At 70.3% G+C, this 55,737-nt stretch carries 46 protein-coding genes; 15 read left to right on the top strand and 31 right to left on the bottom strand.

All coding sequences use genetic code 11. The annotated features are described in order from the left end of the window. Positions 1–153: 153 nt before the first annotated feature. Positions 154–642, bottom strand: coding sequence for a hypothetical protein (locus AB0I18_RS32655; RefSeq protein ID WP_363109248.1), 489 nt, complete (start codon positions 640–642; stop codon positions 154–156). A gap of 332 nt (positions 643–974) precedes the next feature. Here AB0I18_RS32655 and AB0I18_RS32650 point away from each other — a divergent pair, with 332 nt between their 5' ends. Beyond that, a complete protein-coding gene (locus tag AB0I18_RS32650; RefSeq protein WP_363109247.1) occupies positions 975–1,637 on the top strand; it encodes a class F sortase in 663 nt (220 codons plus the stop codon). A 35-nt stretch (positions 1,638–1,672) separates the two neighbouring features. Here AB0I18_RS32650 and AB0I18_RS32645 read toward each other — a convergent pair whose 3' ends face one another. Further along, complete coding sequence (locus AB0I18_RS32645; protein ID WP_363109246.1) at positions 1,673–2,566, bottom strand: polysaccharide deacetylase family protein; 894 nt, start codon at positions 2,564–2,566, stop codon at positions 1,673–1,675. A gap of 219 nt (positions 2,567–2,785) precedes the next feature. Between AB0I18_RS32645 and AB0I18_RS32640 the strand changes: the two genes are divergently transcribed. The 4 genes from AB0I18_RS32640 to AB0I18_RS32625 all read left to right on the top strand — a co-directional run bounded on the left by AB0I18_RS32640 (position 2,786) and on the right by AB0I18_RS32625 (position 5,598). Then, complete coding sequence (locus AB0I18_RS32640; protein WP_363109245.1) at positions 2,786–3,244, top strand: universal stress protein; 459 nt, start codon at positions 2,786–2,788, stop codon at positions 3,242–3,244. A 260-nt stretch (positions 3,245–3,504) separates the two neighbouring features. Beyond that, the gene (locus AB0I18_RS32635) at positions 3,505–4,050 is read left to right on the top strand and encodes a sigma-70 family RNA polymerase sigma factor (RefSeq protein WP_363109244.1); all 546 of its coding nucleotides are present in this window, start codon (positions 3,505–3,507) and stop codon (positions 4,048–4,050) included. Positions 4,051–4,185: 135 nt separating this feature from the next. After that, the gene (locus AB0I18_RS32630) at positions 4,186–4,701 is read left to right on the top strand and encodes a hypothetical protein (protein ID WP_363109243.1); all 516 of its coding nucleotides are present in this window, start codon (positions 4,186–4,188) and stop codon (positions 4,699–4,701) included. Between the two features lie 243 nt (positions 4,702–4,944). Continuing rightward, on the top strand, positions 4,945–5,598 hold the full coding sequence (locus AB0I18_RS32625) for a zf-HC2 domain-containing protein (RefSeq protein ID WP_363109242.1): 654 nt from the start codon (positions 4,945–4,947) through the stop codon (positions 5,596–5,598). Positions 5,599–5,614: 16 nt separating this feature from the next. Here AB0I18_RS32625 and AB0I18_RS32620 read toward each other — a convergent pair whose 3' ends face one another. The 3 genes from AB0I18_RS32620 to AB0I18_RS32610 are packed head-to-tail and all read right to left on the bottom strand — an operon-like array spanning position 5,615 to position 9,961. Next, positions 5,615–6,478: a DNA-formamidopyrimidine glycosylase family protein gene (locus tag AB0I18_RS32620; protein WP_363109241.1), complete on the bottom strand. Its 864-nt coding sequence runs from the start codon at positions 6,476–6,478 to the stop codon at positions 5,615–5,617. 56 nt (positions 6,479–6,534) lie between these two features. Next, on the bottom strand, positions 6,535–8,622 hold the full coding sequence (locus tag AB0I18_RS32615; protein ID WP_363109240.1) for a SpoIIE family protein phosphatase: 2,088 nt from the start codon (positions 8,620–8,622) through the stop codon (positions 6,535–6,537). Between the two features lie 58 nt (positions 8,623–8,680). Then, positions 8,681–9,961, bottom strand: a complete 1,281-nt coding sequence (locus AB0I18_RS32610) for a DUF6777 domain-containing protein (protein ID WP_363109239.1) — start codon at positions 9,959–9,961, stop codon at positions 8,681–8,683. A gap of 138 nt (positions 9,962–10,099) precedes the next feature. Between AB0I18_RS32610 and AB0I18_RS32605 the strand changes: the two genes are divergently transcribed. Beyond that, complete coding sequence (locus AB0I18_RS32605) at positions 10,100–11,521, top strand: lipase maturation factor family protein (protein ID WP_363109238.1); 1,422 nt, start codon at positions 10,100–10,102, stop codon at positions 11,519–11,521. A 35-nt stretch (positions 11,522–11,556) separates the two neighbouring features. Here the strand turns inward: AB0I18_RS32605 and AB0I18_RS32600 are convergent, their stop codons facing one another. The 8 genes from AB0I18_RS32600 to AB0I18_RS32565 all read right to left on the bottom strand — a co-directional run bounded on the left by AB0I18_RS32600 (position 11,557) and on the right by AB0I18_RS32565 (position 19,593). Further along, on the bottom strand, positions 11,557–12,423 hold the full coding sequence (locus AB0I18_RS32600; protein WP_363109237.1) for an amidohydrolase family protein: 867 nt from the start codon (positions 12,421–12,423) through the stop codon (positions 11,557–11,559). Next, a complete protein-coding gene (locus tag AB0I18_RS32595) occupies positions 12,408–12,722 on the bottom strand; it encodes an L-rhamnose mutarotase (protein ID WP_363109236.1) in 315 nt (104 codons plus the stop codon). Before AB0I18_RS32595 ends, AB0I18_RS32600 begins: the two co-directional genes overlap by 16 nt. Next, positions 12,719–13,729, bottom strand: coding sequence for an aldo/keto reductase (locus AB0I18_RS32590; protein WP_363109235.1), 1,011 nt, complete (start codon positions 13,727–13,729; stop codon positions 12,719–12,721). The genes AB0I18_RS32595 and AB0I18_RS32590 overlap by 4 nt, the downstream gene beginning before the upstream one ends. A gap of 8 nt (positions 13,730–13,737) precedes the next feature. Then, positions 13,738–14,493, bottom strand: a complete 756-nt coding sequence (locus AB0I18_RS32585; protein ID WP_363109234.1) for an SDR family oxidoreductase — start codon at positions 14,491–14,493, stop codon at positions 13,738–13,740. Beyond that, the gene (locus AB0I18_RS32580; protein WP_363109233.1) at positions 14,490–15,839 is read right to left on the bottom strand and encodes an L-fuconate dehydratase; all 1,350 of its coding nucleotides are present in this window, start codon (positions 15,837–15,839) and stop codon (positions 14,490–14,492) included. Before AB0I18_RS32580 ends, AB0I18_RS32585 begins: the two co-directional genes overlap by 4 nt. 142 nt (positions 15,840–15,981) lie before the next feature. Beyond that, positions 15,982–17,019, bottom strand: a complete 1,038-nt coding sequence (locus AB0I18_RS32575) for an ABC transporter permease (protein WP_363109232.1) — start codon at positions 17,017–17,019, stop codon at positions 15,982–15,984. Then, a complete protein-coding gene (locus AB0I18_RS32570; RefSeq protein WP_363109231.1) occupies positions 17,012–18,511 on the bottom strand; it encodes a sugar ABC transporter ATP-binding protein in 1,500 nt (499 codons plus the stop codon). Before AB0I18_RS32570 ends, AB0I18_RS32575 begins: the two co-directional genes overlap by 8 nt. Further along, positions 18,508–19,593, bottom strand: a complete 1,086-nt coding sequence (locus AB0I18_RS32565; RefSeq protein WP_363109230.1) for a sugar ABC transporter substrate-binding protein — start codon at positions 19,591–19,593, stop codon at positions 18,508–18,510. Before AB0I18_RS32565 ends, AB0I18_RS32570 begins: the two co-directional genes overlap by 4 nt. A 166-nt stretch (positions 19,594–19,759) precedes the next feature. Here AB0I18_RS32565 and AB0I18_RS32560 point away from each other — a divergent pair, with 166 nt between their 5' ends. Then, positions 19,760–20,497: a FadR/GntR family transcriptional regulator gene (locus AB0I18_RS32560; RefSeq protein ID WP_363109229.1), complete on the top strand. Its 738-nt coding sequence runs from the start codon at positions 19,760–19,762 to the stop codon at positions 20,495–20,497. A gap of 84 nt (positions 20,498–20,581) precedes the next feature. Here the strand turns inward: AB0I18_RS32560 and AB0I18_RS32555 are convergent, their stop codons facing one another. The 6 genes from AB0I18_RS32555 to AB0I18_RS32530 form a co-directional block, all read right to left on the bottom strand. Beyond that, entirely contained in the window at positions 20,582–23,599 is a 3,018-nt protein-coding gene (locus AB0I18_RS32555; protein WP_363109228.1) for a glycoside hydrolase family 38 C-terminal domain-containing protein, read from the bottom strand. A gap of 67 nt (positions 23,600–23,666) precedes the next feature. Continuing rightward, the gene (locus AB0I18_RS32550) at positions 23,667–25,682 is read right to left on the bottom strand and encodes an endo-beta-N-acetylglucosaminidase (RefSeq protein ID WP_363109227.1); all 2,016 of its coding nucleotides are present in this window, start codon (positions 25,680–25,682) and stop codon (positions 23,667–23,669) included. Between the two features lie 23 nt (positions 25,683–25,705). Beyond that, positions 25,706–26,935 (bottom strand): glycosyl hydrolase, encoded by a 1,230-nt coding sequence (locus tag AB0I18_RS32545; RefSeq protein WP_363109226.1) that lies wholly within the window; start codon positions 26,933–26,935, stop codon positions 25,706–25,708. 77 nt (positions 26,936–27,012) lie between these two features. After that, complete coding sequence (locus AB0I18_RS32540; RefSeq protein ID WP_363109250.1) at positions 27,013–27,891, bottom strand: carbohydrate ABC transporter permease; 879 nt, start codon at positions 27,889–27,891, stop codon at positions 27,013–27,015. A 35-nt stretch (positions 27,892–27,926) separates the two neighbouring features. Then, entirely contained in the window at positions 27,927–28,883 is a 957-nt protein-coding gene (locus AB0I18_RS32535) for a sugar ABC transporter permease (protein ID WP_363109225.1), read from the bottom strand. 6 nt (positions 28,884–28,889) lie between these two features. Continuing rightward, a complete protein-coding gene (locus AB0I18_RS32530; protein ID WP_363109224.1) occupies positions 28,890–30,173 on the bottom strand; it encodes a sugar ABC transporter substrate-binding protein in 1,284 nt (427 codons plus the stop codon). 230 nt (positions 30,174–30,403) lie between these two features. Here AB0I18_RS32530 and AB0I18_RS32525 point away from each other — a divergent pair, with 230 nt between their 5' ends. Next, positions 30,404–31,447, top strand: a complete 1,044-nt coding sequence (locus AB0I18_RS32525; RefSeq protein WP_363109223.1) for a LacI family DNA-binding transcriptional regulator — start codon at positions 30,404–30,406, stop codon at positions 31,445–31,447. Between the two features lie 155 nt (positions 31,448–31,602). On the opposite strand, the gene AB0I18_RS32520 is transcribed toward AB0I18_RS32525, so the two are convergent. Both AB0I18_RS32520 and AB0I18_RS32515 read right to left on the bottom strand, forming a co-directional pair. After that, a complete protein-coding gene (locus tag AB0I18_RS32520) occupies positions 31,603–33,171 on the bottom strand; it encodes an alpha-L-fucosidase (RefSeq protein WP_363109222.1) in 1,569 nt (522 codons plus the stop codon). Between the two features lie 30 nt (positions 33,172–33,201). Further along, on the bottom strand, positions 33,202–35,010 hold the full coding sequence (locus tag AB0I18_RS32515; protein WP_363109249.1) for a family 20 glycosylhydrolase: 1,809 nt from the start codon (positions 35,008–35,010) through the stop codon (positions 33,202–33,204). A 373-nt stretch (positions 35,011–35,383) separates the two neighbouring features. Between AB0I18_RS32515 and AB0I18_RS32510 the strand changes: the two genes are divergently transcribed. Beyond that, a complete protein-coding gene (locus AB0I18_RS32510; RefSeq protein ID WP_363109221.1) occupies positions 35,384–36,727 on the top strand; it encodes an amidase in 1,344 nt (447 codons plus the stop codon). 97 nt (positions 36,728–36,824) lie between these two features. On the opposite strand, the gene AB0I18_RS32505 is transcribed toward AB0I18_RS32510, so the two are convergent. After that, entirely contained in the window at positions 36,825–37,307 is a 483-nt protein-coding gene (locus AB0I18_RS32505) for a GNAT family N-acetyltransferase (RefSeq protein ID WP_363109220.1), read from the bottom strand. Positions 37,308–37,372: 65 nt separating this feature from the next. Next, complete coding sequence (locus tag AB0I18_RS32500) at positions 37,373–37,546, bottom strand: hypothetical protein (protein ID WP_363109219.1); 174 nt, start codon at positions 37,544–37,546, stop codon at positions 37,373–37,375. A 392-nt stretch (positions 37,547–37,938) separates the two neighbouring features. On the opposite strand from AB0I18_RS32500, the gene AB0I18_RS32495 reads away from it, so the two are divergent. The 4 genes from AB0I18_RS32495 to AB0I18_RS32480 all read left to right on the top strand — a co-directional run bounded on the left by AB0I18_RS32495 (position 37,939) and on the right by AB0I18_RS32480 (position 41,142). After that, complete coding sequence (locus AB0I18_RS32495) at positions 37,939–39,027, top strand: S-(hydroxymethyl)mycothiol dehydrogenase (protein WP_363109218.1); 1,089 nt, start codon at positions 37,939–37,941, stop codon at positions 39,025–39,027. After that, positions 39,027–39,656 carry an MBL fold metallo-hydrolase gene (locus tag AB0I18_RS32490; RefSeq protein WP_363109217.1) on the top strand — a complete coding sequence of 210 codons (630 nt, stop codon included), beginning with the start codon at positions 39,027–39,029 and terminating at the stop codon, positions 39,654–39,656. Before AB0I18_RS32495 ends, AB0I18_RS32490 begins: the two co-directional genes overlap by 1 nt. Positions 39,657–39,760: 104 nt before the next feature. Then, positions 39,761–40,228: a hypothetical protein gene (locus AB0I18_RS32485; protein WP_363109216.1), complete on the top strand. Its 468-nt coding sequence runs from the start codon at positions 39,761–39,763 to the stop codon at positions 40,226–40,228. 113 nt (positions 40,229–40,341) lie between these two features. Beyond that, positions 40,342–41,142, top strand: coding sequence for an SDR family oxidoreductase (locus tag AB0I18_RS32480; protein ID WP_363109215.1), 801 nt, complete (start codon positions 40,342–40,344; stop codon positions 41,140–41,142). A gap of 121 nt (positions 41,143–41,263) precedes the next feature. Here the strand turns inward: AB0I18_RS32480 and AB0I18_RS32475 are convergent, their stop codons facing one another. The 7 genes from AB0I18_RS32475 to AB0I18_RS32445 form a co-directional block, all read right to left on the bottom strand. Then, positions 41,264–42,763, bottom strand: a complete 1,500-nt coding sequence (locus AB0I18_RS32475; RefSeq protein WP_363109214.1) for an SDR family NAD(P)-dependent oxidoreductase — start codon at positions 42,761–42,763, stop codon at positions 41,264–41,266. A 180-nt stretch (positions 42,764–42,943) separates the two neighbouring features. Further along, positions 42,944–44,287 (bottom strand): wax ester/triacylglycerol synthase family O-acyltransferase, encoded by a 1,344-nt coding sequence (locus AB0I18_RS32470; protein WP_363109213.1) that lies wholly within the window; start codon positions 44,285–44,287, stop codon positions 42,944–42,946. Positions 44,288–44,433: 146 nt separating this feature from the next. Continuing rightward, positions 44,434–47,088, bottom strand: a complete 2,655-nt coding sequence (locus AB0I18_RS32465; protein WP_363109212.1) for a PA14 domain-containing protein — start codon at positions 47,086–47,088, stop codon at positions 44,434–44,436. 148 nt (positions 47,089–47,236) lie between these two features. Next, the gene (locus AB0I18_RS32460; RefSeq protein ID WP_363109211.1) at positions 47,237–47,680 is read right to left on the bottom strand and encodes an HIT family protein; all 444 of its coding nucleotides are present in this window, start codon (positions 47,678–47,680) and stop codon (positions 47,237–47,239) included. 76 nt (positions 47,681–47,756) lie between these two features. Then, positions 47,757–48,977 (bottom strand): glucose-1-phosphate adenylyltransferase, encoded by a 1,221-nt coding sequence (gene glgC / locus AB0I18_RS32455; protein WP_363109210.1) that lies wholly within the window; start codon positions 48,975–48,977, stop codon positions 47,757–47,759. 92 nt (positions 48,978–49,069) lie between these two features. Then, positions 49,070–50,242, bottom strand: a complete 1,173-nt coding sequence (gene glgA, locus AB0I18_RS32450) for a glycogen synthase (protein WP_363109209.1) — start codon at positions 50,240–50,242, stop codon at positions 49,070–49,072. 94 nt (positions 50,243–50,336) lie between these two features. Continuing rightward, complete coding sequence (locus tag AB0I18_RS32445) at positions 50,337–51,065, bottom strand: (2Fe-2S)-binding protein (RefSeq protein ID WP_363109208.1); 729 nt, start codon at positions 51,063–51,065, stop codon at positions 50,337–50,339. Between the two features lie 222 nt (positions 51,066–51,287). Here AB0I18_RS32445 and AB0I18_RS32440 point away from each other — a divergent pair, with 222 nt between their 5' ends. Then, positions 51,288–52,652, top strand: coding sequence for a DMT family transporter (locus tag AB0I18_RS32440; protein WP_363109207.1), 1,365 nt, complete (start codon positions 51,288–51,290; stop codon positions 52,650–52,652). On the opposite strand, the gene AB0I18_RS32435 is transcribed toward AB0I18_RS32440, so the two are convergent. After that, complete coding sequence (locus AB0I18_RS32435) at positions 52,642–53,811, bottom strand: transglycosylase family protein (RefSeq protein WP_363109206.1); 1,170 nt, start codon at positions 53,809–53,811, stop codon at positions 52,642–52,644. The genes AB0I18_RS32440 and AB0I18_RS32435 overlap by 11 nt on opposite strands. A gap of 319 nt (positions 53,812–54,130) precedes the next feature. Between AB0I18_RS32435 and gndA the strand changes: the two genes are divergently transcribed. Then, positions 54,131–55,570, top strand: coding sequence for an NADP-dependent phosphogluconate dehydrogenase (gene gndA, locus AB0I18_RS32430; RefSeq protein ID WP_363109205.1), 1,440 nt, complete (start codon positions 54,131–54,133; stop codon positions 55,568–55,570). The last annotated feature ends 167 nt before the right edge of the window (positions 55,571–55,737 follow it).

The raw sequence follows: 55,737 nt of genomic DNA, 5'->3' as shown, positions 1-55,737 counted from the left end.
GGGCTGCGTACTACTGCCGAGGGCGCACGGGCCCGCACGCCGGATTTTTCACAGTAGAGCACTACGCCCGGGACCCCCTGAGGGGGTCCGGGGCGAAGGGCTGTTCACGTGCGCTGCGGTTGCCCGCGATCCGGCCCTCGAAGGGGCAGCGGCTCAGATCTTGTTCTCGGACCGGCGGCGCATCCAGAACACCCCGCCACCGATGAGCGCGAGGCTGACGAGCCCACCGCCGATCGCGATGTCCGTGGGGGTGGCACCGGTGGAGCTGCTGCCGCCGAGACCGCCGCGGACACCGCCGATGACGGTGAAAGCACCGGGCTTGGTGAGGATCTTTCCGCTGCAGTTGACCGTGATGTCGTACGAACCGGGGGTGGCCGAGCTGTTGACAGTCGCCGTTCCCTTCGACCTGTCGTTGCCGCCACTAGGGTCCGGCGAGAGAGTCGCCTGCGGGAATGCGTTGGACGTCATGTTGCCGCCGCTCTTGCATCCGTCGACGGTGACCGTCAGCTGCCCGCCCCGGGCAATGACGCTTGGCGTGGCGACGATGTTGCTCGGGTTGTCCCAGGCCGCGGCCACGGGAGCGGTGAGTCCGAGGACGGCGACGGCTGTCGCAGAGACCGCCAGGGCACGAGTGGTACGCATGTGTTCCTCCGCGGAAGGCGCCCCGGGAACCGTCCCCGGGTGGATCGGCGAGAAAACGCCTCCCAGACAGACCCTCAGTTGCCTTGCACAGAGCCGCATTTCGAGAATGGTCCGTCCTGGTGAGAGGACACGCCGGGAGAAAGGAACACAATCGGATATTGCCGCAGGTCACGGACCGTCAGAAATTTCCTGCCGACGGCAACTCGGATGGCGCACGGAGGCCGGCCCCGCCACCCGTTCGCGCTTCTCCCGTCGCCCGACGGACATGCTGCGCTTAGCGTTCTCGTAAGCGCGACGGACGGGGCGACGGCCACGTCGAGAGGGGTTGGCGAATGTCTGGGTACGAGTTGGCCGAAGAGGAGGAGCGCGCCAGAAAGCGGGCTCCTTGGGGCGTGATAGCGCTTGTTCTGCTGACCGGCCTCGCGCTCATCCGAAATGGTTCGGGAGAGTTCGACGTGGGGCCCCCGCAGCCCGCGACGGCCGCCGCGGCGGACAGTCTCACCGCGGGCAGGAACGGCCGGGGCGCTCCTGTTCCGCTGCCGTTCTCCGTGGTCGACCGCGTCCGGATCCCGGCGATCCAGGTCGACGCGCCCGTCCTGCCCGTGGGCCTCGACATGGAGGGCTGGGTGGACGCGCCGCCACCGGAGAACCCGAACCTCGCGGGCTGGTTCTCCGGAGCGGTCTCGCCCGGCGAGAAGGGCACGGCCGTTCTCGTCGGCCATGTCGACAACCAGCAGGGCCCCGCCGTCTTCTACGGCCTCGGGGCCCTGAAAAAGGGAAACCGCGTGGAGGTCAGGCGCAAGGACGGAAAGGTCGCCGTATTCGAGATCTACGGCATCGAGGTGTTCGAGAAGAACAACTTCCCCGGAAATCGGGTCTACGGAAACAGCGGAACCCCCGAATTGCGTGTCATCACCTGCGGGGGCGGTTTCTCCAAGCAGAACGGCTACGCCGGAAACGTCGTCGTGTTCGCCCGCCTGGCCGAGGTTCGCTGAGCGTTCCCCGGCCGGGCGGGCGAAAGCCCGTGGCCTCAGGTGGCCTGCCGCCGGGGCACGGTGACGTGGTAGTCGGAGTCCAGCAGCCGCGGCAGATAGTCGCGCAGCGCCCGTACGCTCTGCGAGCGGTCGCCGCCCGCGTCGTGCGCGAGGACCACCACGCCCGGGGCCGCGCCGTTCATGACCCGGCGCTCGATGGTGCCGGCGCCCGGCGTCCTCCAGTCGAGGGTGTCGACGGTCCAGCCGAGCGGCTCCATGCCGAGTTCGGCTCCGAGCTGGAAGGCGGCGCGGTTCCAGGCCCCGTACGGCGCGCGGAACCAGGCGGGCCGCTCGCCGGACGCCTCCTCGATGACGTCGCAGGTCCGCTCCATCTGGGAGCGGATCCCGGACCGGGTCAGCCGGGTCAGCAGCGGGTGGGACCAGGTGTGGTTGCCGACGACATGCCCCTCGTCGGCCATCTCCCGCAGCATGTCCTTGTTGTCGACGGCCATCTCGCCGCACACGAAGAACATGGCGCGTACGTCGTGGGCCTTGAGCGTGCGCAGGATCTGCGGGGTGTAGCGGGGGTCGGGGCCGTCGTCGAAGGTCAGCACCATGGTGCGGCCGCGCCCGGACATGCGCAGGAACGGCTCGTGCCGTACGAGGGTGCGCGCGGGCGCGGTCCGTGCCGGGCCGTATCCGGCGATGGGCTGGAGGCGGTAGGCGGACGGCTTCCCGGCGACCCGTGCCGCCCGGTTCGCCTGGGCGCCCGCGGCGGGAGCGGCAGGTGTGGAAGGTACGGCAGGCGTGGCAGGTGCGGCGGAGGACCCGGCCGGGGAGCCCTGGTCGGTGGCGAGCAGCTGCGCCGTACCGGCCGCCCCGGCCGCTCCCAGGACGGCGGCGCCGGCGAGCAACGCCCGGCGCCGCGAGAGGAACTGATCCTTGTGCATGAGTAATCAGTCGCCCGGCCGGGGGCCGACACAGCGCATCGACACCGGTGCGGGCGCACGAAAGCACCCGATGGGAGCAGCTGGGGCGGCCGGGAGCGGCTCAGCGGCGGCGCGCCACGAGTCGGCGGAGGACGGCGGGAAGGCAAGGCCGGTGCCGAGCAAGGCCGGGTGCCGTCCCCGGCGGCTGCGGGACCTGCTGATTCCGATAGCCTCAGCGCCGTGACGGAACAGCACTCCCAGTTCGAGCGGGGCACGGACGGGCCGAAGGTCATCGTGGTCGGCGTGGACGGCTCCGACTCCTCGTTCCGCGCGGCCGCCTATGCCGCGGGGCTGGCCCGGCGTCAGCGGGCGCTGCTGGCCCTGGTGTACATCCAGCCGGTGATGTCGGCGGGCGCCGCGCTCGGGGTCCCGATCGCCGAGACGACCGACGAGATCGCCGAGGGGCTGGTCCGGGAGATCCGGACGGCGACCGAGCAGGTCAAGGGCATATTCGACGTGCGCTGGGAGTTCCACACCCTCCGCGGCGACCCGTACAACGGGATGGTCTCGGCGGCGGACCGGCTCAAGGCGGACGCGGTCGTGGTCGGCGCGTCCGAGCAGGCGGGGCACCGGTTCGTCGGTTCCGTCGCGATCCGGTTGGTGAAGGCGGGTCGCTGGCCGGTGACGGTGGTGCCCTGACGGGCTGCCGGCGGCGGCGAGCGCTCTGGTCCGCGCTCTGGGTACTGATTACCGCGTCATCGGCGCGGGTGTCGAAGGTTCCGGGGCCGTTCCGACCGGCGTTTCCGGACGGGTCCGGTCGGGCAGGACCGAGAAGCGGATGCGGAGCTTTCCGTCCCGGTTGACCGTTCGTCGTACCGTTCGCCGACGGGTTCGACCGTCCGCCGACGATCCGTGTCAGCACCCTGTCCCGGCGGGGCGCCCTGCGTTGGCATACGGCCATGACGGCCGCCACGACCATGACCAGCAGGACGACCGCCGAGCACGAGCTGGCCGAATTGCAGCGGGAGCACGGCGCACCGCTCTTCGCCCTGATGCTGAGGCTCTCCGACGGGGACCGCCAGCGCGCCGAGGATCTGGTGCAGGAGACGTTCGTCCGCGCCTGGCAGCATCCCGAGGCGCTGCGCGCCGACGACTTCGACTCCGTACGGCCCTGGCTGCTGACCGTCGGGCGACGGCTCGCCATAGACGCGCGGCGGGCCCGGCAGGCACGGCCCGCCGAGGTCGGGGACGCCGTGCTGGACAGTGCGCGGGTGTGTGCCGATCACGCGGAACGCTCCGCGGCGACCCTCGATGTGCGCGAGGCTGTGAAGACACTCACTCCCGAGCACCGTGAAGTCCTGGTGCAGGTGTATTTCCGGGGGGCGAGTGTGGCGGAGGCCGCGGCGGAGCTCGGGATTCCGCCCGGTACCGTGAAGTCTCGCGCGTACTACGCGCTGCGCGCCCTGCGCCGGGTTCTTCCGGGATATGCGGCCGACCTGCGGTGAAACCGTCGGTTGGGTCAAGCCTCCGTAAAGCGCCTGCTGTGGATCATGGTTGAGCAATCAGCTGTCTTCATCCGTGTTCCGGAGTGGGGGCCCGGGGTCGGGCGACGCGCACGCACCGGAGGAAGGCAGGAAGGAATGCTGCACAGAGGTCAAGAGAGCACGGACGGCACCGGTGGTGGCGAACTCACCGTCCCCATGGCGTGGTTGTACGCCGAGTACATCGCCGACGAACTGCTACGGACCGGCGACCTGATGCCGCCCACGTCCTTCGAGTTCCGCGCCGGGCGTGACGCGCTGGCGCTCACCATCTTCCTGTCGGACACCAGCGGTGAGCTCTCGGGCATCCGGGTCGTCTCCCAGTTGGAGACATGGCTGTCGCTGACGGCGTACGACCAGCCGTGGCAGGACTGGGTGCGCGAGCGCATGGCCGGACTCGCGGCCGAGGCGATCCGGTCGGGCCGTCCGACACCGGACCTGGACCTTGCGACGGCGGCCTGGCGCTGGCTGGAGGAGACCGAACTGCTCGCACCCGACCTGGACGCGGTACCGGGCGGTGGCCCGGTGATCGGGGAGGACGACGGACCGAAGGTGTGGACACCGGCCTGGCAGTTGGGGCTGCCGCTGGGGCATCTGGCGATCCATCTTTTCTGACCGGAACCCTCCGACCCCGACCGGAACCCTCCGACCCTGGCCGGAATCCGCTGGCTCTGGCCGGAACCCTTCGGCCGACGCTCCCGACCAGTTTTTTTCGAACCTCGACCAATCCGCGGGCCCTGCCGCTCCGAATCCGTTGGTTGCATTCCGCACGGGGCTTGAGTGATTCAGCGGTCCCCTGCGTACCGGTGGGCAAGCAGCTACTCCCCGCACACACCCCATCGGCACCGAGGATTTGGTATGAGGTCGCTGGAACGCCACCGCGACGTCGGAGCGTACGCGCTCGGCGTGCTGGACGAGGCGGAAGCCTTCCGCTTCGAGGACCACCTCATGGAGTGTCCCCAGTGTGCGGTTCAGATAAGTGAACTGACGCCCACTACGCGGTCGTTGCGGGCATACGCCCGAGCGACGCCACGTTCGGTACACCCCATGACCCAGGCCGGCCCCGCTCTTCTGGACCGGCTGCTCGACGACGTCGTCTCGGCCCGCCGGACCGGGCGCAGGCGCTGGCTGTTCGCGGTCGCCGCCTCCGTGGTGTTCGCCGTGGGCGGGCCCGCGGCCGCGGTCCTCACCGGAGGCGGGGGCTCGGACGGCGACCGGGTCGCCGCGACGGACCCGGGGACCGGGGTGTGGGCCGAGGTCACCACCGTCGACCGGGCCTACGGCAGCGACGTGGGCCTGCAGGTCAAGGGCGCCGCCGGTGCCCTGCCCTGCGAACTCGTCGCCGTCGGCCACGACTCGGAGGAGGTCGTGCTGAGCTGGACCGTGCCCAAGGCCGGGGCGAAGCCCGCGGACCCCATGCAGGGCTCGGCGGCCATGCACCCCGGCGAGGTCGTCCGCTACGAGGTGCGCACGACGGCGGGCGAGCGGCTGGTGACACTCAAGGCGACCTGAGGCGGGGTGCAGCGCCTCACTTCAGGAACCTGGACATCCTGCGGTCCGCGAGCGGTTTGCCGCCCGTCTGGCAGGTGGCGCAGTACTGGAGCGACGAGTCGCTGAAGGAGACCTCGCGGATGGTGTCGCCGCAGACCGGGCACGGCTCGCCGGTCCTGCCGTGCACGCGCAGACCGCTCTTCTTCTCGGCCTTCAGGCGGCCCGCGGCGAGCCCGTGGGAGCGCTCGACGGCCTCCGTGAGGGTCGTGCGCAGCGCCTCGTACAGCCGCTGTCTCTCCTCGGGCGTCAGGGTGGCGGCGAGCTTGAAGGGGGACATCTTCGCGGCGTGCAGGATCTCGTCGCTGTAGGCGTTGCCCACTCCCGCGATCAGGCTCTGGTCGCGCAGGGCGCCCTTGAGCTGTCGGCGCTCGCCTTCGAGGAGCTTCCCGAAGCGGGTCTCGTCGAAGTCGTCGGCCAGCGGGTCGGGGCCCAGGCGGATGACGCCGGGGATCTCCCCCGGATCCCGTACGACATACACCGCCAGCCGCTTCTGGGTGCCCGCCTCGGTGAGGTCGAAGCCCTCGCCGGTCTCCAGGGCGACGCGCATCGCGAGCGGGCCCTTGCCGGGGCGGGGCGGGCCGTCGGGGAGCCGGTCCTTCCACTGGAGCCAGCCCGCGCGGGCCAGGTGCGTCACGAAGTGCGGGCCACCGGCCGTCTCCAGGTCCAGGAACTTGCCGTGCCGGTGCACGGCGGTCACCTCGCGGCCCTCAAGAGCGGTGAGCGGTGGGTCGTACGTCTTCAGGACGCTGATCGCGACAGGCAGCACGCGCACGATCTCGTGGCCGACGAGGTGGTCGGCCAGGAAGTCCTTCAGCGCTTCGACCTCGGGTAGTTCCGGCATACGTCCAGGGTGCCACCCGGTTCAGACAGCGCCAGGCGGACCGGGACGACCGGGCCTCAGTCCCGTTCGGGGTCCCGTTCCGGCACGGTGAACTCGCACCACACGCACTTGCCGCCGCCCCGGGCCTCCACGCCCCACACGTCCGCGAGGCGGTCCACCAGCAGCAGCCCCCGCCCGGAGACCCCCGCCTCTCCGGCCTCGCGGCGCCGCGGCAGCGCGCTGGACGCGTCCTCGACCTCGACGCGCAGCCGGCGGGCGGAGCCGGTGAGGACCCGGAGGGTGACGATCGCGGAGCCCTCGGTGTGCATCAGGGCGTTGGTGACCAGTTCGTCGGCGACCAGTTCGACCTCGTCGGCGCGCTCGCGGGCACCCCAGGCGTCCACGGCCGCGCGGATCATGTGCCGGCACGAGGTGAGGGCCTCGGGGTCGCCCGGACCGACGAGCTGCTGGAGCCGCCCGCCGGGGCGCTGCGCGTCGAGGCCCAGGCGGCGCAGCAGGAGCAGCGCGACATCGTCCTCGCCGCCGCGTTCCTCGGCCACGTCGATGAGCCGGTCGGCGAGGTCGCGTACGTCGGCCGGTCCCGTGGACATGAGTGCGCGGAGTGTCTCCATGCCGTCGTCCAGGTCGATCCCCGGCTGTTCGACGAGGCCGTCGGTGTACAGGAGCAGGGTCTGGCCGGGGTCGAGTTCGAAGGTGACGACGGGGTATTCGAGGCGTCCGAACAGGGCGGACAGGCCGAGCGGCAGGCCCCCTTCGAGGCGGACTCTGCGACAGCTGCCGTTCGGGTCGCGGACCAGCGGGTCCATGTGGCCCGCCCGGACGGCCTGCACCACCCCCGTGGAGAGGTCGACCTCCGCGTACAGGCAGGTCGCGAAGCGCTCGGTGTCGAGTTCGTGCAGGAAGACGGAGGCACGGGCCATGACGGTGGCGGGGGTGTGGCCCTCGGCCGCGTAGGCCCGCAGGACGATGCGCAGCTGGCCCATGACGGCGGCCGCGTGGGTGTCGTGGCCCTGGACGTCCCCGATGACGGCTCCGACGCGGCCGCCGGGCAGCGGGATCACGTCGTACCAGTCGCCGCCGATGTCCCGGCCGAGTGAGCCGGAGCGGTAGCGGACGACGATGTCGGCGCCGGGCACGCTGGGGATGGAGCGCGGCAGCATGGCCTGCTGGAGCCCTTGGGCGAGGTCCTTCTCCTGCTCGTAGAACATGGCCCGCTGCAGGCTCTGCGCGATGCTGCTGCCGAGCGCGACGAGGACGTTGCGGTCCTCGGCGGAGAAGCCGCGCCGGTCGTTGTAGAGCAGGCCCATGGCGCCGATGGGTCTGGCCTGGGCGATGAGCGGCAGGTAGGCGGCCGAGGTGATGTCCAGGCCGGTGATGTGCGGCCACAGCAGCGGATACGACCGGGCGAACTCCTCCGGCGACTCGATGAAGCGCGGGGCGAGCGTCCGCACCACCTCGCTCATCGGGTACTGCTCGTCCATCCGGGTGACCTCGGTGCCGGGTACGAAGCTGCCCTCGGGGCCCTCGGCGACCAGCCGGATACGGCCGGCCTCGACCAGGCCCATGACGAGGCTCGTCGCGCCGAGGTGGGTGAGGCCGTGGGTGTCCTTGAGGACGTCGATGACGTCCTGGACCGTACGGGCGTGTGCGAGCGCCGCCGTGGTGATCTGCACGACGTTCGTCTGCCGGCGACGGGCCTCGTCCAGGGCCGCCTGCTCGCGACGGCCCTCGGCCTCGCTCAGTTCCTGGGTGGCGTCGCGGACGATGCCGATGATGCGGCGCGGCCGGCCCGTCCTGTCGCGGCGGATGTAGCCCTGGGTATGGGTCCAGCGCAGGGTTCCGTCGCGACGGCGGACGCGGAAGTACGCCCCGTAGTTCTCGCTGCCGTCCTTGATGGCCTGGGAGACGTGGACGTCGAGTCGGCGGGCCTCGGTCGGGGGCACCCGCACGGACAGCGTCTCGGGGCGGCCGTCGTACTCGTCGGGGCGCAGGTCGAAGATCTCGTGGGCCAGGGCGTCCATCTGCATGACGCCGCTGTCCAGGTCCCAGTCGAAGCCGCCCATACGGTTGAGCGCCAGGATCGGATCCGGGTGGGCGGGCCAGTCGTCCGGGAGTGACAGAGCGCTCGCTCCCCGATCAACCATGCGCCCACCTTGGCAGGGTTTGACTGAATTTTCGACTCGTGTGACGCATCACGGCAGCTCAGCCGACCAGCCTGCCGAAGAACCCGGCGGCGCCGGAGGCCCTGTACGGGCCCGGCTCGTCCGGGATCAGGCCGCCGTCGTCCGGTACGTCGGGGCTGTCCGGGACGGTGTCGGGGCCGACCTCACGCTCCGGGGAGTCCAGCGAGTCCAGGGGCGGCTCGGGCTGCCCGGGCTCGTCGACGCCGGGCTCGTCGGGGACGTCCGTGTCGGGCAGCGTGTCCGTCTCCGAGCCCTCGGGGGGCGAGACCAGGTCGTCGGAGGGCTCCGGCGTGGCCGTCACGGTGGCCGTGGGGCAGTCCGAGGGGGCCGGGGACGCGGTGGTCGTGGTCTCCTCGGTCGGCGTGTTCTCCGTCGCGGTGCCCTCCGTCGGAGTGTCCTCCGCGGTGCCCGGAGTGACAGTCACGGTCGGTGTCACGCAGTCGGTCGGGGACCCGTCGGAGCTCTCCGAGGAGTCGTCGGACGACGGCTCCTCGGCCGACGGCGAGGAGCCGTCCGGGTCCGGACTCTGCGGGTCGACGGCGGGTGGCGGCACGATGCGGTCCTCGTCGCCGTCGTCACCGATCCTGCGCTCGATCCAGGTGTTGTCCTCGACGTTGATGATCGTGATGTCGGTGATCACCTGCGGCTCCGGGGTGACCACGATGACCTTCGTGGGCCGGTAACCCGACCAAGGGCTGCCGTGGCGGCCGGGAGTTCCGTCGAGGGCGACGGGCGGCTTCAACGGGTTGCCGCAGGCGCAGCGAACGCGGGGTACGCCGCGGTTGTCGACGAGGACGGCGGTGCCGGCCTGGAGTACGGACTGATGGCCGGTCGCCCTCCCGTCCCGGAAGCCGTGGTTGGTGACCCGGGTGTCGGCGCGCAGCACGACCGAGGTCAGACCGCGCAGATACGCGGGGATGCCGGACCGGGAGACACCGGCGGCCCGCGCGAACGCGCGTGCCTTGACCTGGTCCGCGGTGAGGAACCCGACCTGCCGTTCGACGTCACAGCTGCCGACGCGATGCGTACCGCCGTAGAGGCCCGGCGTACCGCCCGCGACGGACCGCACGCCCTCCGCCGTCGGTGCGGGGGACGGTGTCGGGGCGACCGGTGACGGGGTCGCGGTGATCCGCGCCGTCGAGTCGGTGAACGGGTCCGGGCCCTCGGCCGCGACCGGCTCCAGGAAGACCTCTCCGCCGGAGGCGTCGGACGCCTTCTCCCCGTCACCGCCGCAGCCCGCGCCGAAGAGCGCCGCGGAGAGCGTGCAGGCGAGAACGAGGGTTCTGGTGGATATGTGCACCGCGGTCCCCGTTTCATCCCGGTCAATATGTTCACTATTGTCTGCGTCGCTTCCGGAAGACCCGCAAGCCGAAGAGAGGCACACAGCAGCCGGGGTGGGTCACACAGCGTCACAATGGAGGGGAAGGGAGCGTTCGACGTGGAGTGGTTCACAGTCCCCGAGTACTGGACGAGCCGGCTGGTCTTCCAACGGGCGCTGGCCGCGGTGTACCTCGTCGCGTTCCTGGGCGCGGCGCTGCAGTTCCGTGCGCTGATCGGCGAGCGCGGCATGCTGCCGGTACCCCGGTACGTGGCACGGGTGCCCTTCCGGCGGGCGCCGAGCGTGTTCCAGCTCCACTACTCCGACCGCTTCTTCGCGGCCTGGGCCTGGACCGGCTGCGCGGTGTCGGTGGCGCTGGTCGCGGGCCTGGACAGCCAACTTCCCCTGTGGGGCGCCATGTTGCTGTGGTTCGTCCCCTGGGTGCTGTACCTGTCGATCGTGAATGTCGGCCAGACCTGGTACGGCTTCGGCTGGGAGTCCCTGCTCCTGGAGACCGGCTTCCTCGCGATCTTCCTGGGCAACGACGAGGTCGCCCCGCCGATCGTGGTGCTCCTGCTGCTGCGCTGGCTCCTGTTCCGCGTCGAGTTCGGGGCGGGCCTGATCAAGATCCGCGGCGACGAGTGCTGGCGGAAGCTGACCTGCCTCGACCACCACCACGAGACCCAGCCGATGCCGGGCCCGCTGAGCTGGTTCTTCCACCATCTCCCGAAGCCGTTCCACCGGGCGGAGGTGGCCGCCAACCACTTCACCCAACTCGTCGTACCCGTCCTGCTGTTCACACCTCAGCCGATCGCGACGGCCGCCGCCTCGCTGATGATCGTCACCCAGCTGTGGCTGGTCCTGTCGGGCAACTTCTCCTGGCTGAACTGGATCACGATCGTCGTCGCCCTGTCCGCCGTGGAGTTCCCCGGCACGGCCCCGGACACGCCCGAAGCACCCCTCTGGTACGAGATCGTGGTCCTCGCCGTCGCCGCGCTCCTGCTGACCCTGAGCTACCGGCCGGCCCGCAATCTCGTCTCCCGCCACCAGGTCATGAACCGCTCCTTCGACCCGCTCCATCTCGTCAACACCTACGGGGCGTTCGGCAGCGTCAGCCGCGTCCGCCACGAGGTCGTGATCGAGGGCACGGCGGACCCGGTCCCGCGCGAGGACTCGGAGTGGAAGGAGTACGAGTTCAAGGGCAAGCCGGGCGACCCACGGCACTGGCCACGCCAGTTCGCCCCGTACCACCTGCGCCTCGACTGGATGATGTGGTTCGCGGCGCTCTCCCCCGCCTACGCCGGCCCGTGGTTCGGCGGCCTGATGGAGCGGCTGCTGGAAAACGACCGCGACACGCTGCGGCTGCTACGCCGCTCGCCGTTCCCGGCGGACGCACCGCCCCGCTGCGTCCGGGCCCGCCTCTACCGCTACCGGTACACGACCTGGCACGAGTTGCGGGAGACGGGCGCGTGCTGGGAGCGGACGTACGTACGCGAGTTCATGCCGCCGACGCGGCTCGGCTCGGTGATTCAGAGGCGGTAGGCCTCGGTGATTCAGAGACGGTAGATCTCGGTGGTTCAGAGGCGGTAGACGCGGGTGGCGGTACTCCCGAAGATCTCCTCCCGCTCGCCCTCGCTGAGCTTCTCGGTCAACTGGCCGGCGGTCTGGGCGACTTCGGCGTACGAGGCGGCAAGGACGCACACCGGCCAGTCGGAGCCGAACATGAGCCGGCTCGGGCCGAAGGCGTCCAGCACCGTGTCCGCGTAGGGCGCCAGATCGCTCGGCTGCCAGCTCTTCCAGTCCGCCTCCGTCACCATTCCTGAGAGCTTGCAGGTGGTGTTCGGCAGTGCGGCGAGTGCGCGGACGGCGGTGGCCCAGGGTTCCAGCGCGCCGGAGGCGATGGGCGGCTTGCCCAAGTGGTCGAGTACGAAGGTGAGTTCGGGGTGGCGCTCGGCCGCCTGCACGCAGGCGGAGAGCTGGTGGGGCAGGACGACCAGGTCGTAGGCGAGGCCCGCCGCGGCGACGGCCGCGAGTCCTCGGCGTACGTCCTCGCGCAGCAGCCATTCGGGGTCGGGTTCGGCCTGGACCTGGTGGCGGATGCCCTTCAGGTACCGGCCTCCCGGCAGCTCCGTCAGACGGGCCAGCTCATCCGCCACGTCGGGGCGGGTGAGGTCCGTCCAGCCGACGACTCCCGCGATCAGGTCGCTCTCCTCCGCGAGCGCCAGGAACTCCGGGGTCTCCTCGGCGACTGCGATCGTCTGCACGAGGACGGTTCCGGTGACGCCGGCGGCTCGCGCTTCAGGTTCCACGTCCTCGATGCCGAAGTTCCTTCGCAGGGGCGCCAGTTCGGGGCCGGTGATCCAGTCCTGGTCCCGTACGGAGAGGTCCCACACGTGATGGTGGGCGTCGATCTTCGACGCGGTGGTGGTCACGGCAGCTCCCATACGACCGGCAGGCCCGCGTCCGCGCCCTCGTCGGAGTAGTCGTGCACCACGTCCAGCAGCTCCGCCATCCGTGCCTGCCACGCGATGTTGACCGGCAGTTTCTCCAGTTCGGCGAGGAGCCGTGGGTAGTCCTCGCACTCCAGGAGGTGGAAGAGGTCGGTGCCGCTGCGCCAGATCGTCCAGGAGGTGGCCCCGGCGGCGCTGATCGCGTCCGTGAGTTCCTTGGGGACCTCGCGGTGAGCGGCGTCGTACTCGGCGATACGGTCGGCGCGGACCTTGGTGTGCAGGGCGATTCTCATGACGGCTCCTTGGACGACGCCTCGGACGGTTTCTCGCCGGGTACGGGGGCGTCGGCGGGCAGCAGGTCCGCGTCCCGCAGCTCCTGCCAGAAGGCGGCGGGCACCGGCGCCGCGAACTGCTCGGCGCAGTCGCGTACTTCGTGCGGTGAACGGGCTCCCACGAGGACGCCCGCGACAGCCGGATGTGCGGTGCAGAAGGCCAGGGCGGCGGCTCGCAGGGTGGTGCCGTGCCGGTCGGCCACTGCCTTGAGGGCGAGGGCGCGGTCCAGCAACTCAGCCGGTGCGGCCGCGTAGTTGTACGTCGCCCCGGGCTTCGGGTCGGCCAGCAGGCCGGAGTTGAAGGCCCCGCCGATCACGACGGATGCCCCGCGCTCCTGCGCGGCGGGCAGCAGTTCGGTCAGTGCCCGCTGGTCGAGGAGGGTGTAGCGCCCGGCGCACAGGACGACGTCGACGTCGGTGTCGCGGACGAAACGGGTGAGCATCTCGGCCTGGTTCATGCCCGCGCCGATCGCGCCCACCACGCCCTCCGAGCGCAGCTTCTCCAGTGCCGGATAGGCCTCGTGGAAGGCCTGTTCGGCGTGGTCGTCCGGGTCGTGCAGGTAGACGACGTCCACCCGGTCCAGGCCGAGCCGTTCCAGGCTGGCGTCCAGGCTGCGGCGTACGCCGTCGGCGCTGAAGTCCCACACGCGGCGGTGCGTGGCGGGCACGGCGAAGCCGTTGGCCAGGTCGTCGCCGCCCACGTCGGTCGGTTCCAGGCGTCGGCCGACCTTGGTGGAGAGCGTGTACGCCGACCGGGGGCGCTCCCGCAGGGCCTCGCCGAGGCGTCGTTCGGACAGGCCGATGCCGTAGTGGGGCGCGGTGTCGAAGTACCGGATGCCCGCGTCCCAGGCGGCGTGCACGGTCTCGTGCGCCTGCTCGTCGGTGACCTCGGTGAAGAGGTTGCCGATGGCGGCGGCGCCGAGGGCCAGGGCGGTGACCTCGACGCCACTGCGGCCGAGCCTGTTCACCGGCCCGCTCACTGGCCCGCCGGGCGCAGCCGCAGCCCCTGCATTCCGCCGTCGACCGCCAGTGCCGTGCCGGTGGTGGCGCCGGACAGCGGGCTCGCCAAGTACGCGATGGCTCCGGCGACTTCGGCTGCCGAGACGAGACGGCCGGTCGGCTGACGGGCCTCCAGGGCGGCCCGTTCGGCGGCCGGGTCGGGAGCGGCGTCCAGGAGACGGCTCACCCAGGGGGTGTCGGCGGTGCCGGGGTTCACGCAGTTGACGCGGATGCCCTCACGGACGTGGTCGGCGGCCATCGCGAGCGTCAGGGAGAGCACCGCGCCCTTGGACGCGGAGTACAGGGCGCGCTGCGGGAGGCCGGCGGTGGCGGCGATGGAGCAGGTGTTCACGATCGCCGCGTGCGAGGACTCGCGCAGGTGGGGCAGGGCCGCACGGGCGGCACGGACCATGCCGACGACGTTGACGTCCAGCACGCGGTGCCAGTCCTCGTCCTCGTTGTCCTCGACGGTGCCCTGGGCGCCGATGCCCGCGTTGTTGACCAGGACGTCGAGTCCGCCGAGGTCGGCGACGGCCGAGGCCACGGCCGCACGCACGGAGGCGTCGTCCGTGACGTCGGCCCGGTAGCCGAGCAGTGGCTTGTCGACCGAGGCGATGTCCAGATCGAGCACGGCGACCTGGGCGCCGCGGGCGGCCAGGAGTTCCGCGGTGGCCCGGCCGATACCGGAGGCGCCGCCCGTCACCAGGGCCTTGAGGCCCTCGAAGTCGCTCATGCCGCCTGTCCCTTCTGCCGGTCGAGGTCGGCGGCCCAGAAGGTGCCGCCCGGGAACGTGAACTCCGTGATGGATTCGGGTCGCATGGTCGCCGAGAAGCCCGGCTTGGTGGGTGCCATGTAGTGACCCTCTCTGATCACCACCGGGTCGAGGAAGTGGTCGTGCAGATGATCGACGTACTCGATGACGCGGTCCTCCGTCGTTCCGGCCAGGGCGACATAGTCGAACATCGAGAGATGCTGGACGAGTTCGCACAGGCCGACGCCGCCCGCGTGCGGGCAGACGGGGACGCCGAACTTGGCCGCGAGCAGCAGGATCGCGAGGTTCTCGTTGACGCCGCCGACGCGGGCCGCGTCGATCTGCAGGACGTCGATGGCCCCGGCCTGGAGCAGCTGCTTGAAGACGATCCGGTTCTGGACGTGCTCACCGGTGGCGACCTTGACCGGGGCGACCGCCTTGCGGATCGTGGCGTGGCCCAGGACGTCGTCGGGGCTGGTGGGCTCCTCGATCCAGTAGGGGTCGTACTCGGCGAGCGCCTTGGTCCACTCGATGGCCTCGTCGACGTTCCAGCGCTGGTTGGCGTCGATGGCGATGCGGATGCCGGGGCCGACGACCGCGCGGGCGACCCGGCATCTGCGGGTGTCGTCGGCGAGGTCCGCGCCGACCTTCAGCTTGATCTGGGTGAAGCCGTCGGCGACCGCCTGACGGGCCAGCCGGGAGAGCTTCTCGTCGGAGTAGCCCAGCCAGCCGGGTGAGGTGGTGTACCCGGGAAAGCCGCGCTCCGTCAGCAGCTCCGCACGCTCGGCGGCGCCCTCCCGGCCCTGGCGCAGCAGTTGGAGCGCGTCCTCGGGGGTGAGAACGTCCGCGATGTAGCGGAAGTCCACCTGCGAGACGAGCCATTCGGGCGTGGCGTCGGACAGCAGCTGCCACAGGGGCTTCTCGGCGCGTTTGGCGGCGAGGTCCCAGACGGCGTTGACGACGGCGCCGATCGCCATGTGCATCACGCCCTTCTCGGGCCCCAGCCAGCGCAGTTGGCTGTCTCCCGTCAGGTCCCGGGCCAGCGACCCGGGGTCCGCGCACAGCTCGTCCACCGAACGCCCGAGGATGTGCGGGCGCAGCGCCTCGATCGCGGCGACCTGGACATCGTTGCCCCGCCCGATGGTGAACGTGAAGCCGTGCCCCGCCAGGCCGTCGGCCGTGCCGTCGCCATCCGTGCGCAGCACGACGTACGCGGCCGAGTAGTCGGGGTCCGGGTTCATCGCGTCGGAGCCGTCGAGCTCCCGCGAGGTGGGGAAGCGGATGTCGTAGGTGTCAACCGCGGTGATACGGGCGGCAGATGGGGACACAGAAGTGCCTTTCGGTCAGGGACGAGGAAAGCGGACTGCCGAAGTCCGGTGAGCTATGGCGCCCCTAAGGAGGCCGCAGGCCTCTTAGGGGCGCGGGGAACCGCGCGACCAGCCACAACGAACCCGCAGCTGCAAACCACACCTAGTCCTGCGCACGGCCGGTCGTAACACGGGCAATCATGAGGGCGACCAGGATGATTCCTCCGTAAATAGCCTGGATCCAGAAGGACGGAACCTGGGCGAGAGTGAGCAGGTTCTGGACGACCCCAAGAAGGAGGACGCCCGTCAGGGCGCCGAACATCGTGCCCTTGCCGCCGTCGAGGCTGATGCCACCGATGACCGCGGCCGCGAACACCGTGAAGATCATGTTCTGGCCCTGGTTGGCGTTGATCGCGCCGACGTAGCCGGTCTGCAGCAACCCGCCGACCGCAGCGAGCGTCCCCGCGACGACGAACACGCCGAGCATCACGCGGTCGACGCGGATACCGGCCGCGCGCGCCGCGTCCGCGTTGCCGCCGATCGCGTACAGGGCGCGCCCCAGGCGGTGGTACTTGAGGACGAACCCGGCGACGCCGAACGAGGCCGCCGCCAGCCACACCGAGAGGGGCACGGTCAGGAAGGTGGTGGTGGCGAGCGTGTAGAAGGCGTCGGGCATCCCGAAGAGCGTCTTGCCCTCGGTGGCGCCGACCAGCAGACCGCGCAGGACGATCAGCATCGCGAGCGTCACGATGAACGCGTTGAGCTTGAACTTCACCACGAGGATGCCGTTGAAGCCGCCGATGACCGCGCCCACCACGAGGATCGCGAGCAGGGCGACCGGGGCGGGCAGCTCCATGCCCCAGCCGGACTGCGCGGCGGGCAGCAGCAGAAGCGCGCCGACGGCGGGCGCGATGCCGACGACCGACTCCAGGGACAGGTCGAACTTGCCGGTGATGAGCACGAGCGACTCGGCCAGCACCACCATCGCCAGGGCGGCCGAGGCGCCCAGGATGGAGATGATGTTCTGCTCGGTGAGGAACGCGTCGTTGACGAACGCGCCGAGGATGAACAGCACCAACAGCGCCGGTACGAGGGCGAGTTCGCGTGCCCTGCGCAGGAGTACGGACTTGGCGTTACTTGCGGTCTTCACCGTCTTTACGGGGGTGGCGGTCGAGGCCGACGGGGCCTTCGTGTCAGCCATGGTCCACTCCTTCGATGGAGGCGATCAGCTCGTGGTCGCGCCAGCCCGCCGGATGCTCGGCGACGACCCGGCCGTGGAAGAGGACGAGGACGCGGTCGCAGCGCCGCAGGTCGTCGAGTTCGTCGGAGACGACGAGGACGGCGGTGCCGTCGTCGCGGGCGCTGTCCATGCGGGCCAGCAGGGACTCCTTGGACTTCACGTCGACGCCCGCGGTGGGGTTGATCAGGACGAGCAGTCTGGGGTCGGAGGCGAGGGCCCGCGCCATGACGACCTTCTGCGCGTTGCCGCCGGAGAGGTCGGACACGGGCTGGTCGGGACCCTCGGTGTGGATGTCGAGGCGCTCGATCAGGTCGTGGGCGAACCCGCGTTTGCGGTCGGTGGCGACGAATCCGTACCGGCCGAGGCGGTCGAGGACGGTCATCGTCGCGTTGTCGCCGACGGTCATGCCGAAGACGAGGCCCTGGCCGTGCCGGTCGCGGGGGACGCAGCCGACACCGGCCCGCAGCGCCGCCGTCACATCGCCGAACGGCAGCCGCTTGCCGTCGAGTTGGGCTCTGCCACCGGTCGGCGTGTGCAGCCCGGCGAAGGACTCGGCGAGCTCGATCTTGCCGCTGCCGCTGGATCCGGCGAGGCCGACGACCTCGCCGCCTCGGACGGTGAGGTCGACTTTCTCGTACGACTCCGAGGTGAGCCCCTGCGCTTCGAGCACGACGGGCGCGCCGGCCTCCACCTGCGCCCGGGCGGCCTTCTCCTCCACGGCGGCCAGGGACTCCCCCGCCATGGCCTCGACCAGCGCCGCCCGGGGCAGTTCGGCGACCGGCGCCGTGATGATCCAGCGGGCGTCGCGCAGGACCGTCACGGTCTGGCAGACCTCGTACACCTCCTGGAGGTGGTGCGAGATGAACAGGAACGTGACGCCGGACTCCTGGAGCGCCCGCATGCGCGTGAAGAGCCGCTCGATCTCCCGGTTGTCGAGCTGGGCGGTCGGTTCGTCGAGGACGATGAACCGGGCGCCGAAGCTCAACGCCCGGGCGATCTCCACCATTTGGCGGTCCTCGACCTTGAGGTCGGCGGTCCGCGCCTCCGGGTCGACGTGGACGTCCCAGGTCTCCAGGACCTCCGCCGCCTCGGCCTTCAGCCGGCGCCAGCTGATGAAGCCGCCGCGGCCGGTGGGCTGCCGGTTGATGAAGAGGTTCTCGGCGACCGTCAACTCCGGGACGACGGTGGGCTTCTGGTAGACGCAGGCCACCTTGCGGCGCCAGGCGTCGCGGTCGGCGAGCGCGGGCGCGGGCTCACCGTCGAAGCGGACCGTGCCCTCGTCGGGCGCCTGGAGGCCGGTGAGGACGGTGACGAGGGTGGACTTGCCCGCGCCGTTGCGGCCGACGAGGGCATGGGACTCACCGGCGTGCACGGTCACCCGTCCGTCGGCGAGTGCGACGGTGGGGCCGTACCGCTTGGCTATCCCCTGGGCCTCAACGAGTGGTGTGTTCATTTGGCGGTGTTGCCCCAGAGGTCGGGGTCGTCGACGTTGTCCTTGGTCACCAGCGGCGCGGGCAGCTGGTCCTCCAGGATTCCGCTGGGCAGCTTCACGATCTCGGAGTCGTGGTCGGTCGGACCGGGCTTGAACGTCTTCCCCTCCATCGCCGCCTTGATGTAGTACATGCCGTACTTGGCGTACAGGTCGGCGGGCTGCGAGACGGTGGCGTCGATCTGGCCCTTGCGGATGGCGTCGAACTCCTGCGTGATGCCGTCGTTCGAGACGATCGTGATGTGGCCCTTCTCGCCGGCCTTCTTCAGCAGCCCCTTGGACTTGAGGGTCTGCAGCGTGGGCGCGAGGTAGACGCCGCCCGCCTGCATGTAGATGCCCTTGATGTCCGGATTGGCGTTCAGCAGGGTGTCCAGCTTGGAGGCCGCGGTGTCGGACTCCCACTTCGCGGGGATCTCCAGGACCTTCAGCTTCGGGTAGTTCTTCTTGACGCAGGTCCGGAAGGCCTCGGAGCGGTCCCGGCCGTTGACCGAGGCCAGGTCGCCCATGATCTGCACGACCTTGCCGGACGGGATCTGCTTGCCGAGGTACTCGCAGGCCTTCTCGCCGTACGCGACGTTGTTGGCCCGCACGACCATCGCGACCTTGCCCTTTTCGGGGGCCACGTCCACGGCGACGACCGGCACGCCCTTGCGCTCGGCCTGGTCGAGCCCGGCGGAGATCGCGGCGCTGTCCAGCGGGGCCACGACGAGGCCCTTCACGCCCTGGTTGAGCTGGTTGTTGATGTCGGTGATCTGCTGCGAGGGGTCGCTGTTGGAGTTGACGGTCTTGAGAGCGTCTACTCCCTCCGACTTCGCCATCTTCGGCACGTAGTCGTTGTACGACTGCCAGAACGGCGAGGTCAGCAGGGGCAGGATCACCCCGACCTTGCCGCTGCCGTCGCCGTCCCCGCCGCTGTCGGAGGCGACGTTGTCCTTCGTGCTGCCGCATGCCGCGAGCACGAGGGTGGCGCAGGCGGTCACGGCCGCCGCACGTATCGCCCGCGACGTGGTTCGTCCGTTCCGGTTTCGTACGGTTCTGCCGGCCATCTATCGGCTCCTCATTGAGCGGGGTCGAGCTGGTGCCACGCATATTTATCAGACCACTTCCCTCTCACAACACCCCTTGTCGGCAATTTCTCGCCGTTTGGACGCGTAGTGGTCCGACCACCTGAGTGGTTAGACTGCGGCGCACCCGGCAACAGGAGGACGTGGCGTGGACGAGAGCCTGCCCCAGGGGACGACGGCCGCCCCGCAGCCGACCGCCCCGCAGAAGGGCACCGTGACGCAGCGCGCCATAGACCAGATCACGGCGATGATCGGCGAGGGCCGTCTGGAGCCGGGCGCGCGGCTGCCGACCGAGCGTGATCTGGCGTCCCAGCTGGGCATCTCACGCAGCTCGATGCGTGAGGCGATCCGGGCGCTGACGGTCCTGGGCGTCCTGGAGGCCCGGCACGGTTCCGGGATCTACGTCACGCAGCTGGAGGCCGGGGACCTGCTGGAGACCTTCGGGGTGGTCGCGGACCTGTCCCGCGGTCCGCGCCTGGTCGAGCTGCTCGAAGTGCGGCGGATCCTGGAGTCGACGGCGACCGCGCTGGCGGCGGCCCGGATCAGCCCCGACGAACTGGCCGAAGTGGAGAAGCACTTGACGGCCATGAACGCGACGGACGACCCGGAGGAGATCCTCTCCCACGATCTGGCCTTCCATCGCGTCATCGTGGCGTCGGCGGGCAACGACACGATGGCGGCGATTCTGGAGGGGCTGTCCTCGCGCACGTTCCGTGCGCGGGTGTGGCGGGGGTACCAGGAGGAGGGGGCCTTCGAGCGGACGCGGCGGGAGCACGCCGCCATCCACCGGGCGCTCGTCTCCCATGACCCGGAGGCGGCCCGGGCGGCCGCGGCTGCCCACGTGGGCGAGGTGGAGCAATGGCTACGGACCCAGCTCCAGCCTTAGGGGTTGGAGCCGGGTCCGAGTCCGAGGTGTTGAATCCGCGGGCCGGTGGGGGCTGGTCGCGCAGTTCCCCGCGCCCCTATGAGTTCAGGCGCGCTTCAATCGCAGCGTTGCCAGTTCGAACGGGCGGAGCTTCAGGGTGATGCGGTTGCCGTCCTGGGCCGGGGCCGTGGCCTCGGCGAGTGGGCGTTCCAGGAGGTCCGTCACCGTGACGGACTCGACCTCGAAGCTTGCCGTGAGGGTGGCCCGGCTGCGGCCGCCGCGTGACTCGTGGAAGCGGACGATCACGTCGCCGCTGCCGTCGTCGGCCAGCTTCAGTGCGGTGATCACGACCGCGTCCTGCGCGACGGCCACCAGGGGCGCGACCTCCGAGGCCCCGCCGGCGACCTTCCGCTCGGGCAAGTTGATCCGCCATCCCTCGCGCACCGCGTCACCGATCCCGGCACCGGGCACCAGTGCGTGCCGGAAGCGGTGGACGCCCTGGTCGGTCTCGGGGTCGGGGAACCGCGGGGCGCGCAGCAGCGAGACGCGGACCGTGGTGGTCGTACCACCGTCGTCACGCACGGCACGCGTCACGTCATGGCCGTACGTCGAGTCGTTGACGACCGCGACGCCCCAGCCCGGCTCCTCCATGTGGACGAACCGGTGGTTGCAGGCCTCGAACTTGGCGGACTCCCAGGACGTGTTGGTGTGCGTCGGCCGGAAGAAGTGCCCGAACTGCGTCTCGGACGCGTACCGCTCGGCGTGCACGTCGAGCGGGAAGGCCAGCTTCAGGAACTTCTCCGTCTCGTGCCAGTCGACCTCGGTGCCGATGTCGAGCCGCCACTCCCCCGGCGCGAGGGACAGCACCTGCGTGACCCGGGACGCGCCGAAGGACCGCACGATCCGGACCGAGACGCCGTCCTCGCCGGGGACGACCTCGTCGGCGTCGACCAGGTCGGTGACCGTGTTCCGGTAGAACTCGTCGACGTCCCAGGCGTCCCACATGTTGGGGAAGTCGGGGTGGAGCTGGAGCAGATTGGCCGCCTCGCCGGGCGCGAGGGTCTCACGGTCCGCGGCGAGGTCGAACGCGGAGACCACGAGTCCGCGTGCGTCGATCTCGATCCGCAACCGGCCGTTGTCCAGCACATAGCCGCCGTCCGTGCGCGGCACCAGCGTGCACTCGCCCCCGACGGCCGGGGTCCGCGCGCCACCGGCGGGCACCCCGTCACGGGTGTGCGGCGCCGAGTTGAAGACGAGGGCGTTCGTCCCCTCCCCGGCCAGTGCGCGCTGGGCCGCCTCGATGACGCCGTTGAGCCCCTCGGCGACGGCCTCGTACGTCTTACGCGCCTCCCGGTGCACCCAGGCGATGGACGAGCCGGGCAGGATGTCGTGGAACTGGTGGAGCAGCACCGTCTTCCACAGTCGGTCCAACTCCTCGTACGGGTAAGGGAATCCGGCCTTCACGGCCGCGGTCGCCGCCCACAGTTCGGCTTCGCCCAGGAGGTGTTCGCTGCGCCGGTTGCCCTGCTTGGTCTTGGCCTGGCTGGTGAGCGTGGCGCGGTGCAGCTCCAGGTACAACTCGCCGACCCACACAGGGGCGTTGGGGTACTCGGCTTCCGCTTTCTTGAAGAACTCCTCCGGCCTCTCCCACACCACGGTCGCCGAGCCTTCGAGGTCCCGCAGCCGGGCCGCCTTGGCGACCATCTCGCGGGTCGTACCGCCGCCCCCGTCGCCCCAGCCGGTGGGCGCGAGGGAGTGCCGGGCGACGCCCTTGTCCTTGAAGTTGTTCGCCGCGTGGGCGATCTCGCTGCCCTTCATGGAGCAGTTGTACGTGTCCACGGGCGGGAAGTGGGTGAAGATCCGCGTGCCGTCGATGCCCTCCCACTGGAAGGTGTGGTGCGGGAACTTGTTGGTCTGCGACCACGAGATCTTCTGGGTGAGCAGCCACTTGGAGCCCGCCGCCTTGATGATCTGCGGCAGTCCGGCGGCGAAGCCGAAGGTGTCTGGCAGCCACGCCTCGTCGTTCTCGATGCCGAACTCGTCGAGGAAGAACCGCTTGCCGTGCACGAACTGACGGGCCATCGCCTCCGACCCCGGCATGTTCGTGTCCGACTCCACCCACATCCCGCCGGCCGGCACGAACCGCCCGTCGGCCACCGCCTTCTTGACCCGCGCCCACACCTCGGGCCGGTGGTCCTTCACCCAGGCCCACTGCTGCGCCTGCGACATGGCGAAGACGAAGTCCGGCTCGTCCTCAAGGAGGGCCGTCATGTTGGACGTGGTCCGGGCGACCTTGCGTACGGTCTCGCGCAGCGGCCACAGCCACGCCGAGTCGATGTGGGCGTGGCCGACGGCGCTGATGCGGTGGGCGGAGGGGACGGCGGGGGCCGACAGCACCCCTTCGAGCCGCGAGCGGGCCGCGGCGGCCGTGCCGCCCACGTTCTGGAGGTCGACGGCGTCGAGAGCCTTCTCGACCGCCCGCAGAATGTCCCAGCGCCGGGCGGACTCCACCGGCAGCTCCGCCATCAGCTCGCCGAGCACCTCCAGGTCGATGACGAGCTGCCACACCGTCTCGTCGAAGACCGCGAGGTCCATCCGCTCCAGCTTGTACTGCGGCTCGCTGCCCGCCGTCTCCTTGTCGCCCAACTGCGTGGGCAGGAAGGGGTGGTAGTCGAGGATGACGGGATTGGACGCGGCCTCGATGTGCAGCCGTACCTCCTCGCCGCCCTCGACGGGCGCGCCGATCCGCACCCACTGGTTGCGCGGGTTGAGTCCCTTCACCGGGGTGCCGTCGGGCCGGTAGACGAGGCCCTCACACTGGAAGCCCGGCATGTTCTCGTCGAAGCCGAGGTCCAGGAGTGCCTCGACGGTCTTCCCCGCCCACTTCTCGGGCACGGTCCCGGTCACGCGGAACCAGCTGGTGCCCCACGGAGCACCCCACCGTGCGCCCGCCTCGATCGGTTCGGGCGAGGCCGCCAGGCCCTCGGCGACCGGCACCGGCTCACCCGGGGCGTGCCACACCGCCACTTCCAGCGGTACGGACTCGGGGTACACGGCCGGTCGTATGCGCTCGTCGAGGACTCGCTTGAGGCGGGCTTCGACCAGGCTGCGGTCGTCATGCATGCGGGGTGCTCCGTAACTCCGTTGTGCGGGTTGTTGCTGTGTGCCGGTGGTTACCGGGGGTCGGCGGTCACCACGTGTGGGTGACGGTCGCGGGGTCCGACGCGGTGTAAAGCTCCCCCACGGCCCGCAGTTCGAACCGTGCTGTCCGTTCGCCTCCTTCGGGCGTCAGTCCTCCAACGAAGAAGGCCCGCTGAGCGGTTCCTCCGAGGAAGCGCCTGGTGCCGTCGGGCAGGATCCGGTGCAGTGTGTACTGGCGTACGTCGCCGGGAGCGGCCCGCCAGGCGAAGCGCAGGTCGCCTCCCGAGGCGCCGGTGATGCGCGGGTCGGCCGGGGTGGCGGGGCTCTGGGCGGCCTGATCCCGTACGGCAATGCCGCCGAGCCGCCACTTCACGGCCCCGCCGCTCCCGGTGAGCCGCACACCGAGGGCATACGCCGTGCCGCCCGCCGGCAGACCGGTCAGCCGTACGGTCGAGGTCACCCAGCCGTTCCCCGCGTCGACCGGGAAGTAGGTGTACGTGTATGGCTGCCCGGGGCCGGACGGCTCGGCGGTGGCCACGGCCAGCTCGACCCTCACGTTCCCCGAGTCGACACGGTGGGTCAGCTCGACGACCGTCGCCGCGGTGAGCGGAAGCCTGGTCGCGTACAGGTCCAGCGTGGCGGGCGCGTCGAGCACGCCGTCGACCAGGACACTGCTCCCGCCGCGCCACGCGTCCGCGAAGTCGAAGGTGACGGACGGGCGTTGGCCCGCCGTCCGCACGACCCACTGCCGGGACGGCAGTCGGTCCTGGAGGCCCAGATGGTTCCAGGCGGTGTCCGAGGTGACCTCGCCGTCCTCGTACCAGCGCAGTCCGTGCCCGGTGTTGAAGACGCTCGCGAACGGGACCTCGGTCACCGTCGAGCGGTCGGCGACGGACACGGCGGGCGCACGCCACGTGTCGCCGGGATCGGGCTGCGCCGGATCGAGCGAGCGGCCGGTCCAGAACCGGTCGTCGGCGGCGTGGAAGTCGCCCGGAGTGCGTCCGGCGGGAAGATGGTTGCGCGTCCACTCCGGCCGGTAGAAGCCCACCGATACGACATGCGCGGCGCTCCCGGGCACGATGGCGTCCCAGTTCACGGAGGAGTTCCAGCCGTTGGACTCCACGTCGACACCCGCCCACAACTCATAGCGGCTGCGGCTGAGTTGATCGGCGTTCTGCCCGGAGGAGGCGAGGCTGCCCGACGACCAGCGGAAGTCGACGAACATGGAGTCGGCGGCCTGGAAGAACACCCTGTTCTGGTTGTTGAGCGCACCCTGCCAGCTCACCGAGCCGCTCACGGTCATGGAGTCGTACCAGGTGACGCGCTGGCCCTTTGCCGCACCGAGTCTCTTCAGTTCGGTGAGGAAACCGAGCATGTCGGTGGCGAGGGCCGCGTTCCCGCCGCCGGTCTCGGCGTTGACGAACCACCCGTCGAAGCCGTACGCCTCCGCTACCGCGACGAGTTGGGCGGCCAGCGGGTAGCGCCCGGCCGCGTCCTTCTGCACCAGGTCGCGGGTCCACTGCAGTTGTCCGCCATAGGCGGCGGGCGGCAGGAAGACGTTACCGAGGACGGGCACGCCGTGCCGATGGGCGGCGTCCACGATCGGCGCGTTGGGCGCGAGGATCAGCCCCTCCCCCGACGAGCCGCCCCAGAAGACCAGTTCGTCGACGTACGACCAGTGGGTGGGCGCGTAGTAGTCGGCGGTGGCCGATCCCTGCGAGGGGTTGCTCGCGGTGGGGCCGAAGGAGACCAGGGACTGGATACGGGCCTGTCCGCTGCGGGCTGTCGTGTTCGCCGGGGTCGGTGTGAACCGCTCGGCGAGTGGCACGGACGCCGAGTTGAACGCCAGGTCCGCGTCGGTGTCGGCGCGCCAGGCCTTCAGACCGCGCCAGGTGATGCCCGCGCCCGGAGAACCCGAGGGCAGGGAGTCCGGGTACCAGTAGGAGGCGTACGGCTGGAGTGCGGCGGCCGCCTTCGGCTTGGCCGTGGCGGGTGACGCCGGGAGCAGGGCGGCCGTGGCGCCGGCGCCGGTGACCAACAGGACGGTGCGTCTGGTGGGGTTCACGAGCAAGTGCCTCCTTGTGGGAGTTACGGAACCTGGTCGGGAGTGACGACTTCGGTGATGCCGCGTGCGGCGAGGTGTCCCTCGTCGTCCGTGCGGGACGCCAGCACGGTGGTCGGGCGGGCACCGTCGGCCGTGAGCCGGAAGAACGCCTCGAAGACGGGTCCGCCAGGCGCGCAGAGCGAGCGGGCGGCGGGGCTGTCGGGGACGACGAGCGCCGTCGTGCGGGTCTTCGGCGCGTACGTGTGCTCGCGGGCCTGGCGGGCCAGCGCCCTGGCGCTGTCCTTCGGCCGGCGGCCGTTGGTCAACAGGCCGAGCCCGTATTCGAGTTCGGGGAAATCGACCAGGTCGCGGGACACGTCGTGGGAGCACCACCAGGTGATGCCCCACAGGTCGGTGCAGTCCAGGGCGTTCGCGACGGTCGCCTCGGTGAAGGCGGCGGCGTGTTCGGCGGGGACGAGCGGTGCCGGGGCGCCGACCTCCTGGAGCCAGACCGGGCGACCGGGGTCGTCGGCCCAGGCCTTGCTCAGTTCGACCAGGTACGCGGCGTGGTGCTCGGTCGCGACGCCGGTACGCCCGTGCCGTTGGGCCGTGCCGTTGAAGACCCACGAGTGCACGGCGGTGACGGCACCGCGCCGGGCGGCCTGGGCCGGGGTGAACGGCATGTCGTCCTGGTACCAGGTCGCGTCGTACTCGGCGTGCAGATGGAGCTTGCCGGGCGCGCCCTTCTCGCAGGCCGCGAGCATCCGCTCCAGCCAGGCGTCGATCCGGTCGGGCTCCGCCCGGTCGGGGTCCGGGTGCGGGCCGGCCGAGAACTGGTTGACCTCGTTGCCGACGGTCATCCCGATGAAGTTGGACCGGTCGGCGAGGGCGGCCGCGAGGGTCCGCAGGTACTCCGCCTGTCCCTCGATCACCTCGGGATGTGTGAAGACGTTCCGCCGATGCCAGGTCTGCGTCCACGCCGGCAGGAAGTCGAAACTCGACAAGTGTCCTTGTAGACCGTCGACGTTGACGTCAAGACCGCGCTCGGCGGCCGCGTCCGCGAGGTCGACGAGCTGCTCGACGGCGCGCGGGCGGATCAGCGAGCGGTTCGGCTGGAAGTAGGGCCAGATCGGGAACACCCGGATGTGGTCCAGGCCGAGCGCGGCGATGGAGTCGAGGTCGGCGCGCACGGAGTCGAGGTCGAAGTCCAGCCAGTGGTGGAACCACCCTTCGCTCGGGGTGTAGTTGACGCCGAAGCGCACGGCAGAAGGCATGCAGGGTCCTTGCGGATCGGGAGTACGGAATCTGTGGTGCGTGGATCTGTGGCGCGGGAATCTGTGGCGCTGGGAGGTCAGCCCTTGACCGCGCCCTCGCCGACGCCGCGGAAGAAGTACCGCTGCAGGCAGGCGAAGAGGGCGATCAGCGGTGCCACGGCGATGATCGTGCCGGCGGCGACCAGCCGTTCGTCGTTGGCGAAGGTGCCGTGCAGATAGTTGAGGCCGATGGTCAGGGTGAACTTGTCCGGGTCGCTGAGCACGATGAGCGGCCACAGGAAGTCGTCCCAGGCGCCCATGAAGGCGAAGATCGCGACGACGGCGAGGGTGCCCTTCACCGAGGGCACGGCGATCCGCAGGAACCGCTGCCACGCGTTAGCCCCGTCGACGTAGGCGGCCTCCTCGATCTCGTAGGGGAGGTTGAGGAAGGCGTTGCGCATCAGCAGGACGTTCATCGAGGCGATGCAGGCGGGCAGCAGCACGCCGATGAGGGTGTTGTTCAGGCCGAGATCACGCATCGTCGTGAACTGGGCGATGATGATGCTCTCCACGGGCACGAGCATGGCGAGGATGAACACGAGCGTGGCCACCTTGCGCCCGCGGTAGCGCAGCCGGGCGAGCGCGTAGCCCGCGAGCGCCGCGCCGACGCAGTTCGTCACGACGTTGGCGGTGGCGACCTTCAGCGAGTTGAGGGCGTAGTCCCATACGGGGATGGTGTCGGCGACGCGCTCGTAGTTGTGCAGGGTCGGGTCGCTGGGCAGGAACTTGGGCGGCGAGCTGAAGATGTCCTCGGTCGGGCCCTTCAGGGACGTGGACAGCTGCCACAGGAACGGCCCGACGGTCAGCGCGAGGACCGCGAGCAACAGCAGGTAGCGCAGGGCGAGTTCCCACCCCCGGATACGACGGCCGTGTTCGTCGGTGACACGCTTGCGGCGGCGCGGTGTGTCCGTGTCCATGGTGGACGTCGGCTCGTGCACCTTCTCGGTTGCGCTCACGCGTCCTCCTTCCGGTCGGCGCGCAGCACGAGCAGCATCAGCGCGACGGTGACGACGAAGACGACGACCGAGATGGCGGAGGCGTAGCCGACCCGGCCGGTCAGACCGGTGCCGGTGCGCTGGACCAGCATCACGAGGGTCGTGTCCTCGCCCGCCGGACCACCGTCCGGGCCCGCCATCAGGTACACCTCGGAGAACACCTTGAAGGCGGCGACCGAGGAGAGCGCACCGACCAGCACCATGGTCGAGCGGACCGCGGGCACGGTGACCGTGAAGAAGCGGCGCACCGCGCCCGCGCCGTCCACCGATGCCGCCTCGTGCAACTCGCGCGGCACGTTGGCGAGTGCGGCCAGATAAATGATCATGTAGTAGCCGAGCCCCTTCCAGACCGTGACGGTCATGGCGCTCAGCAGGAGCAGCCACTGGTCACTGAGGAAGCCGACCCGGCCGACCCCGACCGCCTCCAACACCGCGTTCACCAGGCCGCGTTCGTCGAGGAGCCAGACCCAGATCAGGCCGACCACGACGATGGACGCGACGACCGGGGTGTAGAACGCCGACCGGAAGAAGGCGATGCCGGGGATGTTCTTCTGGACCAGCAGCGCGAGCAGCAGCGGCAGCAGGACGAGCGCGGGGACCACGCCGAGGACGTACAGCGTGCTGTTGCGCAGGCCGATCCAGAACATCTCGTCGTCCAGCAGCTCCCGGAAGTTGGCCAGGCCCACGAACTCGCCGGGGATCAGGGTCCGGCGGTCGGTGAAGGAGTTCACCACGGTGGAGACGAACGGATACAGGACGAAGATGCCGGTGATCAGCAGCCCGGGGGCGGCGAACAGCCAGGGGCTGGTGGGGAGATGGCGCCGCACCCGCGAACCAGGGCGTGGGCCTCGCGAGGCGGGACGCCGTCCCCGCGAGACAGGCCGGGGCGTCCGCGAAACAGTGGAACTCGCCATGTCGGTTCAGCCCTGCTGCTGGAGCAGTCGGTCACAGGCCTTGGCAGCGTTGTCAAGTGCTTCCTTGGGGCTCTCCTTGCCCTGCAGCGCCTTGGCGACGGAGTTGCGCAGCTCGGTCTTCATCTGCTCGCTGAACAGGACCGGCGTGTAATTGACCGCGTCCTTCAGGGACTTGGCGGCGGCGACCCGGACCCTGGTCTCGTCTGTCCCGTCCTCCTTGGTGAAGTACGGGTCGTCCAGCGAACCGGCGGTGCTCGGGAAGATCGCGACCTTCTTGGCGAAGGACATCTGGTTCTGGGCGTCGGTGACGTAGTGCGCGAAGGCGACTGCGGCGGGCGTCCGCTTGGTCTGGGCGTTGACCATCACGCCCATGACGTACATGTTGACCTTGCCGGTGCTGGTGATCTGGTCGGTGATGCCGATGTTCTTGTAGAGGCTCGGTGCCTGCTTCTTGAAGTTGCCGAGGTCCAGCGCGCTGCCCGGGTTCATGGCGACGGCTCCGGTGAGGAACTTCTTGCCGGACGACTCCGGGGTAGCGGTGAGTGCCTGCGAGTCGAGGGCCTTGGCGTCGTACAACTCCTTGTACTTGGTGAGGAGTTCGACCCCCTTGGCGTCGTTGAAGGTGAAGGCGGTGCCCCCGTCGTTCATCAGCGGCACGCCGTAGCGCCCGAAGTCCTCGATGGTGGGCACGTTCGCGAGAGTCGCGACCTTGCCGTCGCTCTTATCCGCCAGCTCCATCGCGCTGTCGAAGAGTTCGTCGTACGTCTTCGGAGGCTTCGAGGCGTCCAGGCCCGCCTCCTTGAACAGCGACTTGTTGTAGAACAGCGGGCCGGTGTTCAGGTACCAGGGGAAGGCGTACGTCCCCTCCATGCCCGGTATCTCGTGGCTCGCCCACGCGCCCGGCAGGTACTCCTTCTTGTACTTCGCGGCCGCCTTGTCGAGGTCGAGCGCGAGACCGGCCTTGGCGAGCGGGGCCACGAGGTCGGGCGAGACGTTCACGACGTCGGGGAGAGTGCCGCCGGCCGCGTCCGCGCTGATCTTGTCGGCGTAACCCTCGGCGGGCTGGTCGACCCACTTCACCTTCGTGCCGGGGTACTCCTTCTCGAAGTCGGCGATCAGGCCCTCGAAGTACGGCTTGAAGTTGGCCCTCAGGTTCCAGGTCTGGAAGGTGATGTCGCCCTCGACCTTCCCCGAGGCGTCCGTCGAACCGCCGCCGTCACCCCCGGAGCCGCAGGCACTGAGCGGCAGGGCTAGGGCGACGACAGCGGCGGTTATTGCTCTGCGAGGCATGCGCACGGTGACCGGGCTCCCTTGCGGCGGTGTGGGTCAGAGGTGACGGGCAGACCTTGCATCCATCCCGGTGGGCAAGTCAATGGATTCCGTGCTGCTAAATTCATTAGCTGGGCATCAGCCCAGCTCACAAGCGCGTAAACCAACTCTTGCGGTCGATCACTAATGCGCTTTAGAGTGGTCCAGCTCAAGCGCATTAGTACACGGCTTCATTCGAATGGGGAGCAAGGTTGCCAGCCAAGCGGTCTCCCGCGCGCCGGCCGACGATGAAGGACATCGCGCAGCGCGCCGGGGTCTCCGAGAGCGCGGTCTCCTTCGCGCTCAACGACCGGCCGGGCGTCTCCGAGATCACCCGGGATCGGGTGCGCCGGGTCGCCGAGCAGTTGGGCTGGCGGCCCAGCACGGCGGCGCGCCAGCTGTCCGGCGAGGGCGCGGCCACGGTCGGCCTTGTGCTGGCCAGGCCGGCCGACACCCTGGGCGTGGACTCGTTCTTCCTCCAGCTCATCTCGGGCATCCAGGAGGTCCTGTCCGAGCGTCATCTCGGCCTGCTCTTCCAGGTGGCCGAGGACGTGGCCGACGAGTGCGCGGTGTACCGGCGCTGGTGGGCGGAGCACCGCGTGGACGGCGTGATGGTCGTCGACCCACGGACCGACGATCCGCGCCCCGATCTGCTCGACGAGCTGGGACTGCCCGCCGTGGTCATCGGCGGGGTGCCCGACGCGCGGCACCCGGGCCTGTCCACGGTCTGGGCGGACGACGCGGGCGCCATGGCGTCGGTCGTGGGCCGGCTGCACGCGCTTGGGCACCGCCGGATCGTGCACATCGCGGGTCTCCCCGGTCTCGCACACACCGAGCGCCGGATCCGTACGCTGCGCGCCGAGGCCGAGCGGCGTGGGCTCGCCGAGGTGCGCTCGGTGCCCACGGACTACTCGGACGCGGAGGGCGCCGCCGTCACGCGCCGGGTTCTGGAGGGCGGTTCGCCGCCGACCGCGCTGGTCTACGACAACGACGTGATGGCCGTCGCCGGGGTCGCCGCCGCTACGGAGCTGGGTTTCTCGGTGCCGGGTGACGTGTCGGTCGTCGCCTGGGAGGACTCGGCGCTGTGCCGCATGGTCAAGCCCTGGCTGTCGGCGCTGTCCCGGGACACGGTGGAGTTCGGCCGGACGGCGGCGAAGGAGTTGACCTCGTTGGTGGACGGTGGGCCGGCTCGGACCGTGCAGGTGCCGGTGCCGCGGTTGATCGAGCGGGCCAGCACCGGGCCCTGCGGGGCTTGAGCCGGGTTGGGGTGGCCGTCGGTTTCGACGGCCACCCCAACGATTGGAAGGGCGGGGAGGAGCGGTGGTGTGACGTCTGCGGGTTGGATGTGGCTGGGCGCGCAGTTCCCCGCGCCCCTGAGGGGCGGGCTGGGGTGCGCCCCAGCCCGACAGCGTCAGGTTTTTGAGCGGTACAGGGCGAACTGGGCCAGGTGTGCCGGGCCGCGTGATCTCGTCGCTCGTACTCGCCAGTGTCTTGCTCGTACGGGAGTCGGTAGTAGCAGGATGCGGCTCGCGCCCAGCGTGCCCGCCTCGGCCACCCACTTCCAGGTTCCGCCTGTGTGGGCCTCGATCACGACGGTCTCCACCTGTTGGCCGTGTCGGATGTCCTCGGCGAGGCGGATCCGGTTCACCTCGCGTGTTCGGTTGAGGTCGATGGTGATCGTCCCCGGGGAAGTCGTCGTCCGGGCCCCGCGCGCCAGGTCCTCCGGCAGTTCGCGGTCGATCCGTTCGCGGAACTCCCGAAGGCGGGTGACGTCGGTGGCCGGGAGGAGACCGTCCTTGTCCGGCGGCACGTTCAGCAGCAGTACTGAGTTGCGGCCCACCGAGCCGAAGTAGATGTCCGTCAACTGCTGGACCGACTTGGGCAGTTGGTCGGCATGGTAGAACCACCCCTCCCGGATGGACACGTCGGCCTCGGCCGGCCACCACTGCAGGTAGTCGGCCACGGGTTGCGCGGCGACCAGCGCGTCGCGGCCGCCCATGTCGGGCGCGTCGTACGAGAGCGCGAAGTCCATGCGCCCGTTGTCCTTCTCCTGGACGGGTACGACGCTCCACTCGTTCTCGCGGGCGAACCCGCCCTCGTTGCCGACCCAGCGCACGTCGGGTCCTGACACGGCGATCGTGGCGTCCGGCACGAGGGTCCGGATCAGCTCGTACCAGCTGTCCCAGTCGTACTTCTCGACCTTGTCCGGCGGGATACGGCCCTGGGCGCCGTCGAACCAGACCTCGTCGACGGGCCCGTACTCGGTGAGGACTTCGTAGAGCTGGTTGAGCATGTGGGCGCCGTAGTCGGTGGCCTGGAGTGTGAACTCGGGGCCGCCTGTGCGGTCGTCGTTCTCCACCGGCGTCGGGATCGTGCGCTCGGAGCGCGCGCTGCCGTTGGCGTACACGCCGTCCAGGTACTGGTTCTCGTCGGCCGGGGAGATGTAGACACCGACCTTGATGCCGTGCCGTCGCATCGAGTCGGCGAACGACCGCAGGACATCGCCCTGACCGTCGCGCCAACTGCTCGACGCCACCGTGTGGTTGGAATAGCGGGAGGGGTAGAGCACGAAGCCGTCATGGTGCTTGACGGTGAGGATGGCGAGCTTGAAGCCACCGTCGCGCAGGGCTCGGGCCCACTGGTCGGTGTCGAGGCCGACGGGCTGGAAGACGTCGGGATCCTCGTCCCCCATCCCCCATTCGAGGCCGGTGAAGGTGTTCACGCCGAAGTGCAGGAAGGCGGTGCGTTCGAGGCTCTGCCAGGTGATCTGCCGTTCCGTGGGCCGGACTTGGGAGGCCTTGCGGACCAGGTCCTCCGGGGTGTCGTCAGGGCTGACGGGGATGCGGTACCACGGTTCTTCGGCGGAGGCGGAGGGGATGGCAGAGGTCGCGGAGGCGGCGGAGGCAAGTGTCGGAGACGTACCACTGGACGCGGCGACAGCTGCGGCTGCCGTGACGAAGAGACGTCTGGAGAGGGCCATGCGGGTAGGACTCCTCAGGTCGGCGAGAGATCAGCGGGCGGTCGGCGGGGCGGTCAAGGTCCAGACGGCCGGGGGCTGTTGGTCCGGCGGGTACTGGACGAGCCGTCCGTCGTCGGCGACGTGCACGGCCATCTGCGTGATCGCGTTGACGAGTCGGTAGCCGCCCGGTGCCGGCACCAACTGCCAGCGCTGCAGCGTGTTCGTCGCGTCGCAGGTCTCCTGGGTCACCTCGACGCCGGGCTGGAGCGGCACGTTGAGCGTGAGTTTGCCGCCGCGTACCTCCAGACAGCCGTTCGCGGCCTTCAAGGTCACATAGCCGTCCGGGGTGCGCTCGACCTCGGCGCGGAAGGTCCGTTCGGTTGCGGCGCGGAAGGTGTACGTGCCGTCCGCGACCGGCACCCGCCTGAGGTCCCGCCACCCGGGTGCGTGCCCCACGGCCGCCGCGCGAGAGGTGAACTCCCCGTACGTGGCGTCCGGATGCGGATTCCCCCAGGTGGCCTGCGCGAGATGCCGCAGTGCCGGGTCCGTGTCGACCGCGACCTCGTTCTCGGTCTCGCCGCGTCCGTTGTCCGGCCAGAGGCTGATCTTCGCCCCGGTGATGCCCTCCCGCGACGAGAGCTTCTCGCCCTCGAAGCTGCGCGGGTCCCAACTCTGGTCGTACAGCGCCTTGGTGTCCGTGTGGAAGCCGCCGCGGACGAGATACAGGGCGTACGCCGCATTCATCAACGGGTAGCCCTGCGCGACAAGTTGGCTCGGTTTCGTGGCCACGTTCAGCCAGTGCTCGACCGTCGTCCCGGCGGTGACGGGCACGGTGTTGTCGCCGGTCAGCCCGTCGTTCCAGATGCGCAGCTTCTTGCCCTTGGCCGCCGCGAAGGCGTGGACGCGGTTGACGAAGTCGATGAACGCGTCCTGCGGGGTGGCGTTCGCGCCGTACTTCGCCCGCGCGTACTCCAGGACCTGCGGGTACTTGGCGAAGTCGGAGCCGAGCATGTACTCGTCGGCGCCCATGTGCCAGGAGTCGGCCTTGAAGACCTGCGCGTACTCGTCGATCAGGCTGGTGTAGTAGTCGAAGGCGGCCGGCTGTGTGACGTCGAGACGGGACGGCTGCTTGTTCCCGTCGGAGTCGGTGAGCTGGAGATCCGGGCGGTTCTCGATCCAAGGGTCCATGTGGCCCGGGGAGTTGATCTCCGGGATGATCGCGACGTGGTACTTCTCGCCGAGGGCGACGAGGCGGCGGATCTCGTCCTTGGTGTAGTAGCCCCAGGTGTTGGCCTCGGGGTGCGCGTCGCTCTTCACCTTCAGTTCGAGCAGCAGCTGGTTGAGCTTGTTGTACGCCATGTCGCGTACGAGGTTCTCCAGCCAGTCCGTCGTGATGTGGATGTAGCAGGCGCAGACGCCGACACCGCGCTCCTTGTACTGCGGCACGTCGACGGTGCGGCCGGCGGGCAACCGGTCCCCCTGCGCCAGGAGCTGGAGGACGGTCCGGGTGCCGTAGAAGGCGCCGGTCTCGGTGGCGCCCGTCACCGACAGGCGTCGGCCCGCGTGGAGTTCGTACCCCTCCTTCCCGAGTGCGGCTCTGGCGGGCGCGACGTCGACAACGATGTCTCCCGTGCGCGCGCCCCCGCTCACCACAGGGAGGGCGCCGTGCCCCGCCGCGCGCAGATCATCGGCGAGGGTGTCGGCCACGCGGCGCTCCGCCGCGCCGTCCGCGACGAGGCGTGCACCGCGCCCGTAGAGGTAACTTCCGGTTTCCGGTGCCCAGTTGGAGAGAGCGGGAACGGTGACGGGGGGCGTGGGCCCGGCCGTCCCGGGTGCCCCGGCCGCCCGCGCCACCGGCACGGGTGCCGTGAGCAGCAGTAGAGCCGTCACCACACCGATCAGCCGGGACCGTCTTGGATACGTACTCTTGGCTTCCGTGGTCACGGGCACCTCCCATTCATCGGAGGTGTGATGATTGGACTGGCCTCAGAGCCTGTCAATGGGGTGTGATGTCGGCCAAGTTGAGCCAGTGGTCGGATGACCAGCCAGTCCGTGCGAACAGCCGGACGGCCAGGGCACGAAAAGTCCAAGAAGAGCGGACCGAATGTCCAAGCGATGTCCGGGCGATTTCCGGGCGCGGCGGCTCTCGACGCGACGCCCCGTATCCGGGCACAGTGCTCCTCGTACTCACCAGTAAGCACTCACCAGTAGCCCACGCCCCCGAGGAGCCCCCGTGACCAGCTGGGTCGGCCGGACCGCCGCCGAGATCGCCGCCGCCGTACGCGAGAAGCGAGTCACGCCCCGCGAGGTGGTGGCCGAGCACATCGCGCGCATCGAGCTGCTGGACGCCCGCGTGGGCGCCTTCCGCCACCTGCGCGCGGCGGCGGCACTCGTCGAGGCCGACGAGGTGGCGTCTCGCGCCGACCTGGCCGAACTCCCGCTGGCCGGTGTGCCGGTGGCGGTCAAGGACAACCTGTCCGTACGCGGCGAGTCCACCCGCAATGGCTCCGCCGCGACCCCGGACACCCCGGCCGGCCGGGACCACGTCACGGTGGCCAGGCTGCGCGCGGCGGGCGCCGTCGTGGTGGGCCTCACCAACGTCCCGGAACTCTGCGTCTTCGGCACCACGGACGGTGTGCACGGCATCGCCCGCAACCCTTGGGACACCGCGCGCACGGCGGGCGGCTCCTCCGGGGGCAGCGCGGCCGCGGTCGCCGCCGGGATGGTGCCCATCGCGATCGGCAACGACGGCATGGGCTCGCTGCGCATACCCGCCGCCAACTGCGGCCTCATAGGCCTGAAGCCGGGCCACGGAACGATCCCGGCGGACATCGGCCACGGCGACTGGTTCGGCATGTCCGAGAACGGCCCCCTGGCGACGACGGTCGAGGATGCCCGGCTGATGTTCTCGGTCCTGGCCGCCACGGATGTCGTACGCGCCGAGGAGCCTGTCGCCCGTACCGTCGCCGTCTCCGTGCGCAGCCCTCTGGTCGGTGTGACCGTCAGCCGGCCCTACGCGGCCGCGGCTCGTCAGGCGGCCGTGTTGCTGGCGAGTGCGGGGCATCGGGTTCGGCGGGCCGATCCGCCGTACCCGCTGTGGCTGGGGACGACCGCGCTCGCGCACTGGACGGCGGGGACAGCCGTGGACGCCGAAGGGCTTGACCGGCGGCGGCTCGCTCGGCGGACGCGGGTTCACGCCGCGGTGGGGCGGCGCTTCGTGGGGTCTGTGCGGGGTGGTGCGCGGCGAGAGCAGTTGCGGGAGCGGTTGGAGCCGTTCTTTGCGGAGCATGATGTGCTGCTGACGCCCGCTCTGGCTCGGCGGGGGCCCGCTGCCGCGGAGTGGCACGAGCGTGGGTGGCTGCGGAATGTCTGGGCCAACACGAACTACTCGCCCTTGACGCCGCCTTGGAACCTCACGGGGTGGCCGGCGATGGTGGTGCCGTTCGGGGTGCTGCCGTCTGGTGTGCCGTGTGCTGTCCAGCTGGTTGGGCGGCCTGGGGCGGAGGCGGGCTTGCTGGAGCTGGCCGGGCAGTTGGAGGAGCTGCGTCCCTGGCGACGTACAGCTCCGCTGGGGTGACCGGAAACACCCGCAGGTAGTCGTGAAGCTGCAGGCCGGTTGTGGCTGGTCGCGCAGTTCCCCGCGCCCCTTTGGGGCGCGCCTATCTCGACGCGGCTTACAGGACTCGGTACATGATGTGTAGGCCTACTCGGCCGTGGTGCGGGTGGTCGTATGCGTCGGGAACCGTACCCAGGATGGTGAAGCCGAGTGAGGTCCATAGTTTTACGGCGGGGTTCGTTTCCACGACGGCGTTGAAGACCATGGCTCGGTAGCCGTCGGTCTTCGCCGCTGTGAGGACGTGTTCGGCCAGGGTGCGGCCGATGCCCTGGCCGGCGTGGTCCGGGTCGATCATGAAGCCGGCGTTGGCGACGCCGGCGGCGGGGCCACCGTAGTTGGGGGTGGTGTACGCGGAGCCGACGACGGCTCCGGTGTCGTTCTCGGCGACGTACACGCGCTTGCCCGGTGCCATCCACAGGGCGCGGGCCGCCTCTTCGGAGGTGTCCGGGTCCCAGGCGTAGGTCTCGGCGGCGGCGACGATGCGGTGCCAGAAAGGCCAGATCCGTGGCCAGTCGGCGGCCACGGCTTCTCTGATCAGCATGGACGTGAGTCTGGCACGTCCACGCCGATCAGCGATCGAGAGGGTCCTGCGGTGGACCTGGGCGGTCAGTCCACGCTGGGCAGGATGTGGGGCTCGGCGAGGTCGTCCTCGTAACCCGCCAGGCGGATCGGGGCGGACCGGGCCCACACGTCGAGGCTGCCGAGTTTCTCCGGCCGGCGGCCCGCGCGCTCCGTACGTTCCTTGGGACCCTGATCGAGATTCGTCTTCTCCGGTGTCACCGCGCACTCCTTATGTGTCGGATCACCCTCGGGGCGTGCAGGACCAGTCTGCTGCCGGTCGCCTGACGCCCGCTCGAGTTTGAGTTGGGCACTTCGGACGCGGTGGCGCCGGTTTACTCGTGTGAGAGCAGGCCGTGATGACCGGCTTGTCCCGGGACGGACCGTGGGTGTGGGTGGAACCCAAAAGACTGTCCGCCGCGTACAGAGTAACCATATGAGCGGGCTCCCGCTCGATGGGGCTGAAAACAAGGTGTAACCGTCTGAAGTCGTCCGGTGTCCATTCGGCCATCAGTTCGGCATGTTTCACTCGGTTGTCCACAGGCACGGATCCACTCGTCCGGCCCTGTGCCAACATGATCAACGCCCCATCTGTCCACGCGAAGGAGCTCGACATGGCCGTCCAGCAGGTGCGCGGTGTCATCGCACCAGGAAAGAACGAGCCGGTGCAGATCCGGACGATTCTCATCCCGGACCCGGGTCCCGGCGAGGCCGTGGTGAAGGTGCAGGCCTGCGGGGTCTGCCACACCGACCTGCACTACAAGCAGGGCGGCATCAGCGACGACTATCCCTTCCTGCTCGGCCACGAGGCGGCCGGTGTCGTGGAGGCGGTCGGCGAGGATGTCACCGATGTGGCACCCGGTGACTTCGTCGTTCTCAACTGGCGTGCGGTGTGCGGCCAGTGCCGAGCCTGTCTGCGCGGCCGCCCCTGGTACTGCTTCGACACGCACAACGCGAAGCAGAAGATGACCTTGGAGGACGGCACCGAGCTCTCCCCCGCCCTGGGTATCGGCGCCTTCGCGGAGAAGACCCTGGTCGCGGCCGGTCAGTGCACCAAGGTGGACCCGTCCGTGTCCCCGGCGGTCGCGGGACTGCTCGGCTGCGGGGTGATGGCCGGAATCGGCGCGGCCATCAACACCGGCGCGGTCGGCCGCGGCGACTCGGTGGCGGTCATCGGCTGCGGTGGTGTGGGCGACGCGGCCGTCGCCGGAGCCCGGCTGGCCGGCGCGGCGCGGATCATCGCGGTCGACATCGACGAGCGGAAGCTGGAGACGGCCCGCACGATGGGCGCCACGCACACGGTGAACTCCAAGGAGACGGACCCGGTCGAGGCGATCCGCGAGCTGACGGGCGGCTTCGGGGCCGACGTCGTCATCGAGGCCGTCGGCCGCCCGGAGACGTACAAGCAGGCGTTCTACGCCCGCGACCTGGCGGGCACGGTGGTCCTGGTCGGTGTCCCGACACCGGAGATGAAGCTCGAACTGCCCCTCCTGGACGTCTTCGGCCGCGGCGGCTCGCTCAAGTCCTCCTGGTACGGCGACTGTCTGCCCTCGCGCGACTTCCCGATGCTGATCGACCTGCACCAGCAGGGCCGTCTGGATCTGGCGGCGTTCGTGACGGAGACGATCGCGCTGGACGCCGTGGAGCAGGCCTTCGACCGCATGCACGAGGGTGACGTACTGCGCTCGGTGGTGGTGCTGTGATGACCGCCCGTATCGAACACCTGGTCACCTCCGGCACCTTCAGCCTGGACGGCGGCACCTGGGACGTCGACAACAACGTGTGGATCGTGGGCGACGACTCGGAGGCCGTGGTCATCGACGCGGCGCACGACGCCGACGCCATCGCCGAGGCGCTCGGCGGCCGGACGCTCCTGGCGATCGTCTGCACCCACGCCCACAACGACCACATCGACGCCGCCCCGGCCCTGGCCGCCCGCACCGGCGCACCGATTCTGCTCCACCCGGACGACCTCCCGCTGTGGAAGCAGACCCACCCGGACCGGCTCCCGGACGGTGAACTGTCCGACGGCCGGCGGCTCGCCGTGGCGGGGGTGGAGCTGACCGTCCTGCACACACCGGGCCACGCTCCGGGCGCGGTCTGCCTGCACGCTCCGGCGCTGGGCACCGTCTTCACGGGCGACACCCTGTTCCAGGGCGGACCGGGCGCCACCGGCCGGTCGTTCTCCCATTTCCCGACGATCGTCGAGTCGATCCGGTCCCGGCTGCTCGCCCTGCCCGCCGAGACGGTGGTCCGTACCGGCCACGGCGACTCGACGACGGTCGGCGCCGAGGCCCCGCACGTCCAGGAGTGGATCGACCGAGGTCACTGAGACGGGGCCGCCCACGGTTCAGTTGCCGTTGGTGCGGCTGAAAGCTGGCCATGGTCTGCTGGCGCGGGACAACGGCCTTTCTCGCCCGCAGGGAGGACTGGCGCATGGAGCTGCGCAGCGTCGATGAGCTGATGGATCTGCTGCACGCCTGCCGTGGAGCCTGGGACACCCCGGCCGGCGGCGGCCGCCCGGTCGATCTGCACGACCACGCGCTGCAGACCGCCGCGCTGCTGCGCCGAAGTCGCCCGGCGGACAAGGAGCTCCAGGTGGCGGGCCTGGTGCACGGCATCGGGCAGCTGCTCCGGGCGGGCGACCACGCGGGACACCCGGCCCGTGCGGCCGACGCGGTTCGGCCACTGCTCGGCGAGCGGGTCTCCTGTCTCGTACGCCTCCACAGGGAGGGGTGGGAGAACGGTCCGGTCATGGGCGAGGTCATGGAAGACGTACTCGTCCTGCGACAGGCGCAAGAGGCCGCCCGGACAGCAGGCCTCGACGCCGGGGTCCTGGAGGACTGGCGCACGGTGCTGGAACTGGTGTCGGCCCGGCACACACAGCTGCGGACCGTCGACTGACGTTCGGGCGACCCGGGCGACCCCGGCGACCCCGGCCCAGGAGAGCTGCCTGTCGGCCTCGCACTCCCTACCGAGGTCTGTCGGCTGACGGTCCGTCATGAGACCGTACGCGGATGACATCGCCGTACGGGCTCAACGGCAAGGCCGCGATCGTGACCGGGGCCTCGCGCGGGATCGGGCTGGCCGTCGCCGAGGCGCTGCGTGCGGCGGGGGCGCGGGTGTGTGTGACGGCGCGTGACCTGGACGGGGTGCACCGGGCCGCCGAGGACCTCGGTGGCGTGGGGCTCGCGGGCTCGGTCGCCGATCCGGCGCATCTGCGGGAGCTGACCGGACTGGCCTTGCGCGAGTTCGGCCGGATCGACGTCGTGGTGAACAACGCGGCGACGAACGAGCCCTACGGTCCTCTCATGGACGCCGACCCGGACCGCTGGCGCGAGGCGTTCACGGTCAACGTGGAGGCGCCGCTGCGGTTGGTGCAGTGCGCCTGGCGGGCCTGGATGGGCGAGCACGGCGGCTCGGTGGTCAACATCTGCACCGAGGGCGCCGGACATGTCGGGCCGCAGGTCGGCGCGTACGGCACGAGCAAGGCGGCGCTGCTTCACCTCACCCAGCAGCTCGCGGGCGAGCTGGCCCCCGGAGTCCGGGTCAACTCCGTCTCCCCCGGCCTCGTCCGCACGGAGATGGCCCGCTTCGTGTGGGAGCACGGCGAGGACGAGGTCGCCGCCGGGTTGCCGCTCGGCCGGATCGGCGAGCCGGACGACATCGCCCGGGCCGTGGTATGGCTGGCCTCGGACGCGGCGCAGTGGATCACAGGGGCAGACCTGCTGGTGGACGGCGGGACGCGAGTACGCGCGGCCCACACGACTACGGCGTACGCAGTGCACGAGCGCCTGCGCGCACAACGCGCCCCGTAAGGGGCGCGGGGCTGCAACACCATGCGGCTCCGCCGCGTGGGCGCGACCAGCCACAGCCGACCCGCAGGTTCCCGACGGCGCTTCCCGTCAGCGCTTCTCGACAGCCCTTCCCGCGGAGCGACTACCACTTGCCGGGCGCGTAGTCCTTAAGAAAGACCCCGAACAAGTCCTCGCCCTGCTCCCCGCGCACGATCGGGTCGTACACCCGGGCCGCCCCGTCGATCAGGTCGAGCGGCGCGTGAAAGCCGGCGTCGGCGAGGCGCATCTTGTCCGGGTGCGGCCGCTCGTCGGTGATCCAGCCGGTGTCGACGGCGGTCATCAGGATGCCGTCCTTCTCGAACATCTCCTGGGCACTGGTGCGGGTGAGCATGTTGAGCGCGGCCTTGGCCATGTTGGTGTGCGGGTGGCCCGCGCCCTTGTAGCCGCGGTTGAAGACACCCTCCATGGCGGAGACGTTCACGATGTACGTGCGCTTGGCCGCGGCGGCCGCCATCGCCGCGCGCAGGCGGCTGATGAGGATGAACGGCGCGGTGGAGTTGCAGAGCTGGACCTCCAGGAGCTCGACCGGCGTGACCTCCTCGACGGCCTGGATCCAGCTGTTGGTGTCGTGCAGGTCGGGGACGAGCCCGCCCGCGTCGATGGCCGTACCGGCGGCGATCCGCTCCAGGGAGGCCGAGCCGGACACGAGGGCCAGGTCGGTGACGTCCTGCGCGGTCAGCGCGCCGCCCCCGGGAACGGGCAGCGCTGCCACGGCGCCGGAGCCGAAGGTACCGATCACCTCGGCGGGCGGCAGTTCGCCGGCGGGCAGCGGGCCGGACTCGGCGGCGAGCAGTTCGGTGTAGGCGCCCGGGGAGCGGCGTACGGTCTGGGCCGCGTTGTTGATCAGGATGTCGAGCGGGCCCTCGGCGGCGACGGAGTCGGCGAGGGCGACGACCTGGGCGGGGTCGCGCAGGTCGATGCCGACGATCTTCAGACGGCCGATCCACTCGTCGCTGTCGGGCATGGCCTTGAAGCGGCGGATCGCGTCGTTCGGGAAGCGCGTGGTGATCGTGGTGTGCGCGCCGTCGCGCAGCAGCCTGAGCGCGATGTACATGCCGATCTTGGCGCGGCCGCCGGTGAGCAGCGCGCGCTTGCCGCTGAGGTCGGTGCGGGCGTCGCGGCGGGACCGGTTCTCGGCCGCGCAGTTCTGGCAGAGCTGGTGGTAGAAGTAGTCGACCTCGACGTACCGCGTCTTGCAGGTGTAGCAGGAGCGCGGGCGCTCGAGTATCCCCGCGATCTCGCCGGCGTCGGTCACGGACGAGGGCAGGATGCCCTCCGTCTCGTCGTCGATCCGCTGGGCGGAGCCGGTGGCCGTGGACTCGGTGACCGCCTTGTCGTGCGCGGTCTTGGCGGCCCGGCGCTCCTGGCGGCGGCGCTGCTTGACCGTGCGGTAGACGCCCGCGGTGGCCCGGCGCACGGCGATCGCGTCGGGGTGGTCGACCTCGATCTTCTCCAGCTCTTCGAGCACGCTGAGGCAGACGGCCAGCCGCTCCGGGTCGATGCCGGGACCGAACGAGTCCTCCGCGGCCGCCTCTGCCGTGTCCACGGCGGGGGCCGCCTGGCTGTCGTCTGTCACCGTCATCGTCGTTGCCGTTTCTCGGGTTTCGCGCCGCGCTCGAACCGCGTTCGCTTTCGAAGGCGGAATTTTACGGAGCGCAGGCAAATGCACCAAACCCGAGATGATCACCGGTCCTCCCGCGGGCCCGTGGACGGAGATCCACGGGACCCGCGAGTGGCTGTCCCCGTACCCGCGGGCGGCGGTTCAGAGCACGCAGGCGGTGATCAGTTCCTCCACCTCGGCGGAGACGGCCTTGGCCAGCAGGTCGAGGTCGGGCACGGCCTCCGCGTCGGCGACGAGCCCGTAGTGGACGCGGCCGCGGAACGTGGAGACCGCGACCGCGAGGGACTGGCCGCGGGCCAGCGGGGCGAGCGGATAGACCTCGGTGAGCGGGCAGCCGCCGAGCTTCATGCCGAGGCTGGGCAGCGGCACGCTGGTGACCAGGATGTCGAAGAGCAGCCGGGCGGCCTGACCGACGACGGGACCGCCAATCCGGTGTCCGAGCGCCGGCACGTGGTCGGCGAGCAGGGCGACGGCGCCGGCGCCCCGGTTGGGCCCCGCGTCCTTGTTGCGGTCCATGGCCATACGGACCGTGCCGAGCCGGCCGAGCGGATCCGGGTCGTCGACGGGAAGCCGCATCAGGTAGCCGGAGAGCCGGTTGCCCTGCGGGTGCGCGGTGCGTGGACGGCGCCGTGAGACGGGGATCAGGGCGCGGGGCGCGACGCCGTCGCTGCCGTCGCCGCGCTCGTCGAGCCAGCGGCGCAGGGCGCCGGCGACGACGGCGATCAGGACGTCGTTGACGGTGCCTCCGGCGCTCTTGCGGATCTTGTGCACGTCGTCGAGTTCGACGGCGACGCCCGCGATGCGGCGGGTGCCGGTCGGCTCGGAGACCAGGGCGGCGGAGGACCGGACGCCCCAGGTGGCGCGCGCGACGGACGTACCGATGTCGAGGGCCCGGCCCACGTCGGAGAGCGTGCCGCGGACCAGGCCCGGCAGTTTGCGGACGTCCGGGAAGAAGCCCCGGGAGGGCTCCTCACGGCGCGGTCGGGGCGTCGGCATGTCCATGGGATCCATGAGCGCCGCGGCGAGCGTCAGTGCTCGCAGGCCGTCGGCCAGGGCGTGGTGGAACTTGAAGAGCACCGCGAAGGAGGTGCCGTCCACGCCGGGCACCACATGTGCCTCCCACGGCGGCTTCCCGCGCTCCAGGGGCCGCTGCATGATCGCGCCCGCGGCCTCGTGGAAGTCGGCGACGGGCGCGTGCAGCCGAACGTGGTCGAACGGTTCGAAGTCGGGGGCGGGCTCGCGGGCGGCGCCGCCGAAGGCGAAGGCCAACGGCTGCCGCAGGTCGAGCGGCTGCCAGACGTCACGGATGCGCATGCGCAGTCCGGGGACGCCGGCCGCGCGGGCCGCGAGCAGTTCGGCCGCGTGCGGGGCCGCGGCGGGCGAGTTCGCCGCGAAGACCCCGAGTGCCCCGAGGTGCATGGGGTGCTCGGCGGACTCGATGTTCCAGAACGCCAGGTCGAGTGGTGCGAGCAGGTCAGAAGTCAATGGCTTGCTCTCGCGTCGACGACGGGTGAGCCAGCAGTCAATCCCGACAGAGCGATTACGGTCAAGTACGATCAAGCTACGCACAGTTAACACCAGATTAAGTCCCGCCCCAGGTGAAAGGGGCGGGACCCATGTGGCCTACGGGGTCAGCTGTCGGTGACAGGGCAACCCGTGGGGGCCGCCCGGGACGCATCGCGGATCAGCGCCTCGTGCGCGGCCTTCAGCCGTGGCACATCGGGCTTGGTGACCTTGCGGTCGTACGTCATGAGGCCGTTCAGCTCCCCTTCCACATCGGATATCTGGGTGTAGACGGCGCCGTTGCCGCCCCGGCAGACCAGCGCGCGCACCTCGCCGAGGCGGGCCAGGTAGTCGTCCGTGTAGGTCGCCGGGTCGGCGTTCACGTACGTCATCTGCACCGACCAGGCGTGTCCGGGCACCGCGAGCCCGAGGCCGCCGTACTCGCCGCTGACCAGCGCTCTCTTCCCGTCGGGTGCGGGCAGCAGAGGGGTCGGGTAGCCGTGTGCGTCGGCGATGTCGCCGTTGCCGCCGTCGACCGCTCCGCAGCAGTTGAGGCCGCTCATGTTGTTGACGAGCCGCGTCGGGTCCCACGCCTTGGCCTGGTCGGCGATGCGGGCCTGGTCGTACTGGCCCCAGCCCTCGTTGAAGGTGACCCACATGACGACCGAGGGACTGCTCGCGTGCTCGTCGATCATCTCCTTCATCTCGCGCTCGTACTGGGCACGGGCCGCGGTGTCCGGGGTGCGGTCGGAGCGCATGGACGGCATGTCCTGCCAGACCAGCAGTCCGAGCCTGTCGGCCCAGTGGAACCAGCGGTCCGGCTCCACCTTGATGTGCTTGCGGACCGAGTTGAAGCCCATCTCCTTGTGCGCCTTGAGGTCGTACGCGAGGGCCTCGTCGGTGGGTGCCGTGTGCAGGCCGTCCGGCCAGAAGCCCTGGTCGAGCGTGGCCATCATGAAGACGGGCTCGCCGTTGAGGACCGTACGCGGGGTGCCGTTCACCTTCTCGACGGCGACGGACCGCATCCCGAAGTAGCTGTCGACCCGGTCGCGCCCGACGCTCACCCTGAGGTCGTAGAGGAACGGGTCGTCCGGGGACCACAGCCGTGCGTCGGGGATCTTCAGGGAGAGCGGCTGTCCGGTGCGGCCACTCACCGTGGCGACCTTCCGCTTTCCTTCGTACGCCGTTGCCGTGACCGGGACGCCGTCTCGAACGCCCTTTGCCTCCAGGCCGAGTCGGCCGTTCTCGACGTCCGGTGTGAGCTTCAGCGAGTCGACGTGGTCGGCGGCGACCGGTTCCATCCACACGGTCTGCCAGATACCGGAGGACGGGGTGTACCAGATGCCGCTGGGGTCGAGGCGCTGCTTGCCGACGGGCGGGTTCTCGCCGTCCGCCGAGTCGGTCGGGTCGTGGACGCCGACGATCAGCTCCTGAGTGCGGCCTGGCTTGAGCGCGGCCGTGATGTCGGCGCTGAACTTGTCGTAGCCGCCCTGGTGTTCGGTGACCTTGGTGCCGTTGACGTACACCTCGGACCGCCAGTCGACGGCGCCGAAGTTGAGCCGCAGCCGTTTGCCGGAGCCGATGTCCCAGTCGGCGGGGACGGTGAAGGTGCGGCGGTACCACATGCGGTCCTCGTGCCGTTCGATGCCCGAGAGCTGGGACTCCACCGGGTAGGGGACGAGAATCCGCTCCGTCAGCTGCTTGCCGACCGGGGGCTTCTCCCCCGCCTCGGCCGCGGCGAACTGCCACCGCCCGTTGAGGTTCCGCCAGGCGTCACGCTTCAACTGCGGCCTGGGGTACTCGGGATGGGCGTTGCCCGGGCCCACCTCGTCGGCCCACTTGGTGCGCAGCTGGTACGTGGAGTGGTTCGGCCCGCTGGTCCAGAAGGCGCCGACAACGTTGCCATCGGAGCCGGAGAGACCGCCCTCGCCGTCGTAGCGGAGGTCGGTCGTGCCCCGAGCGGTGCCGGTCTTGTTGCCGACGACCGGTTCCGAGAGGCCGACGAGCAGGGCCCTGGAGTCCGCGGGGTCCAGCTTGGCTGTGGTAAGCGGCCACTTGGTGCCGCCGATGACCGCCTCGATGTGGTCGGTCAGTCCGGCCGGGGGCGCGGCGAGTTCCTGCGCGAAGTCGAGCCTGAGGGTGCGGCCGTCCTTGAGGACGGTGGCCGCGACGGCTCCGTCGTAGTCGTAGCCGTCCGGGAGCCGGAACGCCGACTGCGGGACGGCTTCCTTGCTGCCGCCGGGCTCCGTCCAGCGCAGGTGGAGGTTCGAGCCGCCGTAGTGCTCGAAGTACTCGACCTTGATGTCGTAGGCGCGGCCCGCCGTCAGGTCGACGGGTTCGGCGGTCTGTTCCCGGTCCCAGTCGTCGACCCAGTGGTTGATGAGGAGCTTCCCGTCGACCCACAGCCGGAAGCCGTTGTCACCGATGACGGAGAACGTGGTCGGACCGGTCTTCTCCGGCACGATCTTCCCGGTCCAGCGGACGCTGACGTCGTCGGACCGTCCGGTGGCGAGGTTCAGCCGTGGTTCGAGGTTGTCGAAGTCGAGCTTCGGGTCGAACCCGGTGGCCTTGAGCTCGTGGAAGTCGAAGGCTCCGGGGGCGGACTGGGTGTAGTACTCGCCCTTGAGGCCGTGCACCTCGACGGGGTCGTCGGGCGCCGCGGCGGTGGGGGCGGCGGTGAGTCCGGCGATACCGAGTACCGCTGCGAGCAGTAAGGCGAGTCGGGCTCTGAGTCGTTCGAGTCTTCTGGGACGTTCAAGTCTTCTGGGTCGTCTGATGCGCACGTGTTCCTCCTTGCTTGCGGGCTCGAGGAAGGTGGCGGCTCGTCGCTCCAGGGGTGGTCGATCTTGGATAACGTTGTCAGGAACGGCAGTTGGCATGACAGCACGCACCACGAGTCCTGTCCAGGCTCATGACAAGCCGGCAGTCTCTTCAGCGCTGCCGAGGAGCGAGTGCCGCCAGCCCGGCGCGGACGGCGGCGGCACTCTCGTCGAGCTCGGCACGCTCGCGCACCTGCCAGTTCGCGTCGATCCGGAAGTCGTCCCCGGCGAAGCGCGGGAAGACGTGCAGGTGCACGTGGAAGACCTCCTGGAAGGCGGCCTCGCCGTCGGCCAGGAAGAAGTTGATGCCGCGGCAGCGCAGGGCCGAGCGGCGCAGCGCGCGGGCCAGCCGGTGGGCCACCACCCACACATGGGCGCCCAGGGTCTCGTCGAGGTCCTCCAGGCCCACCGCGTGTGCCTTGGGGACGACCAGGAGATGGCCGGGCGTGACGGGCTGGAGGTCCATGAAGGCCACCACCGCGTCGTCCTCGTAGACGGTGCTCGCCTCGGCCTGGCCCTGCGCGATGGCGCAGAAGACGCACTCGCTGACGACCACGGCCCTCTCCTGGACGGCTGACTGGACCACTCGCCGGACCACTACTGACCGACGGAACGACGGGACGACCTCTCCTCTACGGCACCTGCTGGCCCTTGCCCAGCCCGATCACGCCTCCCTTGGAGACCGTGTAGAGCTCCTGGTCCCGTTCCGGGTTGACGCCGATCGTCGCTCCCGGTGGCACCTGTACGTTCTTGTCGAGGACGGCGCCGCGTACGACCGCGCCCCGGCCGATGTGCACGTTGTCGTGCAGGACCGAGCCCTGGACGACGGCGCCCGGGTCGACGACGACACCCGGGGAGAGCACCGAGCGCGTGACCTGGCCGCGGATCAGGCAGCCCGCGCTGACGATCGACTCGCTCGCGATGCCGCCGGCGTTGAAGCGGGCGGGCGACAGCTGACCGGAGTGGGTGTATATCGGCCAGCTGCGGTTGTACAGGTTGAAGGCGGGCCGCTCCGCGATCAGGTCCATGTGGGCGTCGTAGTACGCGTCGAGCGTGCCGACGTCACGCCAGTAGCCCTGGTCCCGGACCGTCTCTCCGGGGACGTGGTTCTCGCTGAAGTCGTACAGCTGGGCCTCGCCGCGGTCCGTGAGCATGGGCAGGATGGAACCGCCCATGTCGTGCACGGAGTTCGGGTCCTCGGCATCCCGGTGCAGCGCCTCCACCAGGGCCTTGGTGGTGAAGAGGTAGTTGCCCATGGAGGCGAAGACGCACTCGGGGTCGTCCGGGAGGCCCGGCGGGTCGGCGGGCTTCTCCAGGAAGCTGTCGACGGTCTGGCCGTCGGACCCGGGGGCGATGACGCCGAAGGACGACGACTCGCCCCGCGGCACCCGGATGCCCGCGACGGTCACGCCAGCCCCGCTCTCGATGTGCTGGTTCAGCATCTGCCGCGGGTCCATGCGGTAGACGTGGTCGGCGCCGAACACCGCTATGTACTCGGGCTGTTCGTCGTGCACCAGGTTCAGCGACTGCAGGATCGCGTCGGCGCTGCCCAGATACCAGCGCGGGCCGAGGCGCTGCTGGGCCGGCACCGGAGTGACGTAGTTGCCGAGCAGGCTCGACATCCGCCAGGTCGTGGTGATGTGCCGGTCCAGGGAATGCGACTTGTACTGCGTGAGCACGCAGATGCGCAGGATGTCGGCGTTGACGAGATTGGAAAGTACGAAATCCACCAGGCGATACGTTCCGCCAAATGTCACCGCGGGTTTCGCCCGGTCCGCGGTCAGGGGCATCAGTCGCTTGCCCTCACCGCCTGCCAGCACGATTCCCAGCACCGAAGGTCCACCGCGTCGCATGCCGCCGCCCCTCTACCGCCCTGTTGTGCCACGTTCTTTGAACCACGCCTGCCAGAGAACTACCCCTGGTCGGACGACTATTCCCCCGTGGGCTACGCCTGTTTGAGGAGTTCCTCGTACAGCTGGACCGTGCGCCGGGCCACCGCGTCCCATCCGAACTCCCGCACCGCACGCTCCCGTCCCGCCTCGCCCATCCTCCGGGCGGTCTCCGGATCGGCGAGCAGCGAGTCGAGGGCACGCGCCAGCCGCGCTTCGTACTCCTCGGCGGGCCCGTCGGCGGAACCCTCGAGGGACACCAGCAGCCCGGTCTCGCCGTCCGCGACGACCTCGGGAATCCCGCCGACCCGCGAGGCCACGACGGCCGTGCCGCAGGCCATCGCCTCCAGGTTGACGATGCCCAGGGGCTCGTACACCGAGGGGCAGACGAACGCGGTGGCGTGCGTGAGGAGTTGGATCACGTCCGGGCGCGGCAGCATCTGCGGGATCCAGTGCACACCCTCGCGTACCCGGCTGAGCTCCTGGTAGAGGTCGCGGAACTCCTGGTCGATCTCCGGCGTGTCGGGGGCGCCCGCGCACAGCACGACCTGCGCGGCCGGGTCGATGTCCCGTACCGCGCGCAGCAGGTGGGGCACGCCCTTCTGGCGCGTGATGCGGCCGACGAACAGGACGTACGGGCGGCTCGGGTCTAGGCCGACGCGGGTGATGACGTCCGTTCCGTGGTCCGGCTGGTAGAGGGAGGTGTCGATGCCGTTGTGCACGACGCGCACCTTTGCCGGGTCCAGGGACGGATAGCAGCCGAGGATGTCCTCGCGCATGGCACCGGAGACGGCGATCACGGCGTCGGCGGCCTCGATCGCGGTGCGCTCCGCCCAGCTGGAGAGGGCGTAGCCGCCGCCGAGCTGCTCGGCCTTCCAGGGGCGCAGCGGCTCCAGGGAGTGGGCGGTCATGACGTGCGGGACGCCGTACAGCAGCTTCGCGAAGTGGCCGGCGAGGTTGGCGTACCAGGTGTGCGAGTGGACGAGCTCCCGGCCTTCGAGGGCGGCGGCCATGGAGAGGTCCACCGAGAAGGTGCGCAACGCGTCGTTCGCGCCGTCGAGGGTGGGCCAGGACCGGTGCCGTACGACTCCGCCCGCGGCGCCCTCGCCCCAGCAGTGCACGTCCAGGTCGGCGAGCGGCCTCAACTCCCGGGCGAGGAACTCCACATGGACCCCCGCACCGCCGTACACATCCGGCGGGTACTCCCGGGTAAGCAGTCCCACTCGCACCCGGAACCCCCTGTCTCAGCGGCTGATTCCCACATGGTCACCCAGAAGTGGCTCTTGGGGAAGACCGCAACGGAAGCCCCGCCGGGTTCCGTGCTCAGACTCGACGGGGAGGACGCGCGAAACAGCAGTCCCCGCATACTCCGCCGCCGGGAATCCGGTAGTAGAGGCAGCAGCTGCGCCGACGGAACGCCGTGCCGTTCAGGGTGCCGGTGTCCCGCAGGTCGGGGTGGTCGAGGAGGTCCACGGCGAGTGCGCGGCCGCGATCGCCCACCTCTGGACGGCCATTGGCGCGGGCCCACCGGTCGAGTTCGCGGGCGGCTCCGGCCAGCGCGGAGGCCGCGTTGCCCCACAGCAGGCCTGCGGCGACGGGGTGCCGGGCGCGCAGGGCCGCCGCGAGGGGTTCGAGGTGGCCGTGGTGCACGACCCGCCGGATCATCGCCGTGTCGCCGGGCAGCGCGCGCACCTCGGAGAGCCACAGGTCGTCCGGGGCGCTGCCGTCCGCGTCCCAGCGCAGCAGCCGCGGGTCGAGGTCGGGCAGCCGCCCGTACAGCGCGGCCGCGCCCAGGGCCACCGACCACAGCCGGGCCGCGAGTCCCTGCTGCGTCACCGAGACCGCGATCCGTACCTCGGGCGCGTCCAGCAGTCGCGCCACCTTGCGGACACGGAAAGTAAGCGGATCCCCTTTGATCGTGACGCAGGGTGCCGCGTACGCCTCCGCGAGCGTCGGCAGCGACGGTCGTCCTGTGCGCAGGGCGAAGAAACCTTCGAGAGAAGCCAGCCGGTTGAGATCGGGGTCGAGGTCCACGGAGATCAAATACACCAAGCGGGCATAAGGGCGCCATCAGGAGGGTTGTACCCGGTGATACCCACCCTGGGGATGACCGGGACAAGGACGTACTCCATCGGCAGTAGGACCCATTGACTGCTCAGGTACGACGACACGGGACCTTTCACGAGGGATCGTATTAACCATGGAAGCCGACGGTTCGCCGCGCCGGACGCTCCGCTCGCCGGAGCCCGACAACCACACGAGGAGGAGTGACGCATGAACGCCCTGGTGCTGTCCGTGCTGCTCTCCCTCGTCTCCGCCGTGGCCTACGCCGGCGGTGCGATCGTGCAGGAACAGGTCGCGGCGTCGACGCCGGGCCAGTCGTACGCTCCCATGCGTCAGGTCGCCTGGTGGATCGCCGTGGGTCTCAACGGCCTCGGCGGACTGCTGCACGTCGTGGCGCTGGCCTACGGGCCGCTCAGCCTGGTCCAGCCGCTGGGCGCGCTGACCATCGTGTTCGCGCTTCCCATGGCGGCCGTTTTCGTCCGCCGCAGGGCCGGGGCGACGGCCTGGCGGGGCGCGATCATGGCGACGGTCGGTCTGGCCGTACTGCTGGCACTGGTCAGCACGGCCGACTCGCAGTCCCTGAACAGCACCCAGCGCGTGGTGGTGGCCCTGGTCACCGGTGGCGCGGTGGTGGCGCTGATGATGGCGGCCCGCGCGGTGCACCGCCACCCGGCGGTCCGCAGCATCCTGCTGGCGATCGCGGCCGGTGTTGCCTTCGGTATGTCGTCGGTGTTCACGAAGACGGTCGCGGTGGACTGGACGGGCGGCGTCTCGCTCGCCGACCTGCCGAGCCTCGCCGTGATCGGCGTCCTGGCGACCGCCGGCATGCTCCTGTCGCAGGCCTCCTACCGGGGCGCCGGTCTCGCGGCTCCGCTGGCCACGCTGACGGTCGTAAACCCCATCGTGGCCGCCGCGGTCGGCCTCACGATGTTCGGAGAAACCTTCCGCTACGGCGAGACGGGCACCGCCCTCGCGCTGGGCGCCGGTGTCGTCGCCGCGGGCGGCCTGATCCTGCTCACCACGGAGCGCATCAGCAGCGTCAGCGGCGCGGAGCTTCCGGAGCAGCCGGTTCCGGCGGCGGCCGGGGCACCCGAGCCCGAGGTGTCCGTGGACTCCATGAACGCCCTGCCGGGCCGCTTCACGGAGACCGCCGTCCTGCCCGAGCAGCCCGTCGCGGTCGAACAGCGGTTGGTCTCGGCGGAACAGCTCGTCCCGACAGACCAGCTGGTCTCCGCGGGCGTGCGGGACGACGCAGGGATGCGGAACAACAACGCGGTGGCACGGAACAACAACGCCGAAGTACGGGAGAAGCCACTCACGTCACGTGACAAGGCGGGAGTCCGTGACGTACGGGAGAAGGCGCTCGCGTCCGCCGGGGGGCCGGTCTCCGCGCGGGAGGAGGCCTTCCTGCCGCCCTCCGAGGCCAACGGGCCCCCCGCGGCCGGTGAGACGCCGGACGCCACGGACGACGCTCCGTGGCCCGGCGCCTACTACGGGCTGGCCTACCTGCCGATGCTGCTCCCCGCACCGATGGGGATCCGTTCCACGGGAATCCGTTCCGGCGTCAAATCCTGACGCCACCCGCGCGCAGATAGGCGACCGGATCGATGTCGCTGCCGAAACCGGGCCCCGTCCGCACCTCGAAGTGCAGATGCGGGCCCGAGCTGTTGCCCGTGGAACCGGAACGGCCGATGCGCTGGCCGCTCACCACGCTCTGCCCGCTCTTCACGGAGATCGCCGACAGGTGGGCGTACTGGCTGTAGCGGCCGTCTCCGTGCCGGATCACCACCTGGTATCCGAAGGATCCGCCCCAGCCCGCGGTCACGACGGTGCCCGCCGCGACCGACTTGACCGACGTGCCGGTGGGCACCGGGAAGTCGACGCCCGTGTGGTAGCCCTTCGACCAGGAGGAGCCCGCGGCACGATAGGCCGTTCCGGTGCCGGCGCTCACCGGGGCCGTGAGGGAGCCCGTCGAGGAACCGGCCTTCTTCTTCTCGGTCTTCCCCTCCGAAGAGGCCTTCTCCGTCGACGCCTTGTCGGTCGAGGCCTTGTCGGTCGGCTTGGACTTGTCGTCCGTGTCCGGCTTGGCCTTCGTCTTCAGGCTGAGTCGCTGGCCGGGAACGATCATGTCCGGATCGGCGCCCACCGTCTTGCGGTTGGTGTCGTACAACTGGCGCCAGCCGCCCCGCACTTCGCGGGAGCCCGCGATGCCGGACAGCGTGTCGCCGCGGACGACCGTGTACATCTCGGCGGTGCCGGCCTGCGACTGGGGCGTGGTCTGCGGCTGTACGTCGCGGACGGTGCGCTTGGTGTCCTTCGTGGAGGTGCCCGACGGGTTGATGTCGGGGGTGTCGCCACCGCGGGTGAGGCCGGCCCGCACCGAACAGGTCGGCCACGCGCCGGGTCCCTGACCCTTGAGGACCTTCTCGGCGACGGCGATCTGCTGGTCCTTGGTGGCGAGGTCGGCGCGCGCCGCGTAGGCCCGGCCACCGTAGGCCTCCCAGGTGGACTGGCTGAACTGCAGTCCGCCGTAGTAACCGTTGCCGGTGTTGATGTCCCAGTTGTTGGTCGACTCGCAGGCGGCCACCTTGTTCCAGGTGTCGACGTCGGCCGCGTGCGCGACGCCGGTACCGATGAGCGGTATCGCCATGCCGGCGCCGCCCACCGAGACGGTCAGAGAGGCGCGGTTGATCCTGTTCGGCTGATACCGGCGGTGCCGGCCGCGTACGGCCATGATGGAGCCCCCCTAGACAAGCGTCAGGAGCGGCAAAAGTAAACGCTGCTAACAGGCCGTGACAAGAGGACAACCAGCCGCGTCATCCCGCCAAGTGACCGGGAATACACCCTCGTTCGTGACTCGTTGTGCATACGTCCGTGGCGGACGTGACGGCGAAGTTCGGCAGGGCGCTGAGGCAGTCGCGGCTTCACTGCGTACACATCATCGGCAGTTCAGGACGTGCGGTCGGCGAACGGGCAAGTCAGGATGGTCAGTGGGGCAATACTGGCGGCACGACCGGCACCACCGATTCAGGACCTTTTAGGAGCCAAACCGTATGAGCACATCAGCCCAGATCGGCGTCACGGGTCTCGCGGTCATGGGGCGCAATCTCGCCCGTAACTTCGCACGCAACGGATACACGGTCGCCCTGCACAACCGGACGGCCTCGCGCACGCACGCGCTGGTGGAGGAGTTCGGCAGCGAGGGCACCTTCGTCGCGGCGGATACCGCCAAGGAGTTCGTGGCCGCCCTCGAACGGCCGCGCCGCCTGGTCATCATGGTGAAGGCCGGCGAGCCGACCGACGCGGTGATCCACGAGTTCGCCCCGCTCCTGGAGCCCGGCGACATGATCATCGACGGCGGCAACGCGCACTTCGCGGACACCCGGCGCCGGGAGCGCGAGCTGCGCGAGCAGGGCATCCACTTCGTCGGCGCCGGTATCTCCGGCGGCGAGGAGGGCGCGCTGCTCGGTCCGAGCATCATGCCGGGCGGTCCGGTGGAGTCGTACGACTCGCTCGGCCCGATGCTGGAGAAGATCTCCGCGAAGGCGGCGGACGGGACGCCCTGCGTCACGCACGTGGGTCCCGACGGCGCCGGCCACTTCGTGAAGATGGTGCACAACGGCATCGAGTACGCCGACATGCAGCTGATCGGCGAGGCATACCAGCTGCTGCGTGATGTGGCGGGCTACTCCCCCGCGCAGATCGCGGACATCTTCCGCACCTGGAACACCGGGCGGCTGGACTCCTACCTGATCGAGATCACCGCCGAGGTCCTGTCGCACGTGGACGCGGCGACGGGCAAGCCGTTCGTCGACGTGGTCCAGGACCAGGCGGAGCAGAAGGGCACGGGCCGCTGGACCGTGCAGATCGCGCTGGACCTGGGCGTGCCGGTGTCGGGCATCGCCGAGGCGGTCTTCGCCCGGTCCCTGTCGGGCCACACCGAGCTGCGCGAGGCCTCGCGCGCACTCGCCGGGCCGAAGGCCGAGCCGATGGACGAGTCGGACGCGGCGGCCTTCGCCGACCAGGTGGAGCAGGCGCTGTACGCGTCGAAGATCGTGTCGTACACGCAGGGCTTCCACCAGATCGCCGCGGGGAGCGCCGAGTACGGCTGGGACATCGATCTGGGCGAGGTCTCCGCCCTCTGGCGTGGCGGGTGCATCATCCGTGCCGCGTTCCTCGACCGGATCCGTGCCGCGTACGACGCGCGGGCCGATCTGCCGAGCCTCCTCGCCGACGAGACGTTCGCGCAGGAGATCGGGGCGGCGCAGGACGACTGGCGGGCGGTTCTCGTCTCCGCGGTGCACCAGGGTGTGCCGACTCCGGGGTTTGCGGCGGCGCTCGCCTACTACGACGCGCTGCGCGCCGAGCGGTTGCCTGCGGCGCTCACGCAGGGGCAGCGGGACTTTTTCGGGGCGCACACGTATCGGCGTACGGACCGGGAGGGGTCGTTCCACACGATGTGGGGCGGGGACCGGGCCGAGGTTGCGGGCTGAGTTCGGATCGCTTCGCGGGAAGGGGCGTGCGTGACCTGCGGGCCGGTGGGGGCTGGTCGCGCAGTTCCCCGCGCCCCTTACGGGGCGCCCCTGACGAGGCGTGCCGGACGGGGGAAGCCGATCAGATCCTCGACGTCCCCGCGTCGGCGGTTCGACGTGGGCGCGCC

The organism is Streptomyces sp. NPDC050704, assembly GCF_040654355.1.
Lineage (GTDB): Bacteria > Actinomycetota > Actinomycetes > Streptomycetales > Streptomycetaceae > Streptomyces.
The sequence above is the reverse complement of the archived record's forward strand: the minus strand, read 5'-3'. Positions and strand labels throughout refer to the sequence as shown.

What these genes read in the sequence shown, in the direction of transcription:
- AB0I18_RS32655 (WP_363109248.1), bottom strand. Translation starts at nt 642, where the DNA reads ATGCGTACCACTCGTGCCCTGGCGGTCTCTGCGACAGCCGTCGCCGTC.
- AB0I18_RS32650 (WP_363109247.1), top strand. Translation starts at nt 975, where the DNA reads ATGTCTGGGTACGAGTTGGCCGAAGAGGAGGAGCGCGCCAGAAAGCGG.
- AB0I18_RS32645 (WP_363109246.1), bottom strand. Translation starts at nt 2,566, where the DNA reads ATGCACAAGGATCAGTTCCTCTCGCGGCGCCGGGCGTTGCTCGCCGGC.
- AB0I18_RS32635 (WP_363109244.1), top strand. Translation starts at nt 3,505, where the DNA reads ATGACGGCCGCCACGACCATGACCAGCAGGACGACCGCCGAGCACGAG.
- AB0I18_RS32630 (WP_363109243.1), top strand. Translation starts at nt 4,186, where the DNA reads ATGCTGCACAGAGGTCAAGAGAGCACGGACGGCACCGGTGGTGGCGAA.
- AB0I18_RS32625 (WP_363109242.1), top strand. Translation starts at nt 4,945, where the DNA reads ATGAGGTCGCTGGAACGCCACCGCGACGTCGGAGCGTACGCGCTCGGC.
- AB0I18_RS32620 (WP_363109241.1), bottom strand. Translation starts at nt 6,478, where the DNA reads ATGCCGGAACTACCCGAGGTCGAAGCGCTGAAGGACTTCCTGGCCGAC.
- AB0I18_RS32615 (WP_363109240.1), bottom strand. Translation starts at nt 8,622, where the DNA reads ATGGTTGATCGGGGAGCGAGCGCTCTGTCACTCCCGGACGACTGGCCC.
- AB0I18_RS32600 (WP_363109237.1), bottom strand. Translation starts at nt 12,423, where the DNA reads ATGGGAGCTGCCGTGACCACCACCGCGTCGAAGATCGACGCCCACCAT.
- AB0I18_RS32595 (WP_363109236.1), bottom strand. Translation starts at nt 12,722, where the DNA reads ATGAGAATCGCCCTGCACACCAAGGTCCGCGCCGACCGTATCGCCGAG.
- AB0I18_RS32585 (WP_363109234.1), bottom strand. Translation starts at nt 14,493, where the DNA reads ATGAGCGACTTCGAGGGCCTCAAGGCCCTGGTGACGGGCGGCGCCTCC.
- AB0I18_RS32575 (WP_363109232.1), bottom strand. Translation starts at nt 17,019, where the DNA reads ATGGCTGACACGAAGGCCCCGTCGGCCTCGACCGCCACCCCCGTAAAG.
- AB0I18_RS32570 (WP_363109231.1), bottom strand. Translation starts at nt 18,511, where the DNA reads ATGAACACACCACTCGTTGAGGCCCAGGGGATAGCCAAGCGGTACGGC.
- AB0I18_RS32565 (WP_363109230.1), bottom strand. Translation starts at nt 19,593, where the DNA reads ATGGCCGGCAGAACCGTACGAAACCGGAACGGACGAACCACGTCGCGG.
- AB0I18_RS32555 (WP_363109228.1), bottom strand. Translation starts at nt 23,599, where the DNA reads ATGCATGACGACCGCAGCCTGGTCGAAGCCCGCCTCAAGCGAGTCCTC.
- AB0I18_RS32545 (WP_363109226.1), bottom strand. Translation starts at nt 26,935, where the DNA reads ATGCCTTCTGCCGTGCGCTTCGGCGTCAACTACACCCCGAGCGAAGGG.
- AB0I18_RS32540 (WP_363109250.1), bottom strand. Translation starts at nt 27,891, where the DNA reads ATGGACACGGACACACCGCGCCGCCGCAAGCGTGTCACCGACGAACAC.
- AB0I18_RS32535 (WP_363109225.1), bottom strand. Translation starts at nt 28,883, where the DNA reads ATGGCGAGTTCCACTGTTTCGCGGACGCCCCGGCCTGTCTCGCGGGGA.
- AB0I18_RS32530 (WP_363109224.1), bottom strand. Translation starts at nt 30,173, where the DNA reads ATGCCTCGCAGAGCAATAACCGCCGCTGTCGTCGCCCTAGCCCTGCCG.
- AB0I18_RS32520 (WP_363109222.1), bottom strand. Translation starts at nt 33,171, where the DNA reads ATGGCCCTCTCCAGACGTCTCTTCGTCACGGCAGCCGCAGCTGTCGCC.
- AB0I18_RS32505 (WP_363109220.1), bottom strand. Translation starts at nt 37,307, where the DNA reads ATGCTGATCAGAGAAGCCGTGGCCGCCGACTGGCCACGGATCTGGCCT.
- AB0I18_RS32495 (WP_363109218.1), top strand. Translation starts at nt 37,939, where the DNA reads ATGGCCGTCCAGCAGGTGCGCGGTGTCATCGCACCAGGAAAGAACGAG.
- AB0I18_RS32490 (WP_363109217.1), top strand. Translation starts at nt 39,027, where the DNA reads ATGACCGCCCGTATCGAACACCTGGTCACCTCCGGCACCTTCAGCCTG.
- AB0I18_RS32485 (WP_363109216.1), top strand. Translation starts at nt 39,761, where the DNA reads ATGGAGCTGCGCAGCGTCGATGAGCTGATGGATCTGCTGCACGCCTGC.
- AB0I18_RS32480 (WP_363109215.1), top strand. Translation starts at nt 40,342, where the DNA reads ATGACATCGCCGTACGGGCTCAACGGCAAGGCCGCGATCGTGACCGGG.
- AB0I18_RS32475 (WP_363109214.1), bottom strand. Translation starts at nt 42,763, where the DNA reads ATGACGGTGACAGACGACAGCCAGGCGGCCCCCGCCGTGGACACGGCA.
- glgC (WP_363109210.1), bottom strand. Translation starts at nt 48,977, where the DNA reads ATGCGACGCGGTGGACCTTCGGTGCTGGGAATCGTGCTGGCAGGCGGT.
- AB0I18_RS32440 (WP_363109207.1), top strand. Translation starts at nt 51,288, where the DNA reads ATGAACGCCCTGGTGCTGTCCGTGCTGCTCTCCCTCGTCTCCGCCGTG.
- AB0I18_RS32435 (WP_363109206.1), bottom strand. Translation starts at nt 53,811, where the DNA reads ATGGCCGTACGCGGCCGGCACCGCCGGTATCAGCCGAACAGGATCAAC.
- gndA (WP_363109205.1), top strand. Translation starts at nt 54,131, where the DNA reads ATGAGCACATCAGCCCAGATCGGCGTCACGGGTCTCGCGGTCATGGGG.